General features: G+C 69.7%; 55 protein-coding genes and 1 riboswitch (2 of these 56 only partly in view). Of the genes, 29 read left to right on the top strand and 26 right to left on the bottom strand.

What is annotated here, in order from left to right:
- The 8 genes from ACV7NL_RS16965 to ACV7NL_RS16930 form a co-directional block, all read left to right on the top strand.
- A protein-coding gene (locus ACV7NL_RS16965) for an alpha/beta hydrolase (protein ID WP_463356297.1) crosses the window boundary here: on the top strand, window positions 1–422 show its final stretch. 739 nt of this gene lie to the left of the window's left edge; the window shows 422 of its 1,161 coding nt (coding positions 740–1,161); its start codon lies off the left edge, out of view; it ends in the stop codon at window positions 420–422.
- An 88-nt stretch (window positions 423–510) separates the two neighbouring features.
- The gene (locus tag ACV7NL_RS16960; RefSeq protein WP_463356296.1) at window positions 511–1,065 is read left to right on the top strand and encodes a gluconokinase; all 555 of its coding nucleotides are present in this window, start codon (window positions 511–513) and stop codon (window positions 1,063–1,065) included.
- 21 nt (window positions 1,066–1,086) lie between these two features.
- Window positions 1,087–1,932: an HAD family hydrolase gene (locus ACV7NL_RS16955; protein WP_463356295.1), complete on the top strand. Its 846-nt coding sequence runs from the start codon at window positions 1,087–1,089 to the stop codon at window positions 1,930–1,932.
- A 213-nt stretch (window positions 1,933–2,145) separates the two neighbouring features.
- Entirely contained in the window at window positions 2,146–3,048 is a 903-nt protein-coding gene (locus ACV7NL_RS16950) for a lytic transglycosylase domain-containing protein (RefSeq protein WP_056185221.1), read from the top strand.
- Between the two features lie 438 nt (window positions 3,049–3,486).
- Window positions 3,487–4,377 (top strand): helix-turn-helix transcriptional regulator, encoded by an 891-nt coding sequence (locus ACV7NL_RS16945; protein ID WP_056185223.1) that lies wholly within the window; start codon window positions 3,487–3,489, stop codon window positions 4,375–4,377.
- Between the two features lie 239 nt (window positions 4,378–4,616).
- A complete protein-coding gene (gene cysE, locus ACV7NL_RS16940; RefSeq protein ID WP_463357148.1) occupies window positions 4,617–5,474 on the top strand; it encodes a serine O-acetyltransferase in 858 nt (285 codons plus the stop codon).
- 160 nt (window positions 5,475–5,634) lie between these two features.
- Window positions 5,635–5,847, top strand: a complete 213-nt coding sequence (locus tag ACV7NL_RS16935; protein ID WP_055950709.1) for a DUF3126 family protein — start codon at window positions 5,635–5,637, stop codon at window positions 5,845–5,847.
- 144 nt (window positions 5,848–5,991) lie between these two features.
- Complete coding sequence (locus ACV7NL_RS16930; RefSeq protein ID WP_056185226.1) at window positions 5,992–6,321, top strand: DUF6949 family protein; 330 nt, start codon at window positions 5,992–5,994, stop codon at window positions 6,319–6,321.
- Between the two features lie 128 nt (window positions 6,322–6,449).
- Here the strand turns inward: ACV7NL_RS16930 and ACV7NL_RS16925 are convergent, their stop codons facing one another.
- Together ACV7NL_RS16925 and ACV7NL_RS16920 are read right to left on the bottom strand one after the other, a co-directional pair.
- Entirely contained in the window at window positions 6,450–7,136 is a 687-nt protein-coding gene (locus ACV7NL_RS16925; protein ID WP_056185228.1) for a transglutaminase-like cysteine peptidase, read from the bottom strand.
- Window positions 7,137–7,388: 252 nt separating this feature from the next.
- The gene (locus ACV7NL_RS16920; RefSeq protein WP_463356294.1) at window positions 7,389–8,015 is read right to left on the bottom strand and encodes a transglutaminase-like cysteine peptidase; all 627 of its coding nucleotides are present in this window, start codon (window positions 8,013–8,015) and stop codon (window positions 7,389–7,391) included.
- A gap of 355 nt (window positions 8,016–8,370) precedes the next feature.
- Here ACV7NL_RS16920 and argS point away from each other — a divergent pair, with 355 nt between their 5' ends.
- From argS to tatC, 6 genes are all read left to right on the top strand, one after another.
- Window positions 8,371–10,119 carry an arginine--tRNA ligase gene (gene argS, locus ACV7NL_RS16915; RefSeq protein WP_463356293.1) on the top strand — a complete coding sequence of 583 codons (1,749 nt, stop codon included), beginning with the start codon at window positions 8,371–8,373 and terminating at the stop codon, window positions 10,117–10,119.
- A 30-nt stretch (window positions 10,120–10,149) separates the two neighbouring features.
- Window positions 10,150–11,682, top strand: a complete 1,533-nt coding sequence (locus tag ACV7NL_RS16910) for an SPOR domain-containing protein (RefSeq protein ID WP_463356292.1) — start codon at window positions 10,150–10,152, stop codon at window positions 11,680–11,682.
- Window positions 11,683–11,916: 234 nt separating this feature from the next.
- Complete coding sequence (nagZ, locus tag ACV7NL_RS16905) at window positions 11,917–12,924, top strand: beta-N-acetylhexosaminidase (protein ID WP_463356291.1); 1,008 nt, start codon at window positions 11,917–11,919, stop codon at window positions 12,922–12,924.
- Window positions 12,925–13,120: 196 nt separating this feature from the next.
- Entirely contained in the window at window positions 13,121–13,378 is a 258-nt protein-coding gene (locus ACV7NL_RS16900; protein ID WP_056185242.1) for a twin-arginine translocase TatA/TatE family subunit, read from the top strand.
- Between the two features lie 115 nt (window positions 13,379–13,493).
- Window positions 13,494–14,096, top strand: a complete 603-nt coding sequence (gene tatB / locus ACV7NL_RS16895) for a Sec-independent protein translocase protein TatB (RefSeq protein WP_056185245.1) — start codon at window positions 13,494–13,496, stop codon at window positions 14,094–14,096.
- A complete protein-coding gene (gene tatC / locus ACV7NL_RS16890) occupies window positions 14,093–14,893 on the top strand; it encodes a twin-arginine translocase subunit TatC (protein WP_056185248.1) in 801 nt (266 codons plus the stop codon). The genes tatB and tatC overlap by 4 nt, the downstream gene beginning before the upstream one ends.
- Window positions 14,894–14,909: 16 nt before the next feature.
- Here tatC and ACV7NL_RS16885 read toward each other — a convergent pair whose 3' ends face one another.
- Window positions 14,910–15,662, bottom strand: coding sequence for a lysophospholipid acyltransferase family protein (locus tag ACV7NL_RS16885; protein ID WP_056185252.1), 753 nt, complete (start codon window positions 15,660–15,662; stop codon window positions 14,910–14,912).
- Between the two features lie 164 nt (window positions 15,663–15,826).
- Between ACV7NL_RS16885 and xth the strand changes: the two genes are divergently transcribed.
- The 3 genes from xth to ACV7NL_RS16870 all read left to right on the top strand — a co-directional run bounded on the left by xth (window position 15,827) and on the right by ACV7NL_RS16870 (window position 18,778).
- Entirely contained in the window at window positions 15,827–16,636 is an 810-nt protein-coding gene (gene xth / locus ACV7NL_RS16880) for an exodeoxyribonuclease III (protein ID WP_056185254.1), read from the top strand.
- 190 nt (window positions 16,637–16,826) lie between these two features.
- Window positions 16,827–18,074: a BtaA family protein gene (locus tag ACV7NL_RS16875; RefSeq protein WP_463356290.1), complete on the top strand. Its 1,248-nt coding sequence runs from the start codon at window positions 16,827–16,829 to the stop codon at window positions 18,072–18,074.
- Window positions 18,071–18,778, top strand: a complete 708-nt coding sequence (locus ACV7NL_RS16870; RefSeq protein ID WP_463356289.1) for a class I SAM-dependent methyltransferase — start codon at window positions 18,071–18,073, stop codon at window positions 18,776–18,778. Before ACV7NL_RS16875 ends, ACV7NL_RS16870 begins: the two co-directional genes overlap by 4 nt.
- A 191-nt stretch (window positions 18,779–18,969) precedes the next feature.
- On the opposite strand, the gene ACV7NL_RS16865 is transcribed toward ACV7NL_RS16870, so the two are convergent.
- On the bottom strand, window positions 18,970–20,445 hold the full coding sequence (locus ACV7NL_RS16865) for an amino acid permease (RefSeq protein WP_463356288.1): 1,476 nt from the start codon (window positions 20,443–20,445) through the stop codon (window positions 18,970–18,972).
- 114 nt (window positions 20,446–20,559) lie between these two features.
- A riboswitch (SAM-I-IV-variant riboswitch) is annotated at window positions 20,560–20,672 on the top strand.
- A gap of 64 nt (window positions 20,673–20,736) precedes the next feature.
- Here ACV7NL_RS16865 and ACV7NL_RS16860 point away from each other — a divergent pair.
- The 3 genes from ACV7NL_RS16860 (at window position 20,737) to pnp (ending at window position 24,673) form a co-directional block, all read left to right on the top strand.
- Window positions 20,737–21,807, top strand: a complete 1,071-nt coding sequence (locus tag ACV7NL_RS16860) for a threonine aldolase family protein (RefSeq protein WP_463356287.1) — start codon at window positions 20,737–20,739, stop codon at window positions 21,805–21,807.
- A 218-nt stretch (window positions 21,808–22,025) separates the two neighbouring features.
- Complete coding sequence (gene rpsO / locus ACV7NL_RS16855; protein WP_055950756.1) at window positions 22,026–22,295, top strand: 30S ribosomal protein S15; 270 nt, start codon at window positions 22,026–22,028, stop codon at window positions 22,293–22,295.
- A gap of 206 nt (window positions 22,296–22,501) precedes the next feature.
- A complete protein-coding gene (gene pnp / locus ACV7NL_RS16850; RefSeq protein WP_056185267.1) occupies window positions 22,502–24,673 on the top strand; it encodes a polyribonucleotide nucleotidyltransferase in 2,172 nt (723 codons plus the stop codon).
- Window positions 24,674–24,796: 123 nt separating this feature from the next.
- On the opposite strand, the gene phnN is transcribed toward pnp, so the two are convergent.
- The 8 genes from phnN to phnG are packed head-to-tail and all read right to left on the bottom strand — an operon-like array spanning window position 24,797 to window position 31,116.
- Complete coding sequence (phnN, locus tag ACV7NL_RS16845) at window positions 24,797–25,333, bottom strand: phosphonate metabolism protein/1,5-bisphosphokinase (PRPP-forming) PhnN (protein WP_200935907.1); 537 nt, start codon at window positions 25,331–25,333, stop codon at window positions 24,797–24,799.
- A complete protein-coding gene (locus tag ACV7NL_RS16840; protein ID WP_463356286.1) occupies window positions 25,333–26,496 on the bottom strand; it encodes an alpha-D-ribose 1-methylphosphonate 5-triphosphate diphosphatase in 1,164 nt (387 codons plus the stop codon). The genes phnN and ACV7NL_RS16840 overlap by 1 nt, the downstream gene beginning before the upstream one ends.
- Window positions 26,493–27,212, bottom strand: coding sequence for a phosphonate C-P lyase system protein PhnL (gene phnL / locus ACV7NL_RS16835; RefSeq protein WP_463356285.1), 720 nt, complete (start codon window positions 27,210–27,212; stop codon window positions 26,493–26,495). The genes ACV7NL_RS16840 and phnL overlap by 4 nt, the downstream gene beginning before the upstream one ends.
- The gene (phnK, locus tag ACV7NL_RS16830; protein ID WP_056185275.1) at window positions 27,209–27,979 is read right to left on the bottom strand and encodes a phosphonate C-P lyase system protein PhnK; all 771 of its coding nucleotides are present in this window, start codon (window positions 27,977–27,979) and stop codon (window positions 27,209–27,211) included. Before phnK ends, phnL begins: the two co-directional genes overlap by 4 nt.
- Entirely contained in the window at window positions 27,979–28,896 is a 918-nt protein-coding gene (locus tag ACV7NL_RS16825) for an alpha-D-ribose 1-methylphosphonate 5-phosphate C-P-lyase PhnJ (RefSeq protein ID WP_056185278.1), read from the bottom strand. Before ACV7NL_RS16825 ends, phnK begins: the two co-directional genes overlap by 1 nt.
- The gene (locus ACV7NL_RS16820; RefSeq protein WP_056185280.1) at window positions 28,893–30,014 is read right to left on the bottom strand and encodes a carbon-phosphorus lyase complex subunit; all 1,122 of its coding nucleotides are present in this window, start codon (window positions 30,012–30,014) and stop codon (window positions 28,893–28,895) included. The genes ACV7NL_RS16825 and ACV7NL_RS16820 overlap by 4 nt, the downstream gene beginning before the upstream one ends.
- On the bottom strand, window positions 30,005–30,673 hold the full coding sequence (gene phnH / locus ACV7NL_RS16815) for a phosphonate C-P lyase system protein PhnH (RefSeq protein ID WP_082507939.1): 669 nt from the start codon (window positions 30,671–30,673) through the stop codon (window positions 30,005–30,007). The genes ACV7NL_RS16820 and phnH overlap by 10 nt, the downstream gene beginning before the upstream one ends.
- Complete coding sequence (gene phnG / locus ACV7NL_RS16810; protein ID WP_082507940.1) at window positions 30,673–31,116, bottom strand: phosphonate C-P lyase system protein PhnG; 444 nt, start codon at window positions 31,114–31,116, stop codon at window positions 30,673–30,675. The genes phnH and phnG overlap by 1 nt, the downstream gene beginning before the upstream one ends.
- A 133-nt stretch (window positions 31,117–31,249) precedes the next feature.
- Between phnG and phnF the strand changes: the two genes are divergently transcribed.
- Window positions 31,250–31,996, top strand: coding sequence for a phosphonate metabolism transcriptional regulator PhnF (phnF, locus tag ACV7NL_RS16805; RefSeq protein WP_056185285.1), 747 nt, complete (start codon window positions 31,250–31,252; stop codon window positions 31,994–31,996).
- Between the two features lie 406 nt (window positions 31,997–32,402).
- Entirely contained in the window at window positions 32,403–33,476 is a 1,074-nt protein-coding gene (locus ACV7NL_RS16800) for a lipase family protein (protein ID WP_463356284.1), read from the top strand.
- Here the strand turns inward: ACV7NL_RS16800 and ACV7NL_RS16795 are convergent.
- Window positions 33,416–33,859, bottom strand: coding sequence for a PACE efflux transporter (locus ACV7NL_RS16795; protein WP_056185288.1), 444 nt, complete (start codon window positions 33,857–33,859; stop codon window positions 33,416–33,418). The genes ACV7NL_RS16800 and ACV7NL_RS16795 overlap by 61 nt on opposite strands.
- An 89-nt stretch (window positions 33,860–33,948) precedes the next feature.
- On the opposite strand from ACV7NL_RS16795, the gene ACV7NL_RS16790 reads away from it, so the two are divergent.
- The gene (locus ACV7NL_RS16790; protein WP_056185292.1) at window positions 33,949–34,857 is read left to right on the top strand and encodes a LysR family transcriptional regulator; all 909 of its coding nucleotides are present in this window, start codon (window positions 33,949–33,951) and stop codon (window positions 34,855–34,857) included.
- 42 nt (window positions 34,858–34,899) lie between these two features.
- On the opposite strand, the gene phnE (ACV7NL_RS16785) is transcribed toward ACV7NL_RS16790, so the two are convergent.
- The 6 genes from phnE (ACV7NL_RS16785) to ACV7NL_RS16760 form a co-directional block, all read right to left on the bottom strand.
- Window positions 34,900–35,751, bottom strand: a complete 852-nt coding sequence (gene phnE, locus ACV7NL_RS16785; RefSeq protein ID WP_463356283.1) for a phosphonate ABC transporter, permease protein PhnE — start codon at window positions 35,749–35,751, stop codon at window positions 34,900–34,902.
- Complete coding sequence (phnE, locus tag ACV7NL_RS16780; RefSeq protein ID WP_463356282.1) at window positions 35,748–36,626, bottom strand: phosphonate ABC transporter, permease protein PhnE; 879 nt, start codon at window positions 36,624–36,626, stop codon at window positions 35,748–35,750. Before phnE (ACV7NL_RS16780) ends, phnE (ACV7NL_RS16785) begins: the two co-directional genes overlap by 4 nt.
- A gap of 32 nt (window positions 36,627–36,658) precedes the next feature.
- Window positions 36,659–37,585, bottom strand: a complete 927-nt coding sequence (gene phnD / locus ACV7NL_RS16775; protein WP_463356281.1) for a phosphonate ABC transporter substrate-binding protein — start codon at window positions 37,583–37,585, stop codon at window positions 36,659–36,661.
- A 29-nt stretch (window positions 37,586–37,614) separates the two neighbouring features.
- On the bottom strand, window positions 37,615–38,415 hold the full coding sequence (gene phnC, locus ACV7NL_RS16770) for a phosphonate ABC transporter ATP-binding protein (protein ID WP_056486994.1): 801 nt from the start codon (window positions 38,413–38,415) through the stop codon (window positions 37,615–37,617).
- 89 nt (window positions 38,416–38,504) lie between these two features.
- Entirely contained in the window at window positions 38,505–39,137 is a 633-nt protein-coding gene (locus ACV7NL_RS16765) for a DapH/DapD/GlmU-related protein (protein WP_463356280.1), read from the bottom strand.
- An 11-nt stretch (window positions 39,138–39,148) separates the two neighbouring features.
- Entirely contained in the window at window positions 39,149–39,817 is a 669-nt protein-coding gene (locus tag ACV7NL_RS16760; RefSeq protein ID WP_463356279.1) for a DUF1045 domain-containing protein, read from the bottom strand.
- Between the two features lie 65 nt (window positions 39,818–39,882).
- On the opposite strand from ACV7NL_RS16760, the gene ACV7NL_RS16755 reads away from it, so the two are divergent.
- Both ACV7NL_RS16755 and ACV7NL_RS16750 read left to right on the top strand, forming a co-directional pair.
- Entirely contained in the window at window positions 39,883–40,833 is a 951-nt protein-coding gene (locus ACV7NL_RS16755; protein ID WP_463356278.1) for a DUF3108 domain-containing protein, read from the top strand.
- Between the two features lie 117 nt (window positions 40,834–40,950).
- The gene (locus ACV7NL_RS16750; RefSeq protein ID WP_056185312.1) at window positions 40,951–41,169 is read left to right on the top strand and encodes a YgaP family membrane protein; all 219 of its coding nucleotides are present in this window, start codon (window positions 40,951–40,953) and stop codon (window positions 41,167–41,169) included.
- Window positions 41,170–41,293: 124 nt separating this feature from the next.
- Here the strand turns inward: ACV7NL_RS16750 and ACV7NL_RS16745 are convergent, their stop codons facing one another.
- Window positions 41,294–41,560, bottom strand: coding sequence for a GlsB/YeaQ/YmgE family stress response membrane protein (locus ACV7NL_RS16745; RefSeq protein ID WP_056185315.1), 267 nt, complete (start codon window positions 41,558–41,560; stop codon window positions 41,294–41,296).
- Window positions 41,561–41,830: 270 nt separating this feature from the next.
- On the opposite strand from ACV7NL_RS16745, the gene ACV7NL_RS16740 reads away from it, so the two are divergent.
- Window positions 41,831–42,205: a RidA family protein gene (locus ACV7NL_RS16740; RefSeq protein WP_056487008.1), complete on the top strand. Its 375-nt coding sequence runs from the start codon at window positions 41,831–41,833 to the stop codon at window positions 42,203–42,205.
- Complete coding sequence (locus ACV7NL_RS16735) at window positions 42,202–43,359, top strand: polyamine ABC transporter substrate-binding protein (protein ID WP_463356277.1); 1,158 nt, start codon at window positions 42,202–42,204, stop codon at window positions 43,357–43,359. The genes ACV7NL_RS16740 and ACV7NL_RS16735 overlap by 4 nt, the downstream gene beginning before the upstream one ends.
- 71 nt (window positions 43,360–43,430) lie before the next feature.
- Here the strand turns inward: ACV7NL_RS16735 and ACV7NL_RS16730 are convergent, their stop codons facing one another.
- The 6 genes from ACV7NL_RS16730 to ACV7NL_RS16705 form a co-directional block, all read right to left on the bottom strand.
- Window positions 43,431–44,846 carry a M23 family metallopeptidase gene (locus tag ACV7NL_RS16730; protein ID WP_463356276.1) on the bottom strand — a complete coding sequence of 472 codons (1,416 nt, stop codon included), beginning with the start codon at window positions 44,844–44,846 and terminating at the stop codon, window positions 43,431–43,433.
- A 119-nt stretch (window positions 44,847–44,965) separates the two neighbouring features.
- Complete coding sequence (locus ACV7NL_RS16725; protein WP_463356275.1) at window positions 44,966–45,622, bottom strand: protein-L-isoaspartate O-methyltransferase family protein; 657 nt, start codon at window positions 45,620–45,622, stop codon at window positions 44,966–44,968.
- A gap of 33 nt (window positions 45,623–45,655) precedes the next feature.
- A complete protein-coding gene (surE, locus tag ACV7NL_RS16720) occupies window positions 45,656–46,435 on the bottom strand; it encodes a 5'/3'-nucleotidase SurE (RefSeq protein WP_056185331.1) in 780 nt (259 codons plus the stop codon).
- Window positions 46,435–47,718, bottom strand: coding sequence for a serine--tRNA ligase (gene serS / locus ACV7NL_RS16715; protein ID WP_056487016.1), 1,284 nt, complete (start codon window positions 47,716–47,718; stop codon window positions 46,435–46,437). Before serS ends, surE begins: the two co-directional genes overlap by 1 nt.
- A 221-nt stretch (window positions 47,719–47,939) precedes the next feature.
- On the bottom strand, window positions 47,940–48,890 hold the full coding sequence (locus ACV7NL_RS16710; protein WP_056487019.1) for a LolA family protein: 951 nt from the start codon (window positions 48,888–48,890) through the stop codon (window positions 47,940–47,942).
- A 360-nt stretch (window positions 48,891–49,250) separates the two neighbouring features.
- Window positions 49,251–52,571: a DNA translocase FtsK gene (locus tag ACV7NL_RS16705; RefSeq protein ID WP_463356274.1), complete on the bottom strand. Its 3,321-nt coding sequence runs from the start codon at window positions 52,569–52,571 to the stop codon at window positions 49,251–49,253.
- Between the two features lie 338 nt (window positions 52,572–52,909).
- Here ACV7NL_RS16705 and ACV7NL_RS16700 point away from each other — a divergent pair, with 338 nt between their 5' ends.
- Entirely contained in the window at window positions 52,910–54,991 is a 2,082-nt protein-coding gene (locus ACV7NL_RS16700; RefSeq protein WP_463356273.1) for an NAD(+) synthase, read from the top strand.
- A gap of 66 nt (window positions 54,992–55,057) precedes the next feature.
- Window positions 55,058–55,173 carry the 5' portion of a hypothetical protein gene (locus tag ACV7NL_RS16695; RefSeq protein ID WP_056185360.1) on the top strand. Its footprint extends 112 nt past the window's final position, so 116 of the gene's 228 nt are visible here — the first part of the coding sequence; its start codon is at window positions 55,058–55,060; the stop codon falls past the right edge of the window.

Genomic DNA, 55,173 nt, shown 5'->3' with positions numbered 1-55,173 from the left:
CCCTCGTGACCCTCGGCTCCGGGCTCCCTCTCGTGGCAATGCAGCGCAGGGCCCAGCGCCTGCGCGATGAGATCACGAGTCTCGTCACCTCGCAGCGCCTGGTCTGGGCCGACTTCCAGGCACCCCAGGACTGGATGAACTTTCCGGGCTTCAATCCGGTGACTCATCTCGATCTCGACTTGCGTGGTCGCCTAGCAACCAATCCCCTGGTGCGGTCTGCGCGATTCCGCGAGATCATCAGCGCCGAAACCTACTTGAAGGTGCGATGGCGCCCGTTCCGGATGCACTTCCAGTTCCTGCTCGCCAACGACCAGCGCGGCTATTACGACTTCTTCGCCATGACGCTCGGCCCGCAGCGCCTGCGCGAGCGCGTGCTGAGCCCGGTCCAGCCCGGGCTCTGCCCCGTCGCGATTGCGTCCTGACGCACCGCGAAAGCAGCCCACACCCGACCCGCGCAATCGCGCCAGAGCCTGCTAAGAGGCGGTTTCGTCAGGACAGTAAGGATACGCGATGGCGTCTCATCAGGCTCCGCCACAGACCCGACGTCCCAAAATCCTGATGGTGATGGGCGTCTCCGGCTCGGGCAAGAGCACGGTGGCAGCCTGCCTCGCCGAGCGCCTTGGCTGGGCCTTCGTCGATGGCGACGGTTTCCACAGCCCCGAGCACGTGTCCAAGATGCGGGCCGGCCACCCCCTCGACGACGATGACCGCGCCCCCTGGCTCGCCGCGATCGGGGCCTGGATCGATACCCGGATACAACAGCGTACACCCGGAATCGTAGTCTGCTCGGCCCTGCGGCGCGCCTATCGCGACATCCTGGTTCGCGGTCGCGACGAGGTGCGGATCGTTTATCTGGAGGGCGATCGAGCCCTGATCGAACGGCGTCTCGCGCAACGGCAGGGGCACTTCATGCCGCCGGCCCTCCTCGATACCCAGTTCGCGATCCTGGAGCCGCCGGGACCGGAGGAGAACGCGACGGCTGTCGGCATCGACGCGGCCCCCGAGGCCATCGTGGCAACGATCCTGGCCCGTCTGGACTTGGGGGAGGGCGGTCAGTCCTCCTGAAATCTCAACCCGAGCCTTGCCATGCCTGCTTCCTCCGACGCGCCCTTCTCTGTCGCCGCGCCTCCCGCCGCGATCGCCCTGGTCATCTCGGATGTGGACGGCACGCTCGTCACCTCCGACAAGCGCCTGACGCCGGCGACCCGCGCGTCCGTGCGCCGGCTGACAGCCGCAGGCATCGGCTTCACCATCGCGTCGAGCCGGCCACCGGTGGGGTTGCGATCCCTGGTGGCGGAGCTCGGCCTGACCCTGCCGATGGGGGCCTTCAACGGCAGCACCCTGGTCGCTCCCGACCTGACGATCCTGTCGGAAACGCTGATCCCCGCTGAGGCAGCCCAGGACGCGGCACGACGTTTCGCGGCGGCCGGCCTCGACACCTGGGTGTTCGCGCACGGGGCCTGGAACCTCACCAACCCGTACGGCCCGTACACGGACCTCGAGCGCCGAACACTCCAGACCGAGCCGAACGTGGTCGCGGATCTCGTGCCCCTCCTCGACCACGCCGCCAAGATCGTCGGCGTCAGCGCGGACGCGGCCCACTTGGAGGCCTGCGAGACCGAGATCGCCAAGGCGCTGGCCGGACGCGCCGAGGTCCACCGCTCGCAGGCCTACTACCTCGACGTAACCCCGCCGGGTTCCGGCAAGGCAGCCTTCGTCGAGGCCATGAGCCGCCATCTCGGCCTCGATCCAACCCGGATCGCGACCCTGGGGGATGCCGGCAATGATGTGCCGATGTTCAGGCGCAGCGGATTTTCAGTGGCGATGGGCAACGCATCGCCTTCGGTCCAAGCCGCGGCCAGTGCCGTGACGGCCACCAACGACGCCGACGGCTTCGCAAAGGCGATCGCCGATTTTATTTTGCCGTGCTGATCTCAAACGCAAGCCAACGACCGAACAGATCCGTGAGATCATTGGCAACATTGGAGAATCACTTCGGACACACTCAGTAAACCGAGCGTGAGCCTGTGTCGCGTGCGCCACAGCACATGGGGAAACGGCTACGCTCACCCCTTCGAGGCCGCTTTCCGGCCTCAATTGGCCCGGACCCTGACCGTCCAAGAAAAAGGACATCCGGGTCTCCGTATGAACCAGCGCTTCCTGATCCTCGCCGTCGTCGCGGTCGCCATGCCGTGCCGGCTCTTCGCGCCCGGCGAGGCGGCTGCGCAGGGGTCGGTCGCCCGCGACAACATCGATGCGCTGATCGAGGAGCAGGCCAAGGCCCAGGGGCTCCCATCCAGCTTCGTCCATCAGGTGGTGAAGCGCGAGAGCAACTACAATCCGAACGCCAAGGGCGGCAGCGCTCTCGGCCTCATGCAGATCAAGCACGCCACCGCGCGCGGGCTCGGATACCAGGGCGACGCGGCCGGCCTGTTCGACCCCCGGGTGAACCTGCGCTACGGCATCGCCTATCTGGCCGGCGCCTACCGCGCCGCCAAGGGCGATATCGCCCGCGCCTACGGCTTCTACAATCGCGGGTACTATTACGCCGCTAAGCGCCTCGGGATCGAGACCAACGTTCCCGACGAGGTCGAGGCGCCGAAATCCGGCGAGGCCTTCGGAAACGCCTTCGCGCGCGCCGACAAACCGGCCATCATCGCTGCCAACACCGCATTGGCCTATGCGCCGAGCCCGATCGCGAACGGGATTCCGACCGACCTCGTCGAGGTGCCGCTGCCGCCGCGCCGTCCGGCCTCACTCGCCGGGCTCGATGTCGCCGCCCTCGCACCAGCCGAAGCCGCCCCGTCCATCTCCTCCGCAAGCCCCGCCGCTGCCATCAGCCCTCATCCCGGCATCGCGCCGGGGATGACCCAGGCTGGAGCACAGGTGGAGGCCGCCTTCAGCGAGGCCATCGAGGTGCCGCTGCCGCCTCGTCGCCCCTCGGCGCTCGCCCTGGCTTCGGTCGGCCGGACAGTCGTGGTGGCCAAGAAGGTACCCGTGGCCGGAACGGTGCTCGAGGCCTCGGCGCTGCCGGTCGCCGCACAGTAAGTCGTCCCGCCGGGCCTCCCTGTCGGGCCTTTTTCGGTTCGGTCCGCGTCTCGGTCTCTCCGAGACTGGCCGATCCCTTCCCGTCCCGGCCTTGCGCCCATCTGGACAGGGTGCGCTTCCGCTGAGTGGTTCCCGGGCGGATTATCGACGTTTCCAACGGCTCCTTGACCGCTGACCGCTTGCGCCGGAGCACGGCCCGCCTCACATGGTGCAATGCAAAGTGGCGCGGGTCGGTTAGCTTGGTCGGATCCGATCGGCATCCCAGGATCGCTCCACGGGAGACACGCATCCGGTTGTTGGGGTTGATGTCTTCAAAGCGCCCGTTTGGCGCGTGATCGTTCCCGATCCGCGGATAAGCGTTTCGAAATCAACATCGTGTTGTGGCAATCTGCGCTCGGATGAAGGTCTGAAGCGCGAATCGAGGAAGCGGACGACGGCATGGCCGGGGCGGTAGAACAAGAATCGACCTTCCTGGCCGACCTGGGCCGGCGGGTTCGTCATGCCCGGACGGTGCGTGGCCTGTCGCGCAAGCTTCTCTCTCAGACCTCCGGGCTGTCGGAGCGCTACATCGCTCAGTTGGAGAGCGGCCAGGGCAACGTCTCGATCATTCTGCTGCGCCGGGTCGCCAACGCGATGGGCGTACGCCTCGACGACCTGATCGCCGGGCAGGAGACGCTGCCGGACTGGCACGTGATCCGCGACCTTCTGGGCAATGCTTCGCCCGAGCAGATCGCTCTCGCCAAGGGCATCCTGTCGGGCCAATCTTCGTCCAGCGGCGACTCGCCGCAGCCACGCGTCGCCGTGATCGGTCTCCGGGGGGCGGGCAAGTCGACCCTTGGCCGCCGGGTCGCCGATCGACTGGGATGGACCTTCGTCGAACTCAATGCCGAGATCGAGCGCGAGAACGCGCTCTCGGTGAAGGAGATCTTCGCGATCTACGGGCAGGAGGGCTATCGCCGCCTCGAGCAGGCCGCCTTGCGCAGGCTCACCGAGCACCCCGGCCCCCTCGTCCTTGCAACCAGCGGCGGCATCGTCGCCGAACCTCTGACCTACGATCTGCTGCTCCAGGCCTTCTTCACCATCTGGCTGAGGGCGCGCCCGGAGGAGCACATGCAGCGGGTGCGCGACCAGGGCGAGCTCACCACCACCGGTGACCATCCCTCGGCCATGCAGGAACTGCGCGCCGTGCTGGCCAGCCGCGAGCCCCTCTATGCCCGCGCTTCATCCGTGGTGGACACCTCCGATGTGCCCGTCGACGTGATGGTGGATCGCCTCGCCGAAGCGATCGAGGCCCGGTTCGGCAATCTGGATCACCGGCGCAGCGCCTGACGAGTCGCCTCCTGCTATCAGGAAGCGGGTGGACTTGATCGGCTGTGCCGGGCACCCCAAGCTAGGATGAGCTTGTCAGAGGCCGGTTTCGTCTGCCGGCCCCACGGATGACTGCAAAAACGTTCCCGGAGCGCCTGGAACGGGAGCACGGTCTGCCGGCCATGCAGCGCCAACTCGCGAAAGCCGGCGCGCGGTGCGCTCCGATCCGCCTCGACGAGACCGGTCCAGAGGAGGACCCGATGTCCGCCAGCCCATCACCCATCTCCCAGAGGGGCACCGAGCCGCTCGCTGTCTGCGATCCGATCTGGGCGCGCCTGCGCGGCGAGGCCGAAGCGATCGTTCGCGAGGCGCCGCAACTCGCTTCCTTCATCGTGGCGACCGTCCTCAACCACACCTCGCTGGAAGGCGCGGTGGCGCACCGCGTCGCGGCGCGGCTCGGGCACGCCTCCCTGCCGGCAGAGCTCATCGCCCACGGCTTCTTCGAGGCGATCACCGCCGAGCCGAGCCTAGGCCAGGATTTTCGCGCCGACATCGCAGCCGTGCTGGATCGGGACCCGGCCACCAGCCGCGCGATCGAGCCGGTCCTGTACTTCAAGGGTTTCCACGCCATCCAGGCCCATCGCCTGGCTCACTGGTACTGGACGGCCGGCCGGCGCGACCTTGCGCTCTATCTCCAGAGCCGGTCCTCGGAGGTGTTCCAGACCGACATCCACCCGCAGGCCCGGATCGGCCGTGGCATCTTCCTCGACCACGCCACAGGCCTCGTGGTGGGCTCCACGGCAGTGATCGAGGACGACGTCTCGATCCTGCACGCCGTCACCCTCGGCGGGACCGGCAAGCAGGGCAGCGATCGTCACCCCAAGATCCGTCATGGCGTGATGATCGGCGCGGGCGCCAAGATTCTGGGCAACATCGAGGTGGGTGCCTGCGCCCGGATCGCCGCCGGCTCGGTGGTGCTTCGCGCAGTGCCCGCCAACACCACCGTGGTCGGTGTCCCCGCTCGCGTGGTCGGCACCGCCGGTTGCGCCGAACCCTCCCGGGCCATGGACCAGCTCGTCGCCATGGACCAGTTCATCCACATGGCGGACGGCATCTGACGGCAAAGCCGGCCGGCGATTGCGGCGGCTTGCCCATCCCCCGGCGGCATGGCAAGCGGGGGCCAGCCCGGCCGAAGGCCGCGACCGGCTGGTCTTGCAGGCCGCCGCGCGCCGTCACACCGCCCGGATTCCCGAAATCTCAATGCGAGAGGCGACCAGCGTGAACAAGACCGACATTGTGAAGGTGCAGGATTACCTCCGCCGGACCTTCGCCAACACCAACATCCGCCTCGTTCCCCGTCCGAAGAAAGATGATTCGGCCGAGGTCTATATCGGCGAGGAGTTCCTGGGCGTGGTCTCGGTGGACGACGAGGACGGGGACCGCTCGTTCAACTTCGCCATGGCGATCCTCGACATCGACCTCGAGGATTGAGGCCTGCATTCCTGCCGGCGGGCGCTTCGGGGCACACCAGCCTGTGAGTGGATTTAACCCTGACGGCAGGAAACCCTTAACGTTTCGTAAACGACACGGCACAATGCGCGCTACATCGCCTCTCGATGGTGGAGCGTTCGCGTCATGACCCTGAGTCCCTCAGCCCTCGAATCTCTTCAGACCCTCTGCGTCGGACTCGCCCTGTCGGGCCTGCTCGCCAGCGCGTTCGAACTCTTCACCGAGCGCCGCGCCAGCTTCAGTCTGCTCGAGCGCGGCGGCGTCACGGCCGTGGCAGCCCTGCCGATGCTGGCCTTTGGTGCCCCCTTCATCATTCTGCGCAACACCGTGCGGGGCCGTCGTCTGGAACGCCGGCCGATCCCCTTCGTGATGATCGCCACGATGATCGCCTGCGGCTGGAGCCTGATGTCAGGCCGCATCGCCCTCGATCTCGCCCACCTGATCGCCGGCGTCTGATCGCCAGACATCCCGGAAGCGGTCCTTCATCCGAGCTCTCAGGATTTTCGAGTAAACACAGGCCTTCTCAACAAAGAAGGCCGCTCGCGCGAGCGGCCTTTTTTGCGTCGAGCGCTGAGGCCGCGCCGTCAGCGGTTGGCGGTAGCCACAGGCGACGCGCCGCCGTTCAGGGTGACCCAGGCAAGGCCATCCTGGCCCTCGCGCTTGATGAAGGTGTAACCGGTGCGCGGGCCGGACAGGACCGCATTGGTCTTGTTGTCGAGGATCAAGTCGCCCCGATCCGTCCGGACCATGAGGACCGCGTGCCCCTCGCCGATCTCATCGATCACCACGGTCATCCGCAGGGCCCGACGCGGCAGCCCGCGCTCCACCAGCATCCGCCGCTTGAGAAGCTGATAATCCTCGCAATCGCCGAAACCGTCATCTGGATAGTCCCAGCGGTCGACCACACCCCAATGGGCGAGGTCGGTGATCGGCTTGATCCGGGCGTTCACCCGCCGATTGACCCGGTTGAGCAGATCGCGAATGCGCGGCGTCATGGTGATGGTGGTCGGTTGCGTCGTGTCGACGGCGCACTCGCTAGGCATCCGACCGCAGAGAGCGGTCCAGGCCGCGACGGGTCGGGCGGGAGCGCCCTCTTCGAGGGCAGAGGCATCGGGCAGGGCCGCGACGGTCTGGGCTTCGGTGCTGGCGCCACCGAGCAGCAGGATGGTGCCGACGAGACCGAACTGCACCGTGCGGGCAAGGCGTCGCCACACGACGCCACAGCGCTCTTGCGGCTGTCCCTCGACGCTTCGCAGTATCGCGTGCCGCATGCCGGTCGCCCCGCCATCCCCTGGTAGAGCGACAAGGTTTGCACGGGAACGAGCCGGCCTCAATCGAAAAGTTAAACCCGAGTTAACACGGATGCTTCTGGGTTGGTTCCGTACAATCCGGCAAGGACTCGGCATGACATCGGCAGGCTCGGGTGGCCTCCACTGGGCCTTCGCCGATGCAGCCATCTTTCCACGATCTTGGATCGCAGGTCCGATCTTGGATCATGGGCTTCACATCGGAAAGCCCAGATCTCAGCGGTTCGCCGTCGTGACGGGCGAGGTCACCCCGCCAAGCGAAACCCATGCCACCGCATCGGCTGACTCGCGCTTGATGAAGACGTAGCCGGTCCGATGCCAGGCCAGGATCTCGCTGGTCTTGTTGTCGAGGATGAAATCGCCGCGATCGGTGACCAGAGCCAGCACGGCATGCCCTTCGCCCTTCTCGTCGATGACCACGGTCATCCGCATGGCCCGGCGCGGCAGGCCTGCCTCGGCCAGGAGCTTGCGCTTGAGGAGCTGATAGTCCTCACAGTCGCCCGCGCCATCCTCGGCGAGATCCCAGCGGTCCTGCACACCCCAGTGCTCCATGTCGGTCACGGCCTGCAGAGACTTGTTCACCCGGCGGTTCACCGCGGCGATGGTGGCCCAGGTGGCTGGAGTGAGACTGATGCGGTTCGGCTCGTTCGCGTCGATCGCGCATTCGGAGGCGTAGCGCTGGCAGAAGGCGGCCCAGGCCGCGAGGGGCTTGGCCGCGCTCAGGGTCTGGGCAGAGGGGGAGGGGGCAGGCAGCGCAGCCAGGGTCTGGGCACCGGCGGCACTCACCGTCGTCGCGGCGAAAGCCACGAGAATTGCCAGCGCGATCGTCTTCGTCCTGCCCATGGCGCCGCCCTCAAGTCCAACACCGCCATGGTGCCGCCCCGGGACCTGTCCGGCGCTGAAGTGGATGCGTGCAATTTTATCGATTCGCGGCCGCAAACGCGGCGCTCGCGTGTCAGGCCGAACGCACCGTATCGGCGATACCGTGAAACACTGCGTTCGCCCCAAGGAATCCGTAACCGTAACCGGACCCAGCACTGTCGCGCAGCCTGCGGGGCAGCCGCGCCGTGACACCCGGTGATGCCCTTGCTATGCCCCGACCCTCAAGCAAGCGGGCCTTATGCCCCAGCGGGGCATGCATGCGCCTCGCGGGGCCGGAACCAGGCTCCGAGCCCCTGAAGCGGATCCGAACGTCGCCATGAATATCTTCGCCACCTTCGAGGTCCGCGTCCGCGCGGCCGTGCAGGGCCTCATCCAGTCGGGGCACCTGCCCGAGGGCCTGGACCTGTCGCGCGTGGTGGTGGAACCGCCGCGCGACGCGAGTCACGGGGACCTCGCCACCAACGCCGCCCTGGTGCTGGCCAAGGAGGCGAAGACCAATCCGAAGGCGCTCGGCGAAACTCTGGCGCTCGCCCTGCGGTCCGATCCTGATGTCACGGAGGCGACCGTCGCCGGCCCCGGCTTCATCAACCTACGGCTTGCCCCGGACACCTTCCACGATGTCGTCCGGGCGGCCCTCACGGAGAACGAGGCCTACGGGCGCGGCACCATGCCGGGCGGCAAGGTCAACATCGAGTACGTCTCGGCCAACCCCACCGGCCCGATGCATGTCGGCCATGGACGTGGCGCGGTGTTCGGCGACGCGCTGGCCAACCTCCTGGTGGCGGCCGGCCGTGACGTGACGCGCGAATATTACATCAACGATGCCGGGGCGCAGGTGGACGTGCTCGCCCGCTCCGCCTTCCTGCGCTACCGCGAGGCGCTGGGCGAGCCGGTCGGCCCGGTCCCGGAGGGACTCTATCCGGGCGACTACCTCGTGCCGGTGGGGGCCAAGCTCGCCGAAACGCACGGACGCGCCCTCCTCGACCAGTCCGAAGCCGAATGGCTGCCCACAGTGCGGGCTTTCGCCATCGCGGCGATGATGGAGCTGATCCGTGCCGACCTCGCCCGGCTCGGCATCCACCATGACGTGTTCTTCTCCGAGGCCACCCTCAAAGAGGAGGTGCCCGTCCTTCTGGCGGAGCTGCGGGCCAAGGGTCTCGTCTACGAGGGCCGCCTGCCGCCGCCCAAGGGTCAGTTGCCTGAGGATTGGGAGGATCGCGAGCAGACCCTGTTCCGCACGGTGGATTTCGGCGACGACGTCGACCGGCCCCTGCTGAAGTCGGACGGCTCCTTCACCTACTTCGCCTCCGACATCGCCTATCACCGCACCAAGATCGCCCGCGGCGCCACCGACCTCATCGACGTGCTCGGCGCCGACCACGGCGGATACGTCAAGCGCATGCAGGCGGCCGTGAAGGCGGTGAGCGACGGCCGTGCCACGCTCGACGTGAAGCTGTGCCAGCTGGTGCGCCTGCTGCGCGCGGGCGAGCCCGTGAAGATGTCGAAGCGGGCCGGCGAGTTCATCACCCTGCGGGAGGTGGTCGACGAGGTCGGCCGCGATCCGGTGCGCTTCATGATGCTGTATCGGAAGAACGACGCCACCCTCGATTTCGACCTCGCCAAAGTCGTCGAGCAGTCGAAGGAGAACCCGGTCTTCTACGTGCAGTACGCCCATGCGCGCTGCGTCTCGGTGTTCCGCCAGGCCGCGCAGGCGATGCCGGGCGAAGATTTCTCACGAGCCGGGCTGCTGGGGGAGGCCGACCTCTCCCGCCTCACCGATCCGGGCGAAGTCGAGATCATGCGTCTGATCGCACAATACCCGCGCGTCATCGAGGCGGCGGCCGGGGCCCATGAACCGCATCGCGTGGCGTTCTACCTCTACGAACTCGCCTCGTCGCTGCACGGTTTATGGAACAAAGGCAAAGACTTGCCGCAATTACGGTTTATTAATCCTGACGACCGAAACTCCACACGGGCTCGATTGGCCCTCGTTGAGGCGTTGCGGGGCGTTGTTGCCTCCGGCCTCGCGGTGTTGGGCGTCACCGCGCCGGACGAAATGCGGTGAGGTGATCTCGGCGTGAAGAGGGATGCTGCCATGACGACGAACGCTTCGCGGGCGACGGTCGATTTCGACGCCTTTGCGCGGGATCTGCAGCAGCCTCAGGAATCGGCTCAGCCGCAGGCCGCTGCGCAAGGCCAGCCGCCGGCCCAGAATCAGGCGGCCAAGCCCGATCCACTGGCGGAACTTGCGCGCATCGTTGGCCAGGACGATCCGTTCCGGGCTCTGCTGCAGGCCCGGGACTCCCGGGCCGATGCTGCGGCCGCCCGTGGCCGCATCGAGCCCAGCTTCGTCGAGCGCCCGGTGCGGCCCCAGACTGCGCCTGTCCAAATCTCTCAAGGGCACATCTCTCAGGGGCACGCCTCTGAGGTCCGGGCATCACAGGCCTCCTCATCACAGCTCCCCTCTTCGCAACCGGCCTACCCGGTCGCGGCGCAGGCCTCTCCGACAGACGCCTTCGACCAGTATCTCGCCTCCGTCGATCACGGCGGCTATGCGAACCCACAGGGGTCGTATCCGGACGCGAACGCGGCCGAATTTGCTCCCAACGACGCCGACGAACGGGTCCGCCCCCTGGAGCGGCCGCGCAAGCGCAGCCGCCTCGTCTCCGTCGGTGCCGGTCTCAGCGTTCTTGCCCTCTGCGTCACCGGGGCCCTGGCCTGGCGCGGCCTGCACGGCAGCTCCGGCAATGGAGGAAGCGTTCCGACCATCCTGGCCGATACCGCGCCCTTGAAGATCGCGCCGCAGAAGGCCGATGGCGTCGAGATTCCGGATCAGAACAAGCAGATCTACGAGCGCACCGCCAAGGACGGCCAGATCCGGATCGTCAACCGGGAAGAGCAGCCCCTCGACATGGCCCAGGCCGCCCGCTCGGCCCTGGGGTCCGGCGAGGGTGGAGCGACGCCGGGCAGCGCAGCGCCGATGGTGCAACCGCCAGTGCAGCAGGGCGGCCTCTCCGACTCTCTCGGCGAACCTCGCCGGGTACGCACCGTCTCGGTCAAGCCGGACACGCCTCCGCCGCCGCCGCAGCGTGAAGCAGCCGCAGAAACGCCGGCGCCGCAATCGGTGATCCCGACCATGACCCTGCCGGGTGCAACCAGCGACGGCGGTGCTGCAAGCCCGTCCCTGCGCCAGCGCGCGACGCGACTTCCGCCGCCGGTGGCCGAGGCACCCGCCGCGACACCATCCGAGCCTGCATCGGCGCAAGCCGCAGCCCCGGCGCCTGCCCCTCGCGCCAAGGCACCGCAGCGCGTCGCCGCCGTGACGCCGGAAGCCACCTCCGCCATCGCGGCCCCGCCGCCCGTCGCGGCGACGGCACCGGTCTCTGGCGGCGGCTATACCGTCCAGCTCGGCGTCCGCACCAGTGAGAGCGAGGCTCAGGCCGCCTTCCGCCAGATGCAGGGCAAGTACAGCCAGCTCTCCGGTCAGCCCGCGCTGATCCGCCAGGCCGAGGTCAACGGCAAGACGATCTACCGCGTCCGCGTCGGGCCTCTCGGCAAGACTGAGGCGACAACCCTTTGCACGCAGCTCCAGGGCGCCGGCGGACAGTGCTTCGTGGCCAAGAACTGAGGTCTGGCACCGGATCGGTCGAGAGCCGGGCGCAGAGTCTGACGCCCGGCCCGGTCGGCTCGCAACTGCAACCGCCCTGTAGCCCTCGCGACACGCGCCCATCCTCCCGGGGCCACACCCCATTCCGTTCCATGCTGTCCGGCGCCATCGTGAACCGATCGCCCCGGTGCTGATTCGTCGCCAACTTCGCTTGCCGCCGTGCCGGCTTCACCCACCGAGGATGCGTCCCCGATCATGACCTCTCGTGCCCTGATCCTCGGTTGCGCCGGCAAGATTCTCTCGGTCGAGGAGGCCGCCTTCTTCCGGGACGTGGCGCCCTGGGGTTTCATCCTGTTCAAGCGCAACATCGGCTCGCCTGCGGAGGTCCGGGCGCTCACCGAAGCCCTGCGAGCCACGGTCGGACGCGCCGACGCACCGATCCTGATCGACCAGGAAGGTGGCCGGGTCCAGCGCATGGGGCCGCCGCACTGGCCGGCCTATCCGGCCGGACGGCGCTTTGGCGGGCTCAACGGCTCCGCCGCAACCATCGCGCATCTCGGCGCCCGGCTCATGGCGCACGATCTGGCCAGCGTCGGCATCAATGTCGATTGCGCCCCCGTGCTCGACGTGCCGGTGGCCGGCGCCCACGATGTGATCGGCGATCGCGCCTACGACACCGCCCCCGAGCGCGTGGCCGAGATCGGCCGGGCCGTGGCCGAGGGCCTGATGCAGGGCGGCGTCCTGCCGGTGATGAAGCACATTCCCGGTCACGGCCGCGCGGGCTGCGACAGCCACAAGGGCCTTCCCGTGGTGGAAGCGGATCTCGCCACCTTGAGCGCGCAGGATTTCGTGCCGTTCCGGGCGCTCGCCGATCTGCCCATGGCGATGAGCGCCCACGTGGTCCTGACGGCCCTCGACGCCACCCATCCGGCGACGCAATCCGCCATCGTGATCCGCGACATCATCCGCGGAGCCATCGGCTTCGACGGCCTGCTGATGACGGACGACCTGTCGATGCAGGCGCTCCAAGGCAGTTTCCGGGCCCGCACGGAAGCGTGCTTTGCCGCCGGGATCGACGTCGGGCTGCACTGCAACGGCGACCCGGACGAGATGCGCGGCGTTGCCGAGGGCGCCCCGCTCCTGGCCGGCGAAGCCCTGCGCCGGGCGGATGCGGCCCTGGCCCGCCTCCCAGCCAGCACCGACGCGTTCGACGTGCATGAGGCCCGCGCCCGCTTCGAGGCGGCCCTGGCGCTGGCAGCCTGATCACGAGACTTCCCCCGATGTCTGGTCTATGCACCGGATGCGGGCCGAGATCTTGCATGCCCGCGATGCGGCGATCGGAACGGACCGAGAGTCACCCGCACTTCTTGTGCTCCGGGTGCCCGATCCTTAGGTTCGCCCTCAATCGACACACGAGACGGCGACGCGCAGCGTTCAGGCTGCGGCGCGGGAGGTTGCCATGGGCAGCATGAGTATCTGGCACTGGATCATCGTCGCCGGCATCGTGATGCTGCTGTTCGGCCGCGGCAAGATCTCGGACCTGATGGGCGACGTCGCCAAGGGTATCAAGGCCTTCAAGAAGGGCATGGCCGAGGACGAGACGCCGACCACCACAGCGGTTCCGCCGCCGAGCGCGGGCGAGCCGGTGCGTACGCTGCCGCATCAGGGCGAGCCGGCGACCGCCAATACGGTGGCGGCCGATCGCAAGGTCGTCTGACGCCCGACACGAAGAGGGCGCTGCGGCCGATCAAAGGTCTGGCGGAACGCGCCACGACCTGCGATGGGCAGCGCGCCGTTGATGGGCAGCGCACGGCCGCGGGACAGTCGACACCATGTTGGACATGAGTTGGGGCGAGGTGATGCTGATCGGCGGCGTCGCCCTCATCGTCATCGGCCCGAAGGATCTGCCCAAGGCCCTGCGCACGGTCGGTCAGATCACGGGCAAGATGCGGCGCATGGCCGGAGAGTTTCAGTCGCAGTTCAACGAGGCGATTCGCGAGGCGGAGTTCGACGAGATCCGTCGCGAGGTGGACGGCGTCAAGAAGTCCGCCAGCACGATGGGGCCGACCTTCAACCCCGTCCAGACCATCCGCGACGAACTGAAGGGTGCGGTCGACGGCCGGACCGAGACGAAGGTGACGTCCTCGCCTACGCAGGGGCTCGCCAACGTGGCGGATCAACTGGCCGAGCGCGAGAACAGCATCCAGGCCCCTGTCCCGCACGAGGTCGGTCCGGTGGAATCGCTCCCGGACCTGCCACCGCGGCCTGCCTCGATGGCCAAGGAGGCCCCAGCCTCGACGCAGACCTCGACCCATGCCTGGACCGCCGACCCGCTAAGTTCCACCACGCCCTCCATCACACCCGCCGATCCGCCTCCCACCGAGCCTTCTCGACCAGAGACGCCGGCCAAACCGCAGCTTGATTCCGGCAGATGATCAACGAGACCGACGACGCCGAGATCGAAGCCTCGCGGGCCCCGCTCCTCGACCACCTCATCGAACTAAGGTCGCGGCTGATCAAGTCGCTGGCCGCCTTCGTGGTGATGTTCTTCGGGTGCTTCTTCTTTTCGCGGCACATCTACAACATTCTCGTCTACCCCTACGTCTCGGTGGTCGGTGTCGAGAACGCCAAGCTTATCGCGACGCACTTCCTCGAGCAGGTCTTCACCAACATCAAGCTCAGCGTCTTCGGGGCCGGCTTCCTGGCCTTCCCGGTGATCGCCACCCAGGTCTACGCCTTCGTGGCCCCGGGCCTCTACCGCAACGAGCGTCAGGCCTTCCTGCCCTACCTCGTGGCGACGCCGGTGTTCTTCATCCTCGGCGCACTGGTGGTGTTCTTCCTGGCGATGCCGCTGCTGATCCAATTCTCGGTTTCGCTGCAGCAGATCGGGCAGCCGGGCGAGGCGACGATCGCCCTCCTGCCGAAGGTGGACGAGTACCTCTCGCTCATCATGACGCTGATCTTCGCCTTCGGCATCGCGTTCCAGCTGCCGGTAATCCTGACCCTGCTCGGGCAGATCGGCGTGATCGACACGGCGTTCCTGCGCGAAAAGCGCCGTTACGCCATCGTCCTCGTCTTCGTGGCCGCCGCCATCCTGACGCCGCCGGACGTGATCTCGCAGCTCTCCCTGGCGATCCCCATGCTGCTGCTTTACGAGGCCTCGATCTTCTCTGTGGCCCGCGTCGAGCGCCGTCGCACCGCCCGGCGCAAGGCCGAGGGCCTGGAGCCCTAGGGCATTCGCCCGCGCCTTACGAGGCCTCGGCGCTCGCCATCGTCATCGCCGAGGCCCCCGATGTCCGCCAGCGGTTCAGCTCGGCATCGATCGCCCCTTGCGTGCCACGCATGAACTCGGCGCCTGTCAGGCCGGGGGGCAGGGGAGCCAGGTAGCTCACCGTCACGGTCCCAGGGCTGTGGCGGGCGCCGCCGTGAGGCCAGAACAGACCGGAATTCACCGCCACCGGCAGCACACTGAGCCCCAGCTTGGCGTAGAGCAGTTCGACGCCGCGCTTGAACTGGACGGGCTCGTCGATGCCGCCGCGGGTGCCCTCGGGAAACATCAGCACCGAACGTCCTTGCGCGATCGCCGCGCGACTCTCGTCGATCATCACCCGGAGGGCCTGGGTGCCGTTGGCCCGGTCGATGATGATCATCGGCGAGCGACGCAGGAACCATCCGACGATGGGGATGGCCACCAGTTCGCGCTTGGCCACGATGGCAACGTTCGGCACCAGAACGAGGAAGGCCAGGGTCTCCCAGGCGGACTGATGGTTGGCCACGATGAGGCAGGGCTCGGCCGGGATGCGGCTGCGGCCTTCCTCGACGTAGGTCAGCCCGATGATGCGGGCGAGGCCGAATAGGATCCCGCGCGACCACAGGCGGGTGAAGGCGCGGATGGGCCGTGCCGGTGCGCCCAGAAGGGCAAGCACCGCCAGCGGCAGGATGAACAGGGCGGTCCAGCCGGCCCAGTAGGCATTGAAAAGCGCGGAACGGATGCGCGACACGTGACAATCCCTCGATCTCGCCCGACGCGCGATCCCTCGCGGATCATGAGCCTCTGGCGCGGCATTTCCCCGGCGACGGCGGCGGCGATCCGGTCTATGCCGGCCCGCCGCCGTCGCGCGGACGATCCTTTAAACACTTTCCAGTTTCACGCGAGCCGAACGCCGTGCGCCTGACCGTCACCTCCTGGAACATCAACTCGGTGCGGCTGCGCATCGATTCGGTTCTGCGCTTCCTGGCGGAGGCGCAGCCAGACGTGCTCTGCCTGCAGGAGACAAAGTGCCCGGACGACGCGTTTCCGCTGAAGGCCCTGCGCGGGTCGGGCTACGAACACGTCGTGTTCGCCGGTCAGAAGGGCTATAACGGCGTCGCGATCCTGTCGCGCTTCCCGCTCGTCGCCCGTGACGTCATGGCCTTCTGCGAGCGCCAGGATGCGCGCCACATCTCGGCCATGCTGGGGCCGGAGGCCGGGAAGGCAGCGGGGATCGTGTTGCACGATTTCTACGTGCCGGCCGGGGGCGACGTGCCGGACCGCGCCCTCAACCCGAAATTCGCGCACAAGCTCGATTTTCTGGACGCCTTGCGCGCCTGGGGGGGCCGGCGGGGCAGCGGCCCGGCGATCCTGGTGGGGGATCTGAACGTGGCTCCGCTGGAGCACGATGTCTGGTCCCACAGACAGCTCCTCGACGTGGTGAGCCACACGCCCATCGAGACCGAGCGGCTGGAGACCCTGCGGGGAGAAGCGGGCTGGATCGACACCGCCCGCCTGCTCGTTCCGGAGCCGACGAAGATCTATACGTGGTGGAGCTATCGCTCCCCCGACTGGGCGGCGGCCGACAAGGGCCGGCGCCTCGACCATGCCTGGGTCTCCCCGGACCTGGCCGGGACAGTCCGCGACCTGACGGTGGCGCGCCATGTCCGGGGCTGGGAGCGGCCCTCCGATCATGCGCCGGTGACACTGACCCTGCACCTGTAAGCGGGCAGCCCCATCGGCATGCGCATCCACCGGCCCGCGTCCCGTCCTCGGATCGGGCGTTTCTGCGAGACAACATTCGCCGGAATGGTTCGCCGTCGATCGCGATCATCCGTTGGCGTGTCACCGCCCGGTCATGCGCGCAGCGTAGGGGCGGCGTCCATCATCCCTGATGGACAGCCCGAGAGCCCGCATGAACTCCGCAGCACGGGCGGTCCGCCGCGAAACCAGCCTCGGCCTGACCCAGGCCGTTCACCGCAGCCGAGCGCTGTCCCGCGCCGGCTTCGCCGAGCGGCTGTTCACCCTGGCCTTCAGTGGATTGGTCTATCCGCAGATCTGGGAGGACCCTGCAGTCGACATGGAGGCCCTGGCCCTGACGCCACAGGACCACGTGGTCGCCATCGCGTCGGGCAGTTGCAACGTGCTGTCCTACCTCACTGCCGATCCGGCGCGCATCAGTGCGGTCGACCTCAACGGGGCGCATATCGCCCTGGGGCGCCTCAAGGTCGCGGCTTTGACCCGATTTCCCGATTCGGAGACCTACCTGCGCTTCTTCGGGCGCGCCGACACTGCGGACAACGTGGCCGCCTACGACGCGCACATCGCCCCGCACCTCGACGCGGCCTCTCGCGCCTACTGGGAGACGCGGCGCCTCGACGGGCGTCGACGCATCGCGGCCTTCTCCAAGAACATCTTCCGGCACGGGCTGCTCGGGCGCTTCATCGGCACCGGGCATCGGCTGGCTCGCCTCTATGGCTGCGACCTCTCCGCCGTCCTGAAGGCCCGCAACCGGGAGGAACAGCGCGCCCTGTTCGCCGCACACGTGGCCCCTCTGTTCGACAAGCGCCTCGTGCGCTGGCTGATCCGGCGCCCGGCCTCCCTCTACGGCCTCGGGATTCCGCCGGCCCAGTATACGGCGCTGGCCAAGGACCGCCCAGGCGGCATGGTCGACGTGCTGCGGCACCGGCTGGAGCGCCTCGCCTGCAACTTCGATCTCGACCGGAATTACTTCGCCTGGCAGGCCTTCGGCCGGGGCTACGCGCCGGGCTCCGACGCAGCACTGCCGCCCTATCTTCAGCCACGCCACTTCGAGACCTTGCGGGCACGGGCCGGTCGGGTGAGCTATCGCCAGCAATCGATGACGGCGTTCCTGGCCGGGAGCCCGGACAAGAGCGCCGATGCCTACGTGCTGCTCGACGCGCAGGACTGGATGAGCGATGCCGACCTGACCGCCTTGTGGACCGAGATCACCCGGACCGCGCGGCCCGGGGCGCGGGTGATCTTCCGGACGGCGGCCGACGAGCGCTGCCTGCCCGGCCGCGTGCCGGAGGCAATCCTGAACGCCTGGGACTACGCCGAGGCCGAGAGCCGCGCCGCCGTGACGCGCGACCGCTCGGCGATCTACGGCGGCTTCCATCTCTACCGCCTGCGTGCCGTATGAACGATGCCGCGCATGCGATGGACCGGATGTACCGGCGCCAGCGCCACCTCTACGACGCCAGCCGGAAGTTCTATCTTCTGGGCCGTGACCAGACGATCGCCGAACTTGCCGTGCCGGCAGGCGGCTCTGTGCTGGAGATCGGCTGCGGTACCGGACGCAACCTCGTGCGCATCGCCCAGACCTATCCGGGCGCTGCCTGCCACGGCCTCGACGTCTCGGCGGCGATGCTCGACACCGCCGCCCGCGGCGTCGCGCGAGCCGGGCTCGACGGGCGCATCAGCCTCGCGCGCGGAGACGCCACGGCTTTCGACCCCACGGCCCTGTTCGGGCAGGACGCTTACGATCGGATCCTCATCTCCTACGCCCTGTCGATGATTCCGCCCTGGGAGCGGGTCCTGGCGGAAGCCGTCGGCCATCTCGCACCCGAAGGGCAGCTCCACGTGGTGGATTTTGGTGGGCAGGCCGGCCTACCGCGGCCGGCCCGGGCGCTCCTCAACCGCTGGCTCGCGGCCTTCTCGGTGACGCCGCGCGCGACCCTGCCGCAGGTGGTCGCGGACGCAGCGGCGAGAACAGGTGCCGAAGCGTGCGTGCGCCAGCGCTTCGGGGGCTATTGCGTGCAGGCGGTGATCGTTCGCCGGACCGGCAGCGGCGTCCCGGCTGGTGGTGGCGGGCCGCCCATCCCGGATCATCGGCCGATTGCGTGAGCCAACTTCGGAACGCGTGAGCCGGCCGCCGCATTGGTTCTGCAACGCGGTGGCCTACGGGCCGCCCCACCCCGGAACCGGAGATCGCTCCTCATGCGCAAGCTGCTTGTCGCCTTCCTGCTCCCGAAGCTCGTTTCTTACCTGCGTCGCCGGTACTCCGGCCGCCCGAGCCCGCGCCACTACTCCTGAGTTCAGGCCGCCGAGGCCTCGCGAGGCTTCGGCCCAGCGGCGCGGTGCAACCGTGCCGCCTTTCGGCCGTAGCCGAAGTAGATCGCCAGCCCGATGGCGAGCCAGACGGCCAGACGCAGCCAGGTGTCTCCCGGCAGACCGAGCATCAGGCCGAGACAGGACAGGATGCCGAGCACCGGCACAACCGGCATACCCGGCACCCGGAAGGGACGCTGTCGATCCGGCTCCGTCCGACGCAGAACCAACGCAGCCGTACAGATCACGATGAAGGCGAAGAGCGTTCCAATGCTCACCAGTTCGCCGAGAAGATCGATGGGCACCAGCCCCGCCACGAGGGCGGTGACGATGCCGATTGTGATCTGGCTCGTGGCCGGCGTCCGGAAGCGCGGGTGCACCCGTGCGAATGCCGGAGGCAGCAGACCGTCGCGCGCCATCGCGTAGAAAATTCGGGCCTGTCCGTAGAGCGCGGCCAGTGCCGATGTCGTCAGGCCCAGGATCGCCCCGACCTTGATTGCCGCCGAGAAGGGGCCGAGCCCGATCACCTCGACGGCCTTGGCGATTGGATCGGGCACGTCGAGGGCTCTGTAGGGCACGAGGCCGGTCAGCACGGCCGCCACCGCCACGTAGAGTACCGTGCTGATCGCCAGCGACCCCAGGAGACCGATTGGCGCGTCGCGCTGCGGCTGCCGCGTTTCGCCCGCCGCCGTCGAGATCGTCTCGAAGCCGATGAAGGCGAAGAACACCACGCCGGCTCCCCGCAGGACCCCGCTCCACCCGAACTCCCCGAAGGTGCCAGTGTTCTCCGGTACCAGCGGCGACCACAGGCCCGTATCGACGTGAGCCGCGCCGATGCCCACGAAGGCCAGGATGATGATTATCTTGATCACCACCATCACGGCGTTCACCCGGGTCGATCCGCGATTTCCGCGCACCAGGAGCAGCGTCAGCAGACCAATAAGGAGGGCCGCCGGCAGGTCGAACCACGCCGTCGCACTGCCGGGGAGGGGACTGAAGGGGGCCGCCGTGAGGGCAGGGGGCAGGTGGAGGCCCGCCGTACTCAGCAGCGAGCGGACATACCCCGACCAGCCAACCGCCACGGTGGCGGCGCTCATGGCGTATTCGAGGACCAAGTCCCATCCGATGATCCAGGCGCAGGCCTCGCCCAGGGTTGCAGAAGTGTAGGTGTAGGTGCTGCCCGAGGCCGGCACCATCGCGGCGAGTTCGGCGTAACAGAGGGCGACGAACCCGCAGGCGACACCGCCCAGCACGAAGGACAGGGTCAGGCCGGGGCCGGCATAGTTTGCTGCCGCCGTGCCGGTGAGGACGAAGATGCCCGCCCCGATGGTCGCCCCGACGCCAAGGGCCACGAGGTCGCAGGCGGACAGGGAACGCGGCAGGGACGACGGCTCGCCGCCCTCGTCGGACGAGGCCAGGATGTCGGAGACGGATTTGCGTGCGGTGAGACTGTTGCCCGTCATCGGTCAGATTGTCACATGGCGGTGGAACGCGCGCCATCGCGGCAAATTTCGCGCCATCGCGGTCGGCGGCAACCTAGCCGTGTTGTCAGAGCCGGGTACCTCTGGTAGCCTTCAACACAGCATCAAGAGTCAGGGCGATCCCTGACGCCAACCTACCCTCCCGGGCAAGGTGGCACCCTCCGGCGAACGGCGGGGATGTGGCCGGACCGGCAACCAAACGGGCTTCGCCATATCGCTGTCTCGGCCGGTCGACGCGCTCCTGATGCGCACCGGGCCAGACGAGAGCGAACCATGTTGACGGAAACCCATCCCCCCGAGCCGCAGCAATTTGCGAGCGACAACTACGCCGGCATCTGCCCGGAGGCCTGGGCGGCGATGGCAGCAGCCAACCAAGGCTCAGTCCCGGCCTATGGCGAGGATCCGTGGACGAAGCGGGCGGCCGACGCGTTCCGGACCCTGTTCGAGACGGAGTCCACGGAGGTGTTCTTCGCCTTCAACGGCACGGCCGCCAACGCGCTGGCGCTCGCTTCGCTCTGTCAATCCTATCACAGCGTGATCTGCTCGGCCTCGGCCCATGTCGAGACCGACGAGTGCGGGGCCCCCGAATTCTTCTCCAACGGCTCGAAGCTCCTCGTGGTGGCGAGCCCCGACGGCAAGCTCGACCCGGCCCTGATCCGGGGCGTCGCCACGGGACGCTCGGATATCCATTTCCCCAAGCCCCGGGTGGTGACGATCACCCAGCCCACCGAGACGGGGCAGCTCTACAGCCTCGCCGAGATCCGTGAGATCGCCGCCACCTGCCGGGATCTGGGCCTGCGCCTCCACATGGACGGGGCGCGCTTCGCCAATGCCTGTGCCAGCCTCGGCTGCAGCCCGGCCGACATGACCTGGAAGGCCGGCGTCGACCTCCTCTGCTTCGGTGGCACCAAGAACGGCATGGCGGCGGGCGAAGCGATCCTGTTCTTCGACCCGGCACTGGCGGAGGATTTCGGCTATCGCTGCAAGCAGGCGGGACAGCTCGCCTCGAAGATGCGCTTCCTCTCCGCCCCCTGGGTCGGGGTCCTGGAGGACGGCGCCTGGCTGCGCCACGCGAGCCACGCCAATGCCTGCGCACAGCGTCTCGCCTCGGCCGTGGCGGATGTGGCCGCCTTCGACCTGATGTTCCCGGTGGAGGCCAACGCGGTGTTCCTGCGCGCCGCGCCCGAGCACCTCGAGGCTCTGCGCGCCCGGGGCTGGCGCTTCTACACCTTCATCGGCGGCGGCGCCCGCTTCATGTTCGCCTGGGATTCGGACCTCGCCCGGATCGCGACCCTGGCGGCGGACATCCGCGCCGTGGGCACCTCGGTCGCCGTGGCGGCCTGAGAGGTCGATCTCTCATCCCGACAGACCGAGGGCTGGCGTCACAGCCGGTTTCGTGTATGGTCCGCGCCGCTCCGACCCGTGTGAACGGGGCCGGGGCACAAGCTGCTTGTGGGCCTGACCGTGCTGGACGACATCCCGGCACCGGCCTTCCACGAGCGTGGCGCGGCTCTCCTGACGGGGCCGCCCGTTTCCGAAAACCCGTACCGAAAGGCACTGCGATGTCGATCACGGCAGAGCGCAAGACCGCGCTGATCAAGGAATACGCGACCGGCGGCAAGGACACCGGTTCTCCGGAGGTCCAGGTGGCGATCCTCACCGAGCGGATCACCAACCTCACCGGCCACTTCAAGACCCACGGCAAGGACAACCATTCCCGCCGCGGCCTCCTGAAGATGGTTTCGCAGCGCCGCTCGCTGCTCGACTACGTCAAGCGCAAGGACGAGGCCCGCTACCGCAGCCTCATCGAGCGTCTCGGCATCCGCCGCTAAACACGGCGCTCACGCGGTTCCGGGCCCGGCCCGGGACCGCGTTTTGACAGTTCGGGTTGCCGGAATGGGTTCGGCCGCTCGAAAACCCGGGCGACTTGAAGGCGGATGCGTCGGGGACAGGATCGCGGGGGGCACGGTGCGCGGCGCCCCCCGCCATCTTGCCCCTGACGGCGCCGGGTTCGCCCGACCGCAGGAAGGCTAGACATATGTTCGATATCCAACGCGAAGAGCTGATGTGGGGCGACCGCAAGCTCGTCCTCGAGACGGGCAAGGTGGCCCGCCAGGCCGACGGTTCCGTCATGGCGACCTACGGCGAGACCTCGGTGCTCGCCACCGTGGTGTCCGGCAAGGAGCCTAAGGCCGGCATCGACTTCCTCCCCCTCACGGTGAACTATCAGGAGCGCGCCTACGCCGCCGGCCGCATCCCCGGCGGCTACTTCAAGCGCGAGGGTCGGCCCAGCGAGAAGGAGACCCTGGTCTCCCGCCTCATTGATCGCCCGATCCGCCCCCTCTTCGTCGAGGGCTGGCGCAACGACACCCAGGTCGTCGTCACCGTCCTGACCCACGACCTTGAGAACGATCCCGACATCCTCGCGATGGTCGCCGCTTCCGCCGCCCTGACCCTGTCGGGCGTGCCCTTCATGGGCCCGATCGGCGCCGCCCGTGTCGGCTACGCCAACGGCCAGTACAGCCTCAACCCGCTGGTGGCCGACCTCGAGGCCTCGACCCTCGATCTCGTCGTCGCCGGCACCCAGGATGCCGTCCTGATGGTCGAGTCCGAGGCGAAGGAGCTCGACGAGGAGATCATGCTCGGCGCCGTGATGTTCGGCCACAAGCATTTCCAGCCGGTCATCGAGGCGATCATCCGTCTGGCCGAGAAGGCCGCCAAGGAGCCCCGCAACTTCCAGGCTCCCGAGAACGGCGACGTGGAGCAGGCCGTCCTCGACGTGTGCGAGTCCGATCTGCGCGCCGCCTACAAGAACACCGTCAAGCAGGAGCGCTACGCCGCCGTCGACGCCGTCAAGGCGAAGGTGATGGCCGCCCTCTGCCCCGCCGAGGGCGAGGCGAAGTTCCCGGCCGAGAAGGTCAAGGCTGCGTTCAAGGAAGCGCAGTCCAAGGTCGTGCGCTGGAACATCCTCGACACCGGCTCGCGCATCGACGGCCGCGACGTGCGCACCGTGCGCCCGATCGAATCCCAGGTCGGCGTGCTGCCCCGCGCTCACGGCTCGTCGCTGTTCACCCGCGGCGAGACCCAGGCCCTCGTGGTCGCCACCCTCGGCACCGGCGAGGACGAGCAGTTCATCGACGCGTTGGAAGGCACCTACAAGGAGACCTTCCTGCTGCACTACAACTTCCCCCCCTACTCGGTGGGCGAGACCGGCCGCATGGGCTCCCCGGGCCGCCGCGAGATCGGCCATGGCAAGCTCGCCTGGCGTGCCGTGCATCCCGTGCTGCCGCCGGCCCACGAGTTCCCGTACACGATCCGCGTCGTGTCCGAGATCACCGAGTCCAACGGCTCCTCCTCGATGGCCTCCGTCTGCGGCGCCTCGCTGTCGCTGATGGATGCCGGCGTGCCCCTGCGCCGTCCGGTGGCGGGCATCGCTATGGGCCTCATCCTCGAGGGTGAGCGCTACGCCGTGCTGTCCGACATCCTCGGCGACGAGGACCACCTCGGCGACATGGACTTCAAGGTGGCGGGCACGGAAGCCGGCATCACCTCGCTGCAGATGGACATCAAGATCGCGGGCATCACCGAAGAGATCATGAAGGTCGCCCTGCACCAGGCGCAGGAAGGCCGCGTCCACATCCTCGGCGAGATGGCCAAGGCCCTGACCGACGCCCGTCCCGAGCTCGGCGAGTACGCACCGCGCATCGAGACCATGCAGATCCCCACCGACAAGATCCGGGAAGTGATCGGCACCGGCGGCAAGGTGATCCGCGAGATCGTCGAAAAGACCGGCGCCAAGATCAACATCGACGACACCGGCACGGTGAAGATCGCTTCCAGCGACGGCAAGGCCATCAAGGCCGCCTACAACTGGATCCGCTCCATCGTGGCGGAAGCCGAAGTCGGCATGATCTATGACGGCACCGTCGTGAAGACGATGGAGTTCGGTGCCTTCGTGAACTTCTTCGGCGCCAAGGACGGCCTCGTCCACATCTCGGAGCTCGCCGCCCAGCGGGTCGCCAAGGTGACGGACGTCGTCAAGGAAGGCCAGAAGGTCAAGGTCAAGTTCCTCGGCCAGGACGATCGCGGCAAGATCCGCCTGTCCATGAAGGTGGTCGACCAGGAGACCGGCGAAGACCTCACCGAGAAGCTCAAGGCCGAGCGCAACGCCGAGCAGGACCGCGCCCGCGGACCCCGCCAGGAGGCGTAAGCTTCAGCCTGAGCCGGGTGCGCGAGCGCCCGGCGATGGTCCGAAACGAGAAAGAGCGCGGTCCCGCCAGGGCCGCGCTCTCTTCGTTCGGAGGAACGGCCTCGGCCCCGGACCCACTGAAGTTCAGGCCGCCCGCTCGCGCAGGTGGGCGATCAGTGCCGCGGCGGCGCTGCCAGGGTCGCGATCGTTCCAGATCGTGCACGCGGCTTCGATCGGGACGACGCGCTCGAGGCGGCTGCGCAGATCGCCGTCCTCGGGCCGGGCGCGGGCCGCCAGGCGCTGGGCGAGCACGTCGGACGCGGCCGTAATGGCGACGACGCCGACATGCGGCAGGGTCCGCCGAGCCTCGTCAACGATCCGGCGGGAGACGTTGCAGACCACCACCCGTCCGGCCCAGGCCTGCTCCACGGTCTCGGAGGGGATCGCGTAGCCCAGGCCATGGGCCCGCCAGTGCAGAGCGAAGGCGCCGGAGGCGGCGCCCGCGGAAAAGGCCTCCTCCGTGAGGGCGACGTTGTCCTCGTGGGCCGAGGGCGCCCGGGTGATGAGGCGGCGCGGGAAGACGAAGCGGGGATCGCCGGCGAGCGCGTCCCGCGCCAGCCGCAACAGGGTGTCCTTGCCGGCCCCGCTCGGGCCGACCACGAGGGCGAAGCCGCCGGGCATCACACCACCCGCTCGCCGGCGCGCCAGACCTGGCGCACGACCGGCACGCCCCGGGCGAGGCGGACCCGGACGAGATCGGCGCGCAGGCCCGATTCCAGTCGGCCGCGATCGGTCAGGCCGGTGGCGCGGGCCGGATTGGCCGTCACGGTGGCGATGGCGTCGGGCAGGCTGATGCCGGGCACGCGCTCGGACAGGCCGAAAGCGGCCATCAGCAGACTTGCCGGCACGTAGTCCGAGGACAGGATGCTGAGGATACCGGCCTCCGCCAGGGTATGAGCCGCGACGTTGCCCGAATGCGAGCCGCCCCGGATCAGATTGGGTGCCCCCATCATCACGGTGATGCCGGCCGCGTGCGAGGCCTCGGCCGCCTCCAGGGTGGTGGGGAATTCGGCGAGCGCCACCGACTCGTCGCGCGACAGCGCCACATCGGCCAGCGTGGTGTCGTCGTGGCTGGCAAGCGGGATGCCGCGTTCGCGGGCCAGCGCCACCAGGGCGGGCCGGTTCACGGCGTTGAGGGCATGGCCGTCGCGCATCTTGCGCTCGGTGCTGAGCTTGATCTCCTCCAGGGAGCGACCGCTGCGCCCGGCATAGACGTAGTACTTGGCCACATCGCGGAACTGACGCTGGCCCGGCGTATGGTCCATCAGCGACAGCAGGCCGATGGCATAGCGCTCGGCGAAGGCGCGCACGGTCCCGACCACGTCGGTGGAGGGAATCTCGCAGCGCAGGTGGGTGCGGTGCTCGGACCGGAACAGGTCCGCACCTTGGGCTTCCGCCAGGGCGGCAGCCAGAAGCTCCAGCTCGGTGCCGAGGCCGCTGCCGTCCGGATCGGTGCCGGCCCGCAGCGAATCGAACACCGTGGTGATGCCGGACGCCGCGATCTGGGCATCGTAGGCCAGCACCGCCCCGAGGGGATGCCAGCGCACGCCGGGGCGCGGGGCGTAGTGGCTCTCCAGATGGTCGGTGTGGAGTTCGACGAGGCCCGGGATGATGGTGTCGCCCGCGCAGTCGAGGCCGCGCTCGGGCGCACGCCCGGTGCCGATCTCGGCGATGCGCCCGTCGACCGCCGCGAGCCAGCCGGTCTCGACCCGGTCGGGCAGAACCAGGCGCGCGTTCTCGAGAATTTCGACCCGGTCCGTCATGCTTGCCTGTTCCCGCTTCATGCCGCCATCGCTCCGCGGAAGGCGGCGACGTCGACGATCCGGGTCGCCACCGCCTCGCGCACGTCCGCATCGTGGAAGATGCCGAGGATGGCGGTGCCGGCGGCGCGCTTCTCGGCGATGAGGTCCACCACGACGGCACGGTTCTGCGCGTCGAGGGAGGCCGTCGGCTCGTCCATGAGGAGGATCGGCCGCTCGGCGATGAGGCCGCGGGCGATGTTCACCCGCTGCTGCTCGCCCCCCGAGAAGGTGGCGGGAGGCAGGGCCCACAGGCGCTCAGGCAGGTTGAGACGGGCCAGGAGGTCGCCCGCCCGGATGCGGGCCGCCTCGGGGCCGAGGCCGCCCTCGCGGCCGGCGGCCTCCACCACGGCGCGGGCGCTGACGCGGGGAATCACCCGAAGGAACTGCGAGACGTAGGATAGGGTGGTGCGGCGAAGGCCCAGGATTTCACGCGGTGCGGCCGTGACGAGGTCGACGATGCGCTCGCGATCACGGACCCGGATGGCGCCGGCAGCGCAGCGGTAGTTGCCGTAAGCCATCTTGAGGAGCGAGGACTTGCCCGCCCCCGAGGCGCCGCCGAGCACGACGCACTCGCCCGGATGGACTGCCAGGGTGGCGTCGGCGATCACCGGCAGCACGGCGCCGCCGCGCAGATGCAGGGTGAAGCTCTTGGCCACGTTGTCGAAAACCAGGAGGGGCATCGTTGCGTGAAGCGTCATGCGGCGAGCACCGAGGAGACGAGGAGCTGGGTGTAGGCGGCCTGGGGGTCGTCCAGGACCTGGTCGGTCAGACCGGTCTCGATCACCCGGCCCGCCCGCATGACGAGGACGCGGTGCGAGAGCAGGCGCGCCACGGCGAGGTCGTGGGTGACGATGATCACCGCGAGGCCGAGCTCGGCCACCAGACCCCGGATCATATCGAGGAGGCGGGCCTGGACCGAGACGTCGAGGCCCGAGGTCGGCTCGTCCATGAGCACGAGACGGGGCGCGGTGACGAGGTTGCGGGCGATCTGCAAGCGCTGGCGCATACCGCCGGAGAAGCGCGTCGGCGGATCGTCGACCCGGTCGGGGGCGATCTCGACGCGGGCGAGCCAGTCGAGGGCGGTGGCGCGGATGCGGCCGTAATGGCGGTCGCCCACCCCCATCAGGCGCTCGCCGACATTGCCGCCGGCGGAGACCGCCATGCGCAGGCCCTGGGTGGCGTCCTGGCGCACGAAGCCCCAATCCGTGCGCATCAGCGCGCGTCGGTCGACCACGCTCAACGCGTCGAGGTCACGCGTTTCGCCGTCGCGCATGCGGTAGGACACCGAGCCCGCATCGGCCGCGACCTCGCCGGCGATGAGCGACAGCAGGGTCGACTTGCCGGAGCCCGATTCGCCGACCACTGCCAGGACCTCGCCGGGGTCGAGGCTGAAGCCGATGCCGTCGCAGGCGAGGCGCCGGCCGTAGCGCTTGGTCAGGCCTTCGACGGTCAGGAGCGGTTCCATCACGCGGCCTCTCCGGTATGGCCGTCGGCGCGGCAGGTCTCGTCACGGCGGGTCTCAACACGGCGGGTCTCGCAATGATCGGTGTCCGAGCAGACGAACATCCGGCCGCCGGCATCGTCGAGGACGACCTCGTCGAGATAGACGCCTTCGGCGCCGCACAAGGCGCAGGGGCGGTCGAAGCTCTGGACCCGGAACGGATGGTCCTCGAAGTCGAGGCTGCGCACCCGGGTGTAGGGCGGGATCGCGTAGATGCGCTTCTCGCGCCCGGCTCCGAAGAGCTGGAGGGCGGGGCAGTCGTCCATCTTGGGGTTGTCGAATTTCGGCGTCGGGGAGGGGTCCATCACGTAGCGCCCGGCCACCTCCACCGGGTAGGCGTAGGTGGTGGCGATGTGGCCGTGGCGGGCGATGTCCTCGTAGAGCTTGACGTGCATCAGGCCGTATTCGGCCAACGCGTGGAGCTGGCGCGTCTCGGTCTCGCGCGGCTCGAGGAAGCGCAAGGGCTCGGGGATCGGCACCTGGTAGACGAGGACCTGACCCTCGGCGAGCGGCGCTTCCGGGATGCGGTGGCGGGTCTGGATCACGGTGGCCTCCGCCGTGCGGGTCGTGGTGGCGATGCCCGCGGTGGCGGTGAAGAAGCGCCGGATCGAGACCGCGTTGGTGGTGTCGTCGGCGCCCTGGTCGATCACCTTGAGGACGTCCGCGGCGCCCAGGATCGCGGCGGTGACCTGCACGCCGCCGGTGCCCCAGCCGTAGGGCATCGGCATCTCGCGGGCGGCGAAGGGCACCTGGTAGCCGGGGATCGCGATGGCCTTGAGGATGGCCCGGCGGATCATCCGCTTCGTCCCCTCGTCGAGATAGGCGAAGTTGTAGCCGGTGCCGGCCGAGACCGTGACGGAGACGGGACCTTGCGGGTTCATTCGGCGGCCTCCGGCCAGGCGGATTCGTCCGGGACCGAATCGGCCGCCCGGGCGGCATGCTCGGCGCGCAGGCGCCGGACGAGATCGAGTTCGGCCTGGAAATCGACGTAGTGCGGCAGCTTCATGTGCTCGACGAAGCCCGTCGCCTGCAGGCTGTCGCAATGGGCCAGCACGAATTCCTGGTCCTGGGCCGGCACCACCACGGGCTCGCCGAGCTCGGCGGCCCGGAGCGAGCGGTCCACCAGGGCCATCGCCATGGCCTTGCGCTCGCCCTGGCCGAAGACGAGGCCGTAGCCCCGGGTGAATTGCGGCGGCACCGCATCGCTGCCGTGGAACTGGTTGATCATCTGGCACTCGGTCAGATCGACCGCGCCGAGGCAGACCGGGAAGCCCAGCTCTTCCGGCGTGAATTCGAGCGCCACCGCCCCGACCCGGATCTCGCCGACGAAGGGGTGGGTGCGGCCGTAGCCGCGCTGCGTCGAGTAGCCGAGCGCCAGGATGAAGCCCTCGTCGCCCCGCGCCAGCCCCTGAAGGCGGACGGCCCGATCGGCGGGGTAGTCCACCGGCTCGCGGGTGAGGTCGCCGACGGGGGCGCCCGCGTCCGGGGGCGAGGGCTCGAGCAGCCCGGCCTGACCGAGGAGGTCGGTGACACGTGGGCAGACGGCGGCGTCGGCCTCCGGCTCGGCCTCGGCGGCCGGCACCGGATCGGCGCCGTCACCCAGGGCGAAATCCACGAGGCGGTGGGTGTAGTCGAAGGTCGGACCCAGCACCTGCCCGCCGGGCAGATCCTTGAAGGTGGCGGAGATGCGCCGCGTCAGCGTCATCGCGCCGGTGTCGACGGGCGCGGTGGCGCCGAAGCGCGGCAGCGTGGTGCGGTAGGCCCGCACCAGGAACACCGCCTCGACCACGTCGCCCCGGGCCTGCTTGAGGGCGAGGGCGGCGAGATCCGGATCGTAGAGCGAGCCCTCGGTCATCACCCGGTCGACCAGGAGGCGCATCTGCTCGCGGATCTGCGCCACGCCGAGATCGGGCACCGCCGGGTCGCCGCGCCGGGCCTCGGCCAGGAGCCGGTGAGCGTTGTCGATGGCGGCTTCGCCGCCCTTCACGGCTACGTACATGGGGACATCTCCGGGGCGACGGGACGGGTCGAGCGCGGGAGGCCGGCAAGGGACCCGGGGGCGACGAACAGGAGATCGAGGCCCAGGGGGAAGGCCGCATGGTTCGCGGCCCAGCGCGACGCCCAGTCGGCGGGCAGGGGCGACGCGTCGAACGATACGGTGCCGCGGATGCCCGGCCCCGCGAAGGCGGGGCCGCCTTCGTCGGACAGGGTCTCGACGGCGAGAATCAGCGTGGCGGAGGCATCCGGGTAGGCGGGGGTACCGGGCGCGAAGTCCGTGAAGGCCGGGCAACGGGCCGGATCGGCGATCAGCGCGAAGGCGGCCCGATCCGGCGCGTCGACGAGCGGCGCCCCGGTGTGGAAGCGCAGGAAGGCGGCGACCGCCGGCTCGGCCCGGAGCGGTGCATCGAGCCAGACCGGCGTGTCGGCGTCGATGAGCGCCAGGGCCAGCGCCGCGAGTTCCGGCGTGAGCGGCGCCGGGGGCACCAGGGCGGTGGCCAGGGGGCGGAGGCGGCCGGGCCGGCTCAAGGCCTCCATCGCGGCGCGGAACACTGCCTGCCCCTCATGGACGGGATCGGCGAAGCCGCGGGCAAGAGTCCGAGTTTGGGAAAGAGTCTCGGCCTGGGTCTTGGCAAGGGCCTGGGTGTGAGTCTGAGCCATCAATCCTCTCCCCGCGCCAGGGTGAAGAAGTTCACCCGCGTCGCCGCGACCTTGCGGGCGGCCTGCGCCGCAGCCTCCGCCCGGCGTTCGGCGATGGCGGCCAGGGCCGCATCGAGGGCGGGCCGTGCCTCCGGGCGCTGCCAATGGGCATCCACGATGGCGGCGAGGCGGGCGCGGTCCCGGTCGCGGCCGAGATGGTAGGCGAAGCCGGTCTCGCCGCCGGGCAGGCGCACCGCCGCCCGGGTCACCGTGGCCTCGCCGGCGTTGAAGGGCCGGCCGTCGCCGCCGATTCGGCCGCGCACCATGACCAGTCCGGTCTCCGGCCGGCGCAGATCCTCGGCCACCGGGTTCGCGCCGGCCTGCGCCAGGGCCGCGTGCAGTTCGTCCAGGTTGGCCTGTCCGGCCCGAGCCATCGCGCGTTGCCGGGCGGCGGGGTCTGGCATCGGGAGCTCAGGTGGTGTTTGGCTGGCGCTCGGCATCGATCGGTCTCCAAACCTGTCTATACGTCTAGACAAGCGGATGAGCGAACGCAAGGGCTTTCGAGGACGTCATGCGGGTAATTCGTGCGAGCCATCCATGAATGAGGTGCGCGACACCGGCGTGACGGCCCTCCAGCGGGGCGCCGGCCTGGCGGCCTGGCGGCAGATCGCCGACGCTCTGGCGGAGGAGATCCGAAGCGGGGTCTTCGCCGCCGGGGGGCAACTGCCCTCGGAATCGGCGCTCGCCGCGCGCTTCGGCGTGAACCGGCACACGGTGCGCCGGGCGCTGGGCGTGCTTGCCGAGGGCGGGCTGGTCCGCACCACGCAGGGCAGGGGCAGCTTCGTGGAGCAGGGGCCGATCCCCTATCCGATCGGCCCGCGCACCCGATTCTCGGAGATCGTCTCGCGCACCGGCCGCGAGGCCTGGGGCGACCTGATCGCCGCCGCGACCGTGCCGGCCGATGCGGGCTGGGCCGAGGCCCTGGCGATCGCCCCCGGCGTCCCGATCCTCGAACTGCGGACCGTGCACCGCGCCGACGGCGCGCCGATCTCGACGGCCCGCACCTGTCTGCCGCTGCCGCGCTTTGCCGGATTCGACGCGGCCTACGCCGCCAGCGGTTCGATCACCCGGGCGTATGCGGAGTTCGGGGTCGCCGATTACACCCGGCTCTCGACCCGGATCGGCGCCCGCCCCGCCGAGGCGGAGGAGGCGGCGCGCCTCGACATCGCCCCCGGCCGCACCCTCATCGCCCTGTCGAGCGTGAACGTGGACGGGGCGGGCCTTCGCATCCAGGCCACCCGCAGCCTGTTCGCCGCCGACCGGGTGGAACTGGTGGTGGAGTGATCGTCGCCTGCGTGGCGCCTACGATCGTCACGCCTCTCGACGCGACGCGGCCCTCCTCCGAGCGGATCTCGGGCCTTCCCGCGATCCGCCGGGTCACCCAACCACCCCCACTCCTGACCTCTCCCCACAAGGGGGAGAGCGACGCGTCGCGCTTCTTAAAACGTGGTCGAGCTTCCCAAAACGTGGATGTGTGAGTCCGCCCGGCGAGGAAGCGAGGTCTGGCTGGCACCCTCCGAGGCGATCAGCCGAATGTCGGATCGGACGGATTCGGGAGCTGGCGGTGGCCTGCGTCCCCGTATCCGCCGGCCCGATGCATCCCTGCCGGGGGGCTCGGCGTTCCGCTTGTCGCGCGCGACCGGCGCGCCGTCGTCGAGAGGAACCAAGCGGACCCATGGAGAGCGGACCCATGGAGAGCGGACCCGTGGAGAGCGGACCCGTGGAGAGCGGACCCGTGGAGCGCGACTGCGTCGTCATCGGCATCCACGGCCTGGCGAACAAGCCGCCCGCAGACGAGAAGACGCGCTGGTGGAAGGCGGCGGTCAGCGAGGGCCTCGCGCGCAACCAGGGCCTCGCCGAGCCTGCCTTCCGGTTCGAGTTCGTCTACTGGGCCGACCTCCGCTACGACGCGCCCCTGTCCGAGGACGGCAACCGCGAGCCGTACCGGCCCTATGACGGGACGGGGCCGCTGCCCGACGGGGACGCGGCGCCGGTGCTCACCGCCAACGCCGTGCTGGCGCCGATCTATGCCGGGATCGATGCGGTCGAGGAGGCGACCGGCCTCACCCTCGTGGACGACGTGATCCTGGAGCATCGCTTCGACGACCTCTGGCACTACCACGCCGAGCGGGACTTCGCCCGCCGGGTCCGGGCGCGGCTGAGCGAGCGCCTGAAGGCGTTCCGCAGCCATCGCATCCTGCTGGTGGCGCACTCGATGGGATCGGTCATCGCCTACGACGTCTTGCGGATGCTGGAGCGGGAAGACCCCGCCCTGCGCATCGACCACCTCGTCACGGCGGCCTCGCCCCTGGGTCTGGCGAAGGTGAAGCTCAAGTTCGAGGGCGAGCACGGCCCGCTCCGCGTGCCGAACAACGTCGCGGCCTGGACGAACCTGGCCGATGGCGAGGACGTGGTCGCCATCATGGGGTCCCTGGGTACGGACTACGCTGCCAGCGAACGCGGCGTCGGCGTCGCGGACCAGCGGGTCGTCAACGGCTATCGGCGCCCCGACGGGACGCCGAACCCGCACAAGTCCTACGGCTATCTCCGGACGCCCGAATTCTCGGGGATCGCCGCGCGTTTCGTCGCCGACCGACCGGAGGCCGTATTGCCTGCCGGGGAAGGGGAGGGCCCCGCAGCACAGAAGAGGCCGCCCGCGATGCAGGAGGACGCGGAGAGGAACGCGGGCATGACGGCCCTCGCTCAGACGGACGGCCCGGCCGCGACCTTGCCCCAGTTCGGCAGGGGGAAGGCCCGATCGTAGGCGAGATTGAAGACGAAGGCGTAGGCCACGTAGAAGGCCGCGATCGCCAGATCCATGAAGAAGGCCTCCATCAGGCCGATGCCGAGGTACCAGGCGATCGGCGGCAGCAGGATCATCAGCAGGCCCGCCTCGAACAGCACGGCATGCCCCACCCGCAGCAGGAGACTCTTGCGGGTGTGCCCGGTCAGCCGCTGCATCGCCCGGTCGAAGCCGAGATTGTAGACGTAGTTCCAGGCCGTCGCGATCAGGGCGCTGCCGATGCCGATCACCCCCATGTCGGAGGCGTGCAGGCCGAACAGCACGGTGCCGAGCGGGATCATCAGGGCCAGCCCGAACAGCTCGAACAGGAGGGCGTGGCGGATACGGTCACGGGTGCTGCGCATGAAGAGGTCTCGAAAAGCCGCGTTGGTTGCGGGTCTTCTATCTGCGATACCCGGTTCGACAAGTTAGTAGGTATCTGAGGATCAGATAGATGGCCGTCTCGCTCGATCAGCTCCAGGCTTTCGTGGCGGCGGCCGAGGCCGGGTCCTTCTCCGGCGCCGCCCGAATGCTGCAGAAGGCGCAGTCGGCCGTCAGCACCCAGGTGGCGAATCTTGAGGCCGATCTCGGGGTTACGCTGTTCAGCCGGGCGGGCCGCAACCCGGTGCTCACCCCGGCGGGGGAGCGGCTCCTGCTGGAGGCGCGGGTGGTGCTCGACCGGCGCGAGCACCTGATCGGCGTGGCCCGCAGCTTGGAGCAGCGGGTGGAAAACCGCCTCGTGGTGGCCATCGACGAGCTGTATCCGGAGCATGCCCTGGGCGCGCTCTTCGCCGACTTCGCCCGGCACTTTCCCTTCGTCGAACTCGAGCTGCTGTTCCCCCTGATGGAGGATGTCAGCCGCATGGTGCAGTCCGGCGCCGCCGATCTCGGGGTGATGTGGCGCCAGGAGGTGCTGCCCACGGAGCTTGGCTTCCAGACCATCGGCTGGGTGCCCCTCAAGCTCGTGTGCGGACGCGACCACCCGCTCGCCAAGGCGCGGGTGGAATGGGAGGAATTGAAGCGCCACCGCCAGATCCTGGTCGCCGCGCGCAGCGACGGGCCGGAGAAGCGCCGCCTGCGGGTGGCCGCCGAGGTGTGGTGGGTGGAGAGCCACTGGGTGATCCTGGAGCTGGTGAAGCACGGGATCGGCTGGGCCTTCGTCACCGACCACGTCATCGCCTCGTCGCTGACGGCGCCGTACCTCGTCACGCCGGACCTGCAGTTCGACGCGGGCGACTGGCCGATCGCCCTGGAACTGGTCTGGCACAAGCAGCGGCCCTGCGGCCCCGCCGCCGCCTGGCTGCGCGCGCGCTTCGCGGCCGAGCGGATCGGCCCCGTCTCGGGGGACGGCCTGCCGGGCTGACGGGGGAGGCCGGGGTCGGCGTTCGGCGTTCGGCGTTCGGCCTCAGCGCGCCGCGCCGCCGATCAGGGCCCGGCGCAGGCGTCCGGAGACGACGTCGATGATCGCCACGGTGACGAGGATCATCAGGATCAGGAAAGCGACCTGGCGCAGTTCGAGGACGCGGATCAGCTCGGTGAGGTACTGGCCGATGCCGCCCGCGCCGACGATGCCGATGATGGTGGCCGAGCGGGTGTTCGATTCGAAGAAGTACAGCACCTGGCTGCCGAGCACCGGCAGCACCGCGGGAATCAGGCCGAAGCGGATGCGGTGCAATTCGGCCCCGCCGGAGGCGGAGACGCCCTCGCCGGCCTTGCCGTCAACGGTCTCGACGGCTTCCGAGAACAGCTTGCCGAGCGCCCCCACATCCGCGCACGCGATGGCGAGCGCCCCCGCGAAGGGGCCGAGCCCGACCACGTTGATCCAGATCAGCGCCCAGATCAGCACGTCGACGGAGCGCACCACGTCGAGGCCGCGCCGGACGGTGACATGCACGAACGGGTTCGGCACGACGTTGCGGGCGGCCAGGAATGCGATCGGAAAGGCCACGAGGGCCGCCGTCAGCGTGCCGATGAAGGCGATGCCGAGGGTCTCGGCCAAAGCCTGCAGGAAGGTCCAGGCCCGTCCGCCGGCCTCCGGCGGCAGCATCAGCAGGCTGAATTCGCCGAGGCGGCCGAGGCCGGCGAGCAGGCGGGCGGCGGAGAAATCGAGGCGCACCAGCGCGTAGCCCGACAGCGCCGCGAGGGCGGCGAGCGCCAGGCCCGCGACGAGGCGGCCGCGCCAGGCCGGGCGGAAGCTCTCCGGAAAGCGCTGCCGCAGGGCGGCGATCTCGGCCGGGCTCAGGTCGGGACCGGTCATCGCAGGCTTCCAAGGAGATGGTGGCGCAGGCGCTCGGTGCCGAGGTCGATCGCCATCACGGTGAGGATGATCAGGACCAGGATCGCGCTGACGTCGGCGTAGTAGAAGTTGCGGATCGCCACGAGCAGTTCCTGCCCGATGCCGCCGGCCCCGACGAAGCCCATGACGCCGGCGCCCCGCACGTTGATCTCGAAGCGCAGCAGCCCGTACGAGACGAAGTTCGACAGCACCTGCGGCAGCACGGCGAAGCGCAGGGTCTCGATCCGCCCGGCCCCGGCCGCGGTCAGGCTCTCCACCGGCTTCAGGTCGATGTTCTCGACGACCTCCGAGAACAGCTTGCCCAGCGCCCCCGTGCTGTGGATCGCCAGCGCCAGCACGCCCACCATCGGCCCGAGGCCGAAGGCGATGACGAACAGGAGCGCGAACACGATCTCCGGCACCGTGCGGCAGAATTCGAGCCCGCGCCGCACCAGGAAGCAGGTCATCCGGCTTCCCGTGACGTTGGCGGCGGCGGAGAAGCACAGGCAGAACCCGGCGATCGCCCCCAACAGGGTTCCGAGATAGGCCATCAGCAGGGTCTCGCCCAGAAGCGCCAGCCATTTCGGCCAGCCCCAGTACCATTCGGCGAGATCGCCCCGCAGGTTCCCCAGGGTCAGGTGGGGCAGGATCTGGACGATGTAGTCGGTGAACCGGCCGATATGGGCCGCGAGCACGAGCGGGCGCACCTCGGCCGCCTGGGCGGCGAGGGCGGTGAGGACCGCGAGCACGGCGAGGCCGGCCCAGATCCGGCGCCGGGTCGCCGCGACGGCGCCGTCATAGGCCCCCGCCAGAAGGGCGGCTCGGTCCGGGGGCAGGGGCGTGATCCGCTCAGGCATCGGCCGTCACCGGCGGCTCACACGGGGTGCGCTCACGATTTGCGGCGCTGGTTGTCGTTGAACTTCAGCATCTCGATGACCGGCTGGTAGTCCTTCAGGGTCACGGGCGTGAGGCCCTGGTCCTTGCCGTCCGAGAGCCGGTCGAAGGCCGCCTTGTCGGCCGTGGGCAGGGCCACCAGGGCATCGCGGATCGTCGTCTTCAAGGCGTCCGGCAGGCTCGACAGCATGGCGAAGGGGCCCTCGGGCAGGAAGTCGGACTTGAACACCACGCGGAAATCGGCCTGGCTCATCGGCGTGCCGTCGGGCTTCTTCAGCATGCCCTTGGCGGCCATGCGGGTGACCATGGTGTCGGTGTCGGTGTTGTAGAGGTTGGCGGCGGCGTCCACCGTGCCCTGCACCAGGGCGAGAACCGCGTTCTCGTGGCTGCCGGCATAGACGGTCTTGCCGAAGAAGGTGTCGACCGGGTAGCCGGCCTTGCTCAGGAAGAAGCGCGGCGCCTGGTTCCCGGAGGTGGAATTGGGGTCCACCAGCGCAAGGTTCTTGCCCTTCAGGTCCTCGATCGTCCTGTAGGGGCTGTCGGCGCGCACGTAGATCACCGAGTAGTAGCCCGAGGCGCCGGTGTTGTGGCGCTGGTTGACGATCGGCTCGACCTTGACGCCGGTCATCACCGCGCGGGCGAAGGAGGCGGGGCCGTAGAAGGCGAGCTGGGCGTTGCCGGCGCGCTGGCTCTCGATCACGGCGGCGTAGTCGTTGGCGATGCGCAGCTTGACCGGCACGCCGAGAGCCTTCGACAGATAGGCGGTCATCGGCGCGTAGCGATCGGTGGTGCCCGACGCGTTCTCGGCGGGGATCACCGCCAGGGTCAGTTCCGGATAGGCCACCTTCCAGTCCTGCGCGGCGGCGGGAGCGGCGAGGAGGGCGAGCGCGAGGGCTCCGGCGAGGGATCGACGGGTCAGCATGGCAATCTTCCGGATGGTTGACTTCAGGATCAGGCGACGAGGGCGGCGGGGTAGGGCGCGCGGCGGGCGGGCGCGGGCGCGTCCATGACCTCGCCCGCCTCCAGCCCGTAGAGCTGGCGGGCGACGTCCTCGGTCAGGTCGGCGGGGGCGCCGTCGAACACGAGACGGCCATCGGCGAGGCCGACGAGGCGGTCGCAATAGGTGCGGGCGAGATCGAGGGAATGCAGGTTGCACAGCACGGTGATGCCGTGGCGCTGGTTGGCCTCGGCGAGGGCGTCCATGACGATGCGGGTGTTGCGCGGGTCGAGGGAGGCCACGGGCTCGTCGGCCAGGATCAGGTCGGGGGCCTGCATCATCGCCCGCGCGATGGCGACGCGCTGCTGCTGGCCGCCGGAGAGCTGGTCGGCCCGGTGGCCGGCGAAGTCGCCCATGCCGAAGGCGTCGAGGGCGGCCAGCGCCAGGGCGCGCTCACGCTCGGACCAGAGCTTGAGCAGCGAGCGGTGCCGGGGCACCTCGGAAAGCCGGCCCATCAGGACGTTGCTGAGCACGTCGAGGCGGCCGACGAGGTGAAACTGCTGGAAGATCATGGCGCAGCGGGTGCGCCAGCGCCGCAGGTCGCGGCCCTTGAGGCCGGTGACGTCGAGGCCGTCGAACAGGATGCGGCCGCCGGTCGGCTCCGCCAGGCGGTTGATCATCCGCAGCAGGGTCGACTTGCCGGCCCCGGAGCGCCCGATCACACCGACGAAGCGGCCCCGGGGAATGGCGAGCGAGACGCCGTCCACGGCGCGGCGGTCGCCGTAGCGGCGCGTCAGATCTTCGAGGATCAGCATGCGGGTATCCGGCTATTCACGATGAACGCCGGTAAACCCGTCCCGCGCGACAGGTTCATGACAGTTGTTCGGCTAAACGAAAGACGGAGTCAGGTGTCTTCGCCTTCGTAGCGCTCGAGGAAAGCTTCGATACCAAGGGACCGGAAGTCCGGCAGGGCACGGCCCAGGCGCGCGTGGTCCCAGTCCCACCAGGCCAAAGCTTGCAGACGCTCGGCGATCGCTTCCGGAAAGCGGCGGCGCACGACGCGGCCCGGATTGCCGACCACGATGGTGTAGGGTGCGACATCCCGGGTCAGGATCGTGCCCGCGCCCACCACCGCCCCGGTGCCGACGGTGCGCCCGGCCAGGATCACGGCCCCGTGGCCGATCCAGACATCGTGGCCGATGGTGACCGGCAGGGCGCGGCGCCGGGCGAAGAAGGCCGGTTCGTCCTGCGCTTCCCCCGGCCAGTAGGCGCTGGCCCGATAGGTGAAGTGGGATTGCGAGGCCCGCTCCATCGGGTGGTTGCCGGGGTTGATCCGCACGTGCGAGGCGATCGAGCAGAACCTGCCGACGGAGGCATAGTTCGCCTGCCCGTCCTCGGCGATGTAGGAATAATCGTCGAGATGCGTCTCGCTGAGGCGGGTGCGCGCGCCGACCTCGGTGTAGCGGCCGAGGCGGCAATCCCAGAGCTGAGCCGTGGGGTGGACGGCCGGTTCGAGGCCGAGGCGGTCGGAGACCATCGGGTGTTCCTTCAGGGGCGGAAGGGGAGGCGGCGCAACAGGCGGAACGGCGCGGCGCCGGCCTGTCCGACCACGCTGACCCCATCGATCACGAGGTCCGGAAGACCGGCGGCGGCCTCGGCCAGAACGGGCAGGGCGGCCGCCCGCGCCTCCGGATTCAGCCGCTCCGTCAGCGTCATGTGGAAGCGGAAGGCCTCGAACACGTGCGGGTAGCCCCAGCGCTCCAGCAGCGCCCGGCCGCGCGGGTCGAGGCGTTCGGGACGGCGGCGGGCCCGCTCGGCGTCGGTCAGGGGCGCGCGCAGGGGATCAAGGGCGGCGACGCACTCGGCGGCGAGAAGGCTGAGGGCGGGGGGCGCTGCTGCCGGCACCAGGGCGAGGAAATCGCCGAGGGCGGCCACCCGCAGGGGACCGGCGGGCAGGGGCGCCCGGTGCGCCGCCAGTGCCTCGGCGGCCGCGAAGACATCGGCTTCGGTCATGCCCGGACGGAGCCGCATCGGCGCCTTCAGGGTGGCGTGGAAGCCGTAGACGCGCGGCGCGGCGGTGTGGGCGGCGACGAGATCCGCGAGCGCCCCGGGCACGGGCACGGAACCTAGCCCTGGACCGGGACCGAGGATCGCGTCCCCGAAAGCGGCCAGAGCCGAGCCCGGAGCGGGCGTGAAGTAGAGAGCGTATCGGTCCAACGAGGGGTGTCCCGGACGGCGCGAGAGGTGCCGAAGCGCGCATACTACCTGGGCCGGACGTTGATATGACAATCGTTGCGCCGCCCTTGGCGCGCTGGGGCATGACGCCGGTGTCCGGTCGCAGGCACAGATACGCCCCGGTCCTGGCGGGGCTGGCGCTCGGCGCCGGCGCGACCTGCGCGCAGGCCGCGGGCGATGCGCCCACGCGCCGCTTCAGCGTCGTCTATGGGTTGAGCGTCCTCAACCTGCAGGCCGGCGAAGCCACCCTGGTCGTCGAGCGGGCCGGAGACCGCTACGCCCTCGAACTCGACGCGGCTCTGCACGGGCTCGCGGGCGTCTTCTTCGACGGTGCCGGCAGGGCCGTGGTCGCCGGATCGACGACCCGCACCGGCGCGGTGACCGCCACCTTCCGGGTCGACAGCCGCTACGGCGGCAAGCCGGTCGCGGTCGCGCTGGATCTCGCCGGCGGCCGCGTGCGCAGCGCCAGCGTCGAGCCGCCTCCGGCCCCGCGCACGGACCGCGTCCCGGTGGCGCCGGAGGACCGGGTCGGCGTGGTCGATCCCCTGACCATGCTGACGATTCCACTCGGCCCTGCTCCCCTGGAGCCAGGCCTGTGCGACCGGCGTATCGCCGTCTTCGACGGGGCGACGCGTGCCGACCTGGTGCTGTCCCGCGGCACTCTCGTGGCGGTGACCGAGGGCGCTTACCAGGGACCCGCCCTCGCGTGCCGGGTGCGCTGGGTGCCGATCTCCGGGCACCGCTCGGGCGGCAGCAATGTCCGGCGCATGGCCGACAACGACGAGATCCAGGTGCGCTTCGCGCCGATCCTCGACGGGACGCTGCTGCTGCCGGTGTCGATCACGGTCGCCACCGGCTGGGGCACGGTGCACATCGAGGCGACGCGCTGGGGCGGCCCGCCGCCGGCCTCGGCCGATGCGCCCGCCGAAGCGCAGGCGCAGGGTGGGGCGCAGGCCGGCCGGCCCGGCGTCACGGTGCGGCTGCCGAACGCCCGCTAGGAACGCGGCCGGAACCCGGGCCTGCGCGACGTCGTCGTGCCGCGCCGCACGCCCCACGGTGGAACGGCGCTCCCTCCGCCGCGTTCGCCCCGCGACGCAGCACAGGAGACGCCTGACATGGCCAATGCGATGATCCACGACATCTTCAGCGGCACCCCGAACCTGACCACCACGGAACGCGCCGTCTCGGTGGTCCTCGGCCTCGGCATCGCGGCCGCCGCCGCGCAGCCGCGCCCGAACAAGTGGCTCAGCCTTGCGGCCCTCGTGGTCGGCGCCGGCCTCGCCATCCGGGGCGCTACCGGCCACTGCGCCGTCAAGGCCGTGACGGAGGCCTGAGAACGACCGGGCGCAGAGGCCGGCCTCTGCGCCCTCTCGACCGGACAGAAATCCCGTCGGACACGAAAAAGGGGCGCCTCGGTGAGGCGCCCCTTCTCGTTCGACCTTTCGGATCCGGGTGGGATCAGAGCGTGGTGGTCGAGCGACGGCCCTGAATGAAGCCGTAGATCGCCAGGACCACGATGGCACCGACGACGGCGCCGATGAGGCCCGCGCCCTGGTTGGGCCCGTACCAGCCGAGCGCCTGGCCCAGGAAGGTGGCGACGAAGGCGCCGACGATGCCGAGGATCGTGGTCAGGATGAAGCCGCCCGGCTCATTGCTGCCCGGCATGATGAACTTGGCGATAACACCGGCCAGGAAACCGATGATGATGGTCCAGATGATACCCATGAGCTGATCCTCGAACTTTTTGGCCGAACCCTCTGGGTCGGACTTCCCTGGCCGTGACGGCTGGCTGTGTCGCCTTGGCCTCTGCCTGGGGTGAGAACGCCGCACCCGTGGGATGAGTTGCGCTGCGGCACGCGACTTTGTCGTGTTGCGTCCAAGGGATCGCGCGCCGGGCCTCTTTACGCTCGGGCACCCGGCGCGGCACAACGCTGGGCCGGACGTCCCGGCGCCACGGGGCGCCGGTCCGGCATGTGAAAGGCACGTATTCCCGCCATGACGATCCAGGCCACGCCGATCCAGCGCTTCGAATCCGGTCCCCGCATGAGCCAGGCCGTCACCTACGGCGACATGGTGTTCCTCGCCGGCCAGGTCGCCGGGACCGTGGTGGGCGCCGGCGTCACCGCGCAGACCCAGGAGATCCTGGGCGAGATTGACCGCCTGCTGGCGGCCGCCGGCACCGACAAGAGCCGCATCCTCACCACCACGATCTATCTGGCCGACATCGCCACCTTCGCGGAGATGAACGCCGCCTGGGATGCCTGGGTGCCCCAGGACAACCCGCCCGCCCGCGCCACCGTGGAGGCCAAGCTCGCCGCCCCCGAATACCTGGTCGAGATCGTGGTGGTCGCCGCGAAAGGACAGGCATGATCCGAGCCGGCACCCGCCGCGCGCTCCTCTCCGGGGGGATTTCCGCCGCAGGGCTGATCGCCGGGGCGCTCGCCGCCCTGGCGCTCGGCCTGCCCGGGGCCCGCGCCGAGACGGCCGCGCCGAAGGGCGAGCGCGTCGTCAACATCTACAACTGGTCGGACTACATCGACCCGAAGGTGCTGGAGGCCTTCACCCGGGAGACCGGCATCAAGGTCGTCTACGACACCTACGACAACAACGAGATCCTCGAGACCAAGCTGCTGGCCGGGCGCTCGGGCTACGACGTGGTGGCGCCCTCCGGGCCGTTCCTGCAGCGGCTGATCCGGGCGGGCGTGTTCCAGCCCCTCGACAAGGCGAAGATCCCCAACCTCGTCCATGCCTGGCCCGAGATCGCCGCGCGGCTCGCCACCTACGACCCCGGCAACACCTACGCGGTCGACTACATGTGGGGCACCACCGGCCTCGGCGTGAACCTCGCCCTGGTGCGCGAGCGCCTGGGGGCGAACCAGCCCCTCAACACCTGGAGCCTCGTCCTCAATCCGGGCCTGATGGCCAAGCTCAAGGATTGCGGCGTGATGCTGCTCGATTCGCCCGAGGACCTGATCCCGAGCCTGCTGCCGTTCTACGGTCTCAAGCCGGATTCCAAGCGCTGGGACGACATCTCCCAGGTCACCGACGCGCTGTTCAAGGTGCGGGGCTCGGTGCGCAAGTTCCACTCGTCGGAATACATTAACGGGCTGGCCAACGGCGACCTCTGCCTCGCGGTCGGCTATTCCGGCGACATGATGCAGGCCCGCAAGCGCGCCGAGGAAGCCAAGAACGGCGTCGAGATCGGCTACTTTATTCCGCGCGAGGGCGCGCCGATGTGGTTCGACGCCTTCGCGATCCCGAAGGACGCGCCCCATCCGGCCGAGGCCCACAGCTTCCTCGACTACATGATGCGACCCGAGGTGGCGGCGGCCAACACCAACTTCGTCTCCTATGCCAGCGGCAACGGCGCGGCCAAGACATTCGTCAAGCCCGAGATCCTGGCCAATACCGGCATCTACCCGGACGAGGCGACGATGCAGCGCCTGTCCACCAACACCGCCTGGGACGACCGCACCCAGCGCTTCGTCACCCGGAGCTGGACCCGGGTGCGCACCGGGCGCTGAGGCCCGGCTGAAACGCGAAACGGCGGCCCCGCGGGGCCGCCGTTCTCCTGTCCGAACCGGGATGGCGACGTTCAGTTGCTGGCGAGGTGCGGCATCGGGTCGACCGGGGTCGCGCCCTTGCGGATCTCGAAGTGGAGCTGGGGCGAGGTCACGTTGCCGGAGGCACCGGACTTGGCGATGGTCTGGCCGCGCTTCACTTTCTCGCCCGGACGCACGTCGAGCTCGCCGTTATGGGCGTAGGCCGAGACGTAGCCGTTGGAGTGCCGCACCAGGACGAGCTTGCCGTAGCCCTTCACGTCGGAGCCCGCATACGCCACGGTGCCGTCCTCGGCCGCCTTCACCGCCGTGCCCTCGGGCACCGAGATGTTGATGCCCTCGTTGCCGGAGGTGCCGTAGCCGGAGATCACCCGGCCCTTGGCGGGCCAGCGGAACGACTGCTCGGGAGCGGCGACCGACCCGGTGCTGGCCGGCTCGGCCTTGGGCTGCTCCACTGCGGCGACCTTCACCGGCGCCTTCGTGGCTTCCTTGTCCTTGGCAGCGGTCTCGGCGGCCTTCGCCTCGGCGACCTTGCGGGCCGCGTCCTTGGCGGCTTCCGCCTTGGCGAGCTTGGCTTCGGCGAGCTTGGCCTCGGCCTCGGCGGCCTTCGCCTTCTTGGACGCCTCCTTGGCGGCCTCCTTGGCGGCGTCGGCCTTGGCCGTATCGGCCTTCACTTCGGCCTTGGCCTCCTTGATCTCGATCTTGCGGACCAGCTTGTCGTCGGCCTTGGCGACCTGTCCGGGTCGGACATGGCCCTTGCGGGCCTCGGCCAGCTTGGCAGCCTCGGCGGCCTTGTCCGCGGTCCGGCGCGCCTCGGCGAGCTTGGCGGCGCCCGCGGCCTTCTCGGCGGTCTTCTCCGCACTCTTGCGGGCCTCGCCGGCCTTGGCGGCTTCCACGAGCCTGCGGGCCTCGGTGAGCTTGGCGGCCTCGGCCTCGCGCTTGGCCTCGGCGGCTTCGGCTTCGCGGCGGGCTTCGGCGGCGCGCTTCTCGGCGGCGCGGTCGATCATCTTCGGGGCCGGGGCGGCCGGGGCGGCGCGGGTGCTCATCCGGGCCGCATCGGGGTTCATGCCCGACACCGCCGACGCCGTCATGCCGCCGCCGGAACTCATGCCCCCCGAAACCGGCTCGGTGGAGGCGAGGCGGGTGGTCTGGGAGCGGGCCGCGGCCGGAGCCGCCGCCATCGGGCGGGGCGACATGCCCGCGCCCGGAGCCCCGAGGGCCTGGGACTGGATGCGGCTGGTCCGCACCACCGGTGCCGGGGCGATCTCGCCCTCCGGCAGGCTGCCCGTCGCGGCGGGCTCGCTCGACAGGTTCGAGGCGAAGGGGTTGCCGAAAGGATCGCCCAAACGGGACGCATCCGAAGAACAGGCGGCCGCACCGCCTCCAATCACACCGATGAGAGCGAAACGCGACAGCGTCCTCAATCCCCGACCAGTCCCGCGAACCCGCATCGACGCACCTGTTTGCCTGACGCAACTTGATGACGTCATTCAAACCGGATTCAGGTTAAGCAACCGTTCCGATTCACCACGTTTGCGCGATGATCGGACCGGCGCGGAAACCTTTCGGCCTACAGGACGCAGGCGCGGCCGGGGGTGAGCGGGGCGAGCCGCAGGGCCGCGCCGGGGCGATTTTCGAGGCTGCCGTCCGCCATCCGGGTCCAGGTGACGAGGCCGGCCGCCTCCGGCCGCCCGACCGGGGCGACGAGGCGTCCGCCGGGTGCGAGCAGGCCGGCGAAGTGGTCGGGAATCGCCGGGACGGTTCCGTTGAGCAGGATGCGGTCGAAAGGCTCCGCCCCCCGCAGGGTCGCCGGATGCAGGCCGTCCCCGAGGATGATGTCGGCGAGCACCCGGTCCTCCGGCACCAGGTTGTCGCGGGCGTCGTCCGCCAGGGTGGCGTAGCGCTCGAGGCTGCGGACATGGGCGGCGCCCAGCCGCAGCAGCAGGGCGGTGACGTAGCCCGAGCCGGTGCCGATCTCGAGGATCCGGGCGCCCGGGCGCAGGGCCAGCGCCTTCAGCATCGCCGCCACCGTGGTCGGCGCCGTCATGGTCTGGCCGCAGGGCAGCGGAAGGGCGAGGTCGCGCCGGGCGAGGTCGCGGTGATGGGCGGGGGCGAAGCGCTCGCGCGGCACCCGCTCCATCGCCCGCAGGGTGTCGGTGTCGCGCACGCCACGGCCGCGCAGGGCCATGACGAAGGCCGCATCTTCGATCGAGCCCTCGTGCATCATGGCTGGCTCTCGACCGGTTCCGCGCCCGTCGCCCTACGCGGCGAAGCCCTGCGCCGAGAACCCTTGCGCGAAGCGCGTCAGGCTCGGCTCATCGGTGAGGTCGAGGCGCAGCGGCGTGACCGAGATGCGCTTCTCGGCGATGGCCTTGAGGTCGGTGCCGTGGCCGGGCTGGAAGGTGGCCTTGGCGAAGGCGAGCCAGAAATAGGGATTGCCGCGCCCGTCCTGGCGGGCATCGATCTGGAGCAGGGCCTGGTTGCGGAACCCCTGCGCGGTCACGGCCGTGCCTACGACCTCCTCCGGCTCGCAATCCGGGAAGTTCACGTTGACGACGATGCCGGGCTCGATCCCGATGTCGAGGATCTTGCGGACGACCCCGGGGCCGTGCTCGGCCGCGCAGTGCCACTTGATGGCGCCGCGCCCGCCGGCCCCGTAGGCCTGGCTCAGCGCGATGGAGCGCACGTTGAGGATCGTCCCCTCCATCGCCGCCGCGATGGTGCCCGAATAGGTCACGTCCTCGGCGACGTTCTGGCCGCGGTTGACGCCCGAGAGCACGAGGTCCGGCCCGTGGTCCTTGAGGATGTGGCGCACGCCCATGATCACGCAGTCGGACGGCGTACCCTTCACGGCGAAGCGCTTCTCGGCGACCTGGCGCAGGCGCAGGGGGTCGTTCAGCGACAGCGAGTGCGACACGCCGGACTGGTCGGTCTCGGGCGCGACCACCCAGACGTCGTCCGAGATGGCGCGGGCGATCCCCTCCAGGGTCTCGAGCCCCGGCGCGTGAATGCCGTCATCGTTGGTGACGAGAATGCGCATCAGCTCTTGAACCCCTCGATCCGGTCGATCCCGCCCATATAGGCCTTCAGCACCGACGGCACCGTGACGCTGCCATCCGGGTTCTGGTAGTTTTCCATGACGGCGATGAGCGCCCGGCCGACCGCGACGCCGGACCCGTTGAGGGTATGGACGAACTGGACCGCCTTGCCGTCCCGGGCACGGACGCGCGCGTTCATCCGTCGCGCCTGGAAGTCGCCGCAGACCGAGCAGGACGAGATCTCCCGGAAGGTCTCCTGGCCCGGCATCCAGACCTCGATGTCGTAGGTCTTCTGGGAGGCGAAGCCCATGTCGCCGGTGCAGAGGGTCATGATCCGGTAGGGCAGGTCGAGCTTCTTCAGCACCGCCTCGGCCGAGCCGAGCATGCGTTCGTGCTCCGCGGCCGACTGCTCCGGATTGGTGATCGAAACCAGCTCGACCTTGTTGAACTGGTGCTGGCGCAGCATGCCGCGGGTGTCGCGCCCCGCCGACCCGGCCTCGGCCCGGAAGCACGGGGTCAGGGCGGTGAAGCGCAGGGGAAGCTCCTCCTCGTGCAGAATGCTTTCGCGGACGAGGTTGGTGAGGGGGACTTCCGCCGTGGGGATGAGCCAGTGCTCGCCCGCCTGGAACTGGTCGTCCCGGAACTTCGGCAACTGCGCCGTGCCGAACATCGCCTCGTCGCGCACCAGGATCGGCGGCGCCACCTCGGTGTAGCCGTGCTCGCCCGTGTGCAGGTCGAGCATGAACTGCCCCAGCGCCCGCTCCAGGCGGGCGAGCTGGCCTTTCAGCACCACGAAGCGGGCGCCGGACATCCGCGCGGCGGCCTCGAAATCCATCAGGCCGGAGGCTTCGCCGAGTTCGAAATGCTGCTTTCCGGTGGCAAGCTGCGGCCGGTGGGCCGTGAAGCGGCGGTACTCGACGTTGCCGTGCTCGTCGGCGCCCTCGGGCACCTCCGGGTTCGGGCGATTCGGGATCGCGGCGAGGCGGTCGTCGAGCGTCCTGGCGGCCTCCGCTTGGGCCGTCTCCAGGGCCGGTGCCGCGTCCTTCAGGCGGGCGACCTCGGCCATGAGGTCCTGCGCCCGGGCCTCGTCCCGGGCCTTCTTGGCGCCGCCGATCTCCTTGGCCAGGGCGTTGCGGCGCTCCTGGTTGGCCTGCGCGGCCGAGATCGCGGATTTGCGCTGGTCGTCCAGGTCGATGAGTTCGACGGCGAGCGGCGCCAGCCCGCGCCGGCGCAGGGCGTCATCGAAGGCGTCCGGGTTCTCGCGGATGGCGCGGATGTCGTGCATGGGCTCGGCTCGTACGATGCGAGCCCGACGCTTAGCCGCATCGGCCCCGGCCCGACAAGGTCGGGTGGGCCATGCCGGCCCCGCTCATGGGACCGAATCTCAGACGAACGGCGTCGTCTTTCCGGGACTGCGAAGCAGGGCCCGGAAAGACGACGCGGGCGGCAAAACCGGCGTCTTGGAATTCGGGCCGGGACACCACGGGAGGTTTGGATCCCGACGCGCTACTGCGCCCGGATCTGGCGCTCGGCCGCCTTGTCCTCGGCGCGGCCGTAATTGATGAAGAACAGATTGCCCTCCACGGCGCGCCCCTTCTGCAGGTTCGAGAGCTGCACCGTGGTCTGGTAGCCCTGCGGATCGGTGATCCGCCACTGGCTCAGGGTCTTCACCTCGGCATCGAAGAACAGCTGGATCTTCGAGGTGCCGCCCAGCGTGGAGCGGTCCTCCAGGGAAAGGCGCAGGCCGCCCGGATCGTTGGCCACGTCGATCACGGAGAGGTCGCGGGCGAGGTCGATCTTTTCGCGCAGCAGGAATTTCAGGGGCGTCTGCGAGATGAAGTAGAGGTCCTGGGTCCCGAGCTTGCGGTCCTTGACCGCCACCGAGGTCCCGTCGGCCACGATCTCCAGGGGGGAGGGCTGGTCGTAGTCGAAGCGCAGGCGGCCGGGTTTGGCCAGGGTCAGCTTGCCGCCGATGCGGCGCCCGTCCGGGCCGATCTGAATGAAGTTGCCGGTGAGCGTGGTCATGCCGTTGAAGTAGGCGTTGGCCTGCGCGATCACGGTGGCGTCGTCCGCCTCCGGCGCGATGGCGGCGGCGGGCGCGCCCACGGCCGCGACCTTGGCACCAGCCTTCGGATCGCCGGCCTTCGGATCGGTGGACTTCGAATCAGCGGACTTGGACTCCGCCTTGGCCTTGGCCGCAGCGGCCTTGTCGGCGGCCACCTTGTCCGACGGCTTGGCGGCCTTCGGCGCCTGGGCCACGGGCTTCTTCGGCGGGGCGGCGGGAGCCGCCGGGGCGGGCTCGGGCTCCGGTTCCGGCGCGGGGGCCGGCTGCTCCTTGCGGCCGAACAGGCCGTCGAGGAACGAGGAGACCTGGGCGGAGGCCGGCTGCGGCAGGGCGAGACCCGCCGCCAGGACGAGCAGCGGACCGGCGGCGAGGCGGTGACGGCGGCCGATCATCGGGACGCTCCCTTGAGGCGATTCACGGATTGTGCGGGCGACGCCCGCTTAGAAGCCGGCCCTGTGGCGAATATGCGACGGGTGGGATCGGGCATCGACCGAAGGCAGGACACCGGACGATCCCGAAGCCAGCGACGCCCCCCACGCAGTCCAGGAAGCGCGATGCCGATGGCGCCCCACCGTCATTCCGGGGCGCCGCAGGCGAGCCCGGCCCCAAAGGGGCGCGCCAGCGGCGCGCGATCCGGAACCGCCGACAGCGTCAAATTTTGCGCACCCTATGTGTCCGGATCCCGGGCTCCGCGACGCGGCCCCGGGATGACGGATCGTGCCGGACAGGGTCCGGTACGCGAGGTCTGTGGCTCAATCGTCGTCATACATCATGCCGGAAGCGGCGTGGCCGCCCTCCATCAGGATCTCGCGCTTGCCGGCATGGTTGGCCGGGCCGACGATGCCCTCGATCTCCATCCGCTCCATGATCGAGGCGGCGCGGTTGTAGCCGATCTGGAGGCGGCGCTGGATGTAGCTGGTCGAGGCCTTGCGGTCGCGCATCACCACCTGCACCGCCTGGTCGTAGAGTTCGGCGCCGGGATCGATGCCGCCGCTGCCCGCATAGGCGCCGGCGTCGAAGATCGGGGCGTCGGTGTCCTCGATCTCGTTCGACGGGGCCTTCTCGGCCCGGTCGGCCTTGTCCGCCTTCGCGCCCTTGGTCGGCTTCTCGTCGCCGCTGCCGTCGTCGGCGGTGACGGCCTCGAGGTAGGACGGCCGGCCCTGGCGCTTGAGGTGGGCGACCACGCTCTCGACTTCGGAATCCGAGCAGAACGGACCGTGCACGCGCGTCGTGCGCCCGCCGCCGGCCATGAACAGCATGTCGCCCTGGCCCAGCAGCTGCTCGGCGCCCATCTCGCCCAGGATCGTCCGGCTGTCGATCTTGCTCGTCACCTGGAAGCTGATCCGGGTCGGGAAGTTGGCCTTGATCGTGCCCGTGATGACGTCGACCGAGGGGCGCTGCGTCGCCATGATCAGGTGGATGCCGGCCGCGCGCGCCATCTGGGCCAGACGCTGGATCGCGCCCTCGATGTCCTTGCCCGCCACCATCATCAGGTCGGCCATCTCGTCGACCACGATGACGATGTAGGGCAGCGCCGACAGGTCCATCTCCTCCGTCTCGTAGACGGCCTGTCCGGTCTCGCGGTTGAAGCCGGTATGGACCTCGCGGGTGATCACCTCGCCCTTGGCGCGGGCCTCGGCCATGCGGGCGTTGTAGCCGTCGATGTTGCGCACGGCGATCTTGGACATCTTCTTGTAGCGCTCCTCCATCTCGCGCACGGCCCACTTGAGGGCGATGACCGCCTTCTTGGGATCGATGACCACGGGCGAGAGCAGGTGCGGGATGCCGTCATAGACCGACAATTCGAGCATCTTCGGATCGACCATGATCAGGCGGCACTCCTCCGGCTTCATCCGGTAGAGCAGCGACAGGATCATGGTGTTGATGGCGACCGACTTGCCCGAGCCCGTGGTGCCCGCCACCAGCAGGTGAGGCATCTTGGCGAGATCGGCGATGATCGGCTCGCCGCCGATGTTCTTGCCCAGGCACAGGGCGAGCTTGTGCTTGCTCATCCCGAAATCGGCCGAGGCGAGAAGTTCGCGCAGGTACACCGTCTCGCGGGTCTCGTTGGGCAATTCGATGCCGATGACGTTGCGACCGGGGACCACGGCGACGCGGGCCGAGACCGCCGACATCGAGCGGGCGATGTCGTCCGAGAGCGAGATCACGCGGCTCGACTTGGTGCCGGGGGCCGGCTCCAGCTCGTAGAGGGTGACGACAGGACCGGGACGCACCGCGAGAATGTCGCCGCGCACGCCGAAATCCTGCACCGTCTGCTGGAGGTTGAGCGCGTTCTGCTCCAGCACGTCGGCATCGACCTCCTCGGTTTCGTTCAGGGGCGGCTCGGCCAGGAGTTCGAGGGCGGGGTGCTCGTAATCCGCGTTCTCCACGAAGGACATCGGCACGTGCCGCCCGGCCGGGATGAGCAGCGGGCGCTCGGGCAGGATGGCGCGCGACAGGGTGACGACGGGCACGGACGCCGCGACGGGCGCCTCGGGCTCCACGGCCGGGACCGCGGACTCGACGACAGACATTTCAGCGACGGGAATCTCTGAGACGAGAGTCTCGGAAGCGGAAATCTCGGGAGGAGAGATTTCGGGTGCGGAGATCTCGGGCGCGGAGATCTCGGGCGCAGGGGTGCCCTTGGGGTTGCGCAGCAGCACCGGCCGGGCCGGGATCGGGGTCGGCACGAAGGCCGGCTCGGCGGCACGCGGAACCGGGACGAAAGGCGCCACCGGCACGAAGCCGAGCGCGTCCGAGACGGCAGGGGAGGGGGCCTGAGCCAGCGCCGCGACAGCGGCCACGGGCAGGATTGCCGCCGCCGAAGCGGCCGGGCGGCCGGCGCGGATCGCCGCCCGCGCCGCCATGGCGTGGAGCGGCGCCGGGCGGGCCGGCATCGCGGTCCCGACCGGGAGCGCGTTGTCCTGGCCGTCGACGGGGCAGGGCGGGCCGAAGGGCTCGAACCGCACCAGATGCTCGAGGCGATAGGCCGGCGCACCGGTCCGGGCCGGCTCGGTCACCGAAGCGTCCTGCTCCGCCATGACCGCTTCCGAGACGATCTCTTCCAAGACAATCTCTTCCGAGACGATCTCTTCAGCGACGATCTCTTGCGAGACGATCTCTTCCGAGCTTGCGATCTCGACGACCGGCAGTGATGCGGACTCCGCCTGGATCGCCGACCAGGCATCGAGGGCGGCGCCGTCGCGTCCGTCGAACCAGGCGTGGACCTCGGACCAGTCCGGCACGTCCGACCAGTCGCGATCGTCGAGGACCACCGGGCTTTCGGCCGTGCCGGTCCCGGCCTCGATCTCGACCTCCGCCGAGACCGGCACGGCGGCGAGTTCGTTCGCGGGCGCTTCGCGGACAGGCATGTCCGCCGGGGGAACAACGTCCGCCGCAGGAGGGGTCTGGCGGCGATCGGGGCTGCGGAAGAAGCGCACGCCGGGCGGCGCGACGAAGGGCTGGCGCCACAGGGGCTCGGGCACCTGCGCGGCCAGCGCTTCGGCCTGGGCCTGGGCGTCCAGGACGGCGCGCTCCCGGGCCTCGGCGGCGAGGCGCAGGGAATCCTGCTCGGCCTGCAGGCGCAGCGCTTCGGCTTCCGCCTCGGCATGGGCCTGGGCGCGGGCGTTGCGCTCGGCATCGAGGGCGCGCTGGCGCCGCTCGTGCAGCACCGGATCGGGGGTGCGGGTGTAGCGCACGGCCGGACCCGGCTCGGGCATCGGCGCGGAAGCCGGAGCCTCGGAGGTCTCGGGCATGATCGCGGCCGGGCGGCGCGGCGTCCGGATCAGCACGCGGGGGGCGAGGGCGTCGGGGTCCATCAGGCCGTCGTCGAGACGGCTCGTGGGCGCCACCCGGGCCGGGATCATGTCGAGGGTGGCGCGGTCGTCGAAGACCTGGGCCGGCCAGGCCTGGATCGCGGGGGCGGGGCGGAAGGCGAGGCCGACCTCGTTGCGGCCGACCAGGGCCTGCGGGCTCGTCATCCAGCTCGGCGTCGGCCGGGTGGCCGCCACCGTGTAGTCCGGCCGCTGCGGCGGACCGGCAAGGCGACGCGAGAGGGTCGCGCGCAGGTTCATCAACCGGTGTGCCAGGGCGCCGATCGACAGGCCGAGGCGATCGCCACCGCGAACGGGGCGCGAAGGATCACGATGGGAGTAGGGAAGCCGTCCCGATGCGCGCATGATTGGCCGGATGTACTCAAAACGGGTCCGCCGCCGGGAGCGGCGCGGTTCACGGATGAGTTAGCGGCATCGTCGTTAACAGACGCTTGACCCGATCCCGCGCGGAGCACGCCATTTCCGTCGGGTGCCCCCCCTTCCCCGCCCTTGCGCCTTGATCCTTGAGCCTTAACCCTTGCGCTGGAGACGGATGGCGCCACGGGGTAAGGTGCCGGCATTCAGCCCGGAGCCCGCCCTTGCCCACCCCCTCGGCGACCCCGCCCGCCCCGGCCGATCCCGGCTTCCGCTCCCTCTACCGGCACGGCTTAGCCCGGGTCGCCGCCTGCACCACCCGCAGCCATCCGGCCGACCCCGCCCGCAACGTCGAGGCGATCCTCGCCCTCGCCCGGTCCTGCGATGCGGCCGGCGCCGCCGTGGCGGTGTTCCCGGAACTCTGCGTCTCGGCCTACGCCATCGAGGACCTGTTCCTCCAGGTGACGGTGCTCGATGCGGTGGAGGCGGCGGTGGCGCGCCTCGTGGCGGAGTCGGGCGCGCTCCGGCCGGTCCTGGTGGTCGGCGCACCCCTGCGCTGGGGCCACCGGCTCTACAATTGCGCCCTGGCCATCCACCGCGGCCGCCTCCTCGGCGTGATCCCGAAGAGCTTCCTGCCGACCTACCGGGAATTCTACGAGAAGCGCCACTTCGCCGCCGGCGCCGGGATCGTGGGCGAGACCATCCGGGTCGCCGGCCTCGAGGCGCCGTTCGGCACCGACCTGATCTTCCCCGCCGAGGACATGCCGAATCTGGTGCTCGGCATCGAGGTCTGCGAGGACCTGTGGGTCCCTGCCTCCCCCGGCATCGATGCGGCGCTCGCCGGCGCCACCGTCCTCGCCAACCTGTCGGGCAGCCCGATCACCGTGGGGCGGGCGGATTCCCGCGCGATGCTGACGCGGGCGGCCTCGATGCGCTGCCTGTGCGCCTATGTCTACGCCGCCGCCGGCACCGGCGAATCCACCACGGACCTGTCCTGGGACGGGCAGACCAGCATCGACGAGAACGGCGTGCGTCTCGCCGAGGGGCCGCGCTTCTCGCCCGAGCCCGTGATGACCCTGGCCGATGTCGATCTCGGGCTGCTGGCCCAGGAACGGCTCCAGATGGGCAGCTTCGACGATTCGGGCCGGGCCGGGCCGCGCGGGTCAGGCTATCGCCGGGTGCCCTTCCGCCTCGATCCGCCGGCCGGCGATCTCGGGCTGCGACGCACGATCGAGCGCTTTCCCTTCGTGCCCGCCGATCCGGCCCGCCTCGCCCAGGATTGCTACGAGGCCTACAACATCCAGGTGGCGGGCCTGGCCCAGCGCCTGGAGGCGACGGGAACCAAGAAGGTCGTCATCGGCGTTTCGGGCGGGCTCGATTCCACCCATGCGCTGATCGTGGCGGCCCGGGCGCTCGACCGTCTCGGCCTGCCGCGCACGAACATCCTGGCCTACACCCTGCCGGGCTTCGCCACCTCGGAGGGCACCAAGGCCAACGCCCACGCGCTCATGGCGGCGCTCGGCACCAGCGCCCGCGAAATCGACATCCGCGAGGCCGCCACGGTGATGCTCAACGGGATGGACCACCCGTTCGGGCGCGGCGAGCCGGTCTACGACGTCACCTTCGAGAACGTGCAGGCGGGCCTGCGCACCGATTACCTGTTCCGCCTCGCCAATCAGAACGGCGCCATCGTGATCGGCACCGGCGATCTGTCGGAGTTGGCGCTCGGCTGGTGCACCTACGGCGTCGGCGACCAGATGAGCCATTACGGCGTCAATGCCGGGGTGCCCAAGACCCTGATCCAGCACCTGATCCGCTGGGTCATCGCCTCAGGACAGTTCGCGCCGGAGGTCGGCGTCACCCTGCGGGCGATCCTCGACACCGAGATCTCGCCCGAACTGGTGCCGGTGGCGGTGGGGGAAACGCCCCAGAGCACGCAAGGGGTGATCGGCCCCTATGCGCTGCAGGATTTCACCCTGTTCTATACCCTGCGCTACGGCTTCCCGCCCGCGAAGATCGCCTTCCTGGCCCTGCATGCCTGGAGCGACGCGCAGGCAGGGGCTTGGCCACCGGACTTTCCGGAGGCCGAGCGCCGCGCCTACGACCTGCCCGAGATCCGGCGCTGGCTCGGTGTCTTCCTCAAGCGCTTCTTCGGCTTCAGCCAGTTCAAGCGCTCGGCCCTGCCCAACGGACCGAAGGTTTCGGCCGGCGGCTCCCTGTCTCCGCGCGGCGACTGGCGCGCGCCCTCCGATGGAAGCGCCGCACCCTGGCTCGAAGACCTCGCTCGCAACGTTCCGGAGACATGAACGACACAAAGCTGTCCGATTGGCTCCTTAGGGCGTAGCTTGGGTGGGCGAATCGGAGATTGACCGATGCAGAATTACAACGTTTTCTGCTTCCGGAGCATCGAGGGCCTGTGCTGCGCCGTTCCGGAGAGCCGCGCGGTGCCGCCCTTCCTCGGCAGCGGCCGATGGGCCTTCGGCGGGAA

Source organism: Methylobacterium sp. Ger2507 (genome assembly GCF_055231875.1).
The sequence above is the reverse complement of the archived record's forward strand: the minus strand, read 5'-3'. Positions and strand labels throughout refer to the sequence as shown.

Bases quoted from the DNA above. Each gene is read 5' to 3' on its own strand.
- ACV7NL_RS16960 (WP_463356296.1), top strand. From the start codon at position 511: ATGGCGTCTCATCAGGCTCCGCCACAGACCCGACGTCCCAAAATCCTG.
- ACV7NL_RS16955 (WP_463356295.1), top strand. From the start codon at position 1,087: ATGCCTGCTTCCTCCGACGCGCCCTTCTCTGTCGCCGCGCCTCCCGCC.
- ACV7NL_RS16950 (WP_056185221.1), top strand. From the start codon at position 2,146: ATGAACCAGCGCTTCCTGATCCTCGCCGTCGTCGCGGTCGCCATGCCG.
- ACV7NL_RS16945 (WP_056185223.1), top strand. From the start codon at position 3,487: ATGGCCGGGGCGGTAGAACAAGAATCGACCTTCCTGGCCGACCTGGGC.
- cysE (WP_463357148.1), top strand. From the start codon at position 4,617: ATGTCCGCCAGCCCATCACCCATCTCCCAGAGGGGCACCGAGCCGCTC.
- ACV7NL_RS16930 (WP_056185226.1), top strand. From the start codon at position 5,992: ATGACCCTGAGTCCCTCAGCCCTCGAATCTCTTCAGACCCTCTGCGTC.
- ACV7NL_RS16925 (WP_056185228.1), bottom strand. From the start codon at position 7,136: ATGCGGCACGCGATACTGCGAAGCGTCGAGGGACAGCCGCAAGAGCGC.
- ACV7NL_RS16920 (WP_463356294.1), bottom strand. From the start codon at position 8,015: ATGGGCAGGACGAAGACGATCGCGCTGGCAATTCTCGTGGCTTTCGCC.
- argS (WP_463356293.1), top strand. From the start codon at position 8,371: ATGAATATCTTCGCCACCTTCGAGGTCCGCGTCCGCGCGGCCGTGCAG.
- ACV7NL_RS16910 (WP_463356292.1), top strand. From the start codon at position 10,150: ATGACGACGAACGCTTCGCGGGCGACGGTCGATTTCGACGCCTTTGCG.
- nagZ (WP_463356291.1), top strand. From the start codon at position 11,917: ATGACCTCTCGTGCCCTGATCCTCGGTTGCGCCGGCAAGATTCTCTCG.
- ACV7NL_RS16900 (WP_056185242.1), top strand. From the start codon at position 13,121: ATGGGCAGCATGAGTATCTGGCACTGGATCATCGTCGCCGGCATCGTG.
- tatB (WP_056185245.1), top strand. From the start codon at position 13,494: ATGTTGGACATGAGTTGGGGCGAGGTGATGCTGATCGGCGGCGTCGCC.
- tatC (WP_056185248.1), top strand. From the start codon at position 14,093: ATGATCAACGAGACCGACGACGCCGAGATCGAAGCCTCGCGGGCCCCG.
- ACV7NL_RS16875 (WP_463356290.1), top strand. From the start codon at position 16,827: ATGAACTCCGCAGCACGGGCGGTCCGCCGCGAAACCAGCCTCGGCCTG.
- ACV7NL_RS16870 (WP_463356289.1), top strand. From the start codon at position 18,071: ATGAACGATGCCGCGCATGCGATGGACCGGATGTACCGGCGCCAGCGC.
- ACV7NL_RS16865 (WP_463356288.1), bottom strand. From the start codon at position 20,445: ATGACGGGCAACAGTCTCACCGCACGCAAATCCGTCTCCGACATCCTG.
- ACV7NL_RS16860 (WP_463356287.1), top strand. From the start codon at position 20,737: ATGTTGACGGAAACCCATCCCCCCGAGCCGCAGCAATTTGCGAGCGAC.
- rpsO (WP_055950756.1), top strand. From the start codon at position 22,026: ATGTCGATCACGGCAGAGCGCAAGACCGCGCTGATCAAGGAATACGCG.
- pnp (WP_056185267.1), top strand. From the start codon at position 22,502: ATGTTCGATATCCAACGCGAAGAGCTGATGTGGGGCGACCGCAAGCTC.
- phnN (WP_200935907.1), bottom strand. From the start codon at position 25,333: ATGCCCGGCGGCTTCGCCCTCGTGGTCGGCCCGAGCGGGGCCGGCAAG.
- ACV7NL_RS16840 (WP_463356286.1), bottom strand. From the start codon at position 26,496: ATGAAGCGGGAACAGGCAAGCATGACGGACCGGGTCGAAATTCTCGAG.
- phnL (WP_463356285.1), bottom strand. From the start codon at position 27,212: ATGACGCTTCACGCAACGATGCCCCTCCTGGTTTTCGACAACGTGGCC.
- phnK (WP_056185275.1), bottom strand. From the start codon at position 27,979: ATGGAACCGCTCCTGACCGTCGAAGGCCTGACCAAGCGCTACGGCCGG.
- ACV7NL_RS16825 (WP_056185278.1), bottom strand. From the start codon at position 28,896: ATGAACCCGCAAGGTCCCGTCTCCGTCACGGTCTCGGCCGGCACCGGC.
- ACV7NL_RS16820 (WP_056185280.1), bottom strand. From the start codon at position 30,014: ATGTACGTAGCCGTGAAGGGCGGCGAAGCCGCCATCGACAACGCTCAC.
- phnH (WP_082507939.1), bottom strand. From the start codon at position 30,673: ATGGCTCAGACTCACACCCAGGCCCTTGCCAAGACCCAGGCCGAGACT.
- phnG (WP_082507940.1), bottom strand. From the start codon at position 31,116: ATGCCAGACCCCGCCGCCCGGCAACGCGCGATGGCTCGGGCCGGACAG.
- phnF (WP_056185285.1), top strand. From the start codon at position 31,250: ATGAATGAGGTGCGCGACACCGGCGTGACGGCCCTCCAGCGGGGCGCC.
- ACV7NL_RS16800 (WP_463356284.1), top strand. From the start codon at position 32,403: ATGGAGAGCGGACCCGTGGAGAGCGGACCCGTGGAGAGCGGACCCGTG.
- ACV7NL_RS16795 (WP_056185288.1), bottom strand. From the start codon at position 33,859: ATGCGCAGCACCCGTGACCGTATCCGCCACGCCCTCCTGTTCGAGCTG.
- ACV7NL_RS16790 (WP_056185292.1), top strand. From the start codon at position 33,949: ATGGCCGTCTCGCTCGATCAGCTCCAGGCTTTCGTGGCGGCGGCCGAG.
- phnE (WP_463356283.1), bottom strand. From the start codon at position 35,751: ATGACCGGTCCCGACCTGAGCCCGGCCGAGATCGCCGCCCTGCGGCAG.
- phnE (WP_463356282.1), bottom strand. From the start codon at position 36,626: ATGCCTGAGCGGATCACGCCCCTGCCCCCGGACCGAGCCGCCCTTCTG.
- phnD (WP_463356281.1), bottom strand. From the start codon at position 37,585: ATGCTGACCCGTCGATCCCTCGCCGGAGCCCTCGCGCTCGCCCTCCTC.
- phnC (WP_056486994.1), bottom strand. From the start codon at position 38,415: ATGCTGATCCTCGAAGATCTGACGCGCCGCTACGGCGACCGCCGCGCC.
- ACV7NL_RS16765 (WP_463356280.1), bottom strand. From the start codon at position 39,137: ATGGTCTCCGACCGCCTCGGCCTCGAACCGGCCGTCCACCCCACGGCT.
- ACV7NL_RS16755 (WP_463356278.1), top strand. From the start codon at position 39,883: ATGACAATCGTTGCGCCGCCCTTGGCGCGCTGGGGCATGACGCCGGTG.
- ACV7NL_RS16750 (WP_056185312.1), top strand. From the start codon at position 40,951: ATGGCCAATGCGATGATCCACGACATCTTCAGCGGCACCCCGAACCTG.
- ACV7NL_RS16745 (WP_056185315.1), bottom strand. From the start codon at position 41,560: ATGGGTATCATCTGGACCATCATCATCGGTTTCCTGGCCGGTGTTATC.
- ACV7NL_RS16740 (WP_056487008.1), top strand. From the start codon at position 41,831: ATGACGATCCAGGCCACGCCGATCCAGCGCTTCGAATCCGGTCCCCGC.
- ACV7NL_RS16735 (WP_463356277.1), top strand. From the start codon at position 42,202: ATGATCCGAGCCGGCACCCGCCGCGCGCTCCTCTCCGGGGGGATTTCC.
- ACV7NL_RS16730 (WP_463356276.1), bottom strand. From the start codon at position 44,846: ATGCGGGTTCGCGGGACTGGTCGGGGATTGAGGACGCTGTCGCGTTTC.
- ACV7NL_RS16725 (WP_463356275.1), bottom strand. From the start codon at position 45,622: ATGATGCACGAGGGCTCGATCGAAGATGCGGCCTTCGTCATGGCCCTG.
- surE (WP_056185331.1), bottom strand. From the start codon at position 46,435: ATGCGCATTCTCGTCACCAACGATGACGGCATTCACGCGCCGGGGCTC.
- serS (WP_056487016.1), bottom strand. From the start codon at position 47,718: ATGCACGACATCCGCGCCATCCGCGAGAACCCGGACGCCTTCGATGAC.
- ACV7NL_RS16710 (WP_056487019.1), bottom strand. From the start codon at position 48,890: ATGATCGGCCGCCGTCACCGCCTCGCCGCCGGTCCGCTGCTCGTCCTG.
- ACV7NL_RS16705 (WP_463356274.1), bottom strand. From the start codon at position 52,571: ATGAACCTGCGCGCGACCCTCTCGCGTCGCCTTGCCGGTCCGCCGCAG.